Here is a 56,106-nt window from a genome sequence, read left to right as displayed (position 1 = left end):
GGCGCACACCCAGTACTGCTCGATGTCGTAGAGCGGCAGCACGCGGAAGGTCGCAATATAGTCCCGCGCCATAATTTTAGCGGGTTGCTGATCCGGCAGGAGTTGCAGCACGCCGTCGCCGATAAAGAAAACGCCGATCTCTTCACTCAGGGCAGAAGTCGCCAGCAGCGCATCCAGCCCTTCGCGTCCGGCGCTGGAACCGTGGGGAGCAGTAGTAAAAACGTAAGCGATGCGTTTCATCAGAACTGCACCATCCGATCGCAGGTCAGGGATGCCTGCGCCAGCGCACCCAGGCCGCTCAGAGTAAAACCGGGCTGCAGGTTAGCGGCAGGTAACTGCTGTAGCGTCGCCTGCTCATTGTCGGTCACGCCACGTCTCAGTGCAGCCGCAACGCAGATATGCAGTTCCACACCGTGCTGCTGGTTCAGTTGCTGCCAGGCGCGCACCAGATCGAACTCGTCGCTGGCCGGCGCGGTGAGCTGATTGGCGTTATACACGCCTTCACGATAGAAAAAGATACTTTCAAGCTGATGCCCTTCCGCCAGCACGGCCTGCGCGAAGCGTAACGCGCTGCTCGCCTGCTGCGTGCCGTAAGCCGGGCCCGTCACCATCATGGCAAAACGCATCAGCGCTCCTGCCCGACAAAATCACCGCTTTTGAACTGGCGAATGTAGAGATAGACCGTGTGCTTGGAGATATTCAGGCGGTCCGCCACCTGGTTTATCGCGTCTTTGATGTCGAAGATGCCTTTCTCATAAAGATTGAGCACGATCTGGCGATTCTTGGCGTTATTGGACACGTTGCGGTCGGCATTGACCTCTTCGATGGTGAACTCCAGCGTCTGGGTCACCAGATCTTCCACCGACGAGGCGAAGTTAACCGATGACGGCACTTCCTGGTCCGGCGTCTCTGGCGGAATAAAGGTGCTCATGATCTGCGAGAACGGCACGTCGAGATTCATATTGATACACAGCAGGCCAATCACCCGGTGTTCGCGGTTGCGGATGGCGATGGTCACCGACTTCATCAGCACACCACTTTTTGCTCGGGTGAAATAGCACTTCGATACGCTACTGTCGGCGCCGGTCATGTCATGCAGCATACGCAGCGCCAGGTCAGTAATGGGTGAGCCGATTTTACGACCGGTATGTTCGCCGTTGGCGATGCGGATGGCGGAACATTTCAAATCCTGTAATGAGTGCAACACAATTTCGCAATGGGAACCAATCAGCATCGCTAAGCCGTCAACCACCGCTTCATAGGATTTGAGGATATCGAAGTCGGTCTGGTCAAAGGGACGTTGATCCAGTAAGTCGAGCTCACTGGTTTCGTTGGTTAAAAGCGAATTGGACATGAAAAGATACCACCCTCTAAAGAGAGCCTGTCGTATTATCGTGTCAGGGCAGACTCATTACTCAGTTGTTACGCAGACGGCTAAAGTAATACAGCGTCAGACGCGCTTTCCAGTTTTTATTATATCCTGCCACAAATAAAAAACCGCCGCCCAATTGGGGCGGCGGTTTCGTATCAGAAACTTACTTCTGCGCAGCGGCCGGTTTTTCTTCGCCTGCTGCCGGTGCCTTCTCATCCTGTTTAGCAGCCGGTTTGATATCCAGCAGCTCTACGTCAAAGACCAGGGTGGAGTCAGCCGGAATACCCGGAACGCCGGTTTTCCCGTATGCCAGCTCTGGCGGGATAACCATCTTGATTTTGCCGCCTTTCTTGATGTATTTCAGACCTTCGGTCCAGCCCGGGATTACGCCATCCAGACGGAAGGAGAGCGGCTCGCCACGGGTATAGGAGTTATCGAACTCTTTACCGTCGATCAGCGTACCCTTGTAGTTCACGACCACGGTATCGCTGTCTTTCGGCGCAGCACCAGTGCCTTCTTTCTCTACTTTGTAGATCAGGCCAGTAGAAGAGGTTTTAGTACCCTTCTCTTTCGCGAAAGCGTCACGGAAGGCTTTACCCTTCTCGGCGTTCTCTTTCGCGTCTTTTTCCATCTTAGCCTGCGCAGCATTCTTCACGCGCGCTTCGAATTCCTGAAGAGTTTTCTCAATGTCCTGATCGGACATTTTGCTGTTGCCCGCGAAGGCATCCTGAACGCCTGCGATCAGCTGTGCTTTATCGAGCTTCACGCCCAGCTTCTCTTGCTCTTTCAGGGAGTTTTCCATGTAACGTCCCAGCGATGCACCCAGAGCGTAAGCCGATTTCTGGTCGTCGCTTTTAAACGCATCCTTGTTCGCTGCTGCTGATTTGGTGTCCGCCGCGGCGTCTTTCGCTGCCGCTGGCGCTGCGAATGCGGTAGAAGCATTCAGTGCAACTGCCATGGTGGTGGCCAGCAGGGTTACTTTAAACAATGATTTCATCCATATCTCCAGGGTCGGGGTATTGCTCCCCATGTTAACTAAATTTCAGACACGTAATATAAAACGTCGTGGAGGAAATCTACACAATCTCTCCCCTTCTGATCGAGTTAATTACGACTATTTTTGTTTAAATTAGTTTCCTGCGCTTACGGAATATATCGGTAGCCGGGAAATTTGCGTAAAATCCTGGCGCGCCTGCCACGCTGGCCTAAAAAACAACCGGGGGAATTATGCCGCAGCACTCAATCGAAGAACGGCTGGCCGAGCTGGAAAGCCGACTGGCCTTTCAGGAGCACACCATCGACGCGCTGAACCAGACGGTCACGGAACACGAGCTGGAAATGGCGAGACTGCGCGATCATCTGCGCCTGCTGGTGGATAAGCTTAAAGCCACCCAGCCCTCAATGATGGCGTCGCAGTCGGAAGAGACCCCGCCGCCGCACTACTGAAGCAATAAAAAAGGCGCCCGGAGGCGCCTTTTTTGCAGTGCAGCTTAGTGGCAGCCACAACCGCCATTGCCACAACCGCCTTTGTTACCGTGGTCATGACCGTGATCGTGGCCGTGACCGCCGCAGCAGCCATCGTGATCGTGGTCATGGTCGTGATGATGGTCGTGCGCACCGTGAACGTGGCCGTGAGCCAGTTCTTCTTCGGTCGCTTCGCGGATAGCAACGACTTCCACGTTGAACTTCAGGTTCTGGCCAGCCAGCATGTGGTTACCGTCAACCACAACGTGATCGTCTTCCACTTCGGTGATCTCAACCGGTACCGGACCCTGGTCGGTCTCTGCCAGGAAGCGCATGCCAACCTGCAGTTCGTCAACGCCCATGAATACGTCTTTAGGAACGCGCTGAACCAGGTTCTCATCGTACTGACCGTATGCGTCGTTCGCAGTTACCGCAACGTCGAATTTGTCGCCAACGTCGTGGCCTTCCAGCGCCGTTTCCAGGCCAGAGATCAGAGAGCCGTGACCATGCAGGTAATCCAGCGGCGCACTCACCGGAGATTCATCAACCAACACACCGTCTTCTGTACGTACCTGATAGGCCAGGCTGACCACCAGGTCTTTTGCTACTTTCATGATATCTCCTGAGCAGGGGAAGAATAGTGGCGCAGATTGTAGCGGAATTCTGCACCCGTGTACCCCTTAGCTTAAAAAAAGCTGGGCTATAGCGCTAGTCCGGGTGAAAAATGCCGATCACCTGTTCCTCTTTGCGAACGTGCTCGCGTACCGCTTTATCCGCCTCGCGCATCTGATGTCCGCACTTCACGCACTCCACGATATCGACGCTGTTTTCGCGCCACATCGCCAGCGAATCCTGAGCCTTGCACGCCGGGCAGGTTGCGCCGGCGATAAACCGTTTACGTTGCGACATTACTCACCTTTACTCAAATTCGTCCCAGCCATCGAACTGACGCCGCTCCTGCTGCATCTCACGCTGGAAGATCTCTTCCAGCTCGCGTCGCGCTTCACGGGCGCGGGAAATTTGCGCGCTGTCGGTATGGACCGGCATCAGCTCGCGCAGCATGCGCATATCAAGCCTGCGAAAATGCAGCTGCGCGCGCTGCGCCTGATGCGGATGCATCCCCAGCGTCATCAGCGTTTTGCGCCCCAGCTCCAGCGCACTGGAGAAGGTTTCACGCGAGAACTGCTTCACCCCGGCCTGCAGCAGCTCGTGCGCCTCCACGCGGCCTCTGGCACGGGCCAGAATGCTGAGGTGCGGGAAGTGCTGCTGGCAGAGATGCACAATCTTCATGGTGTCTTCCGGCTCGTTGCAGGTAATCACGATGGACTTCGCCGACGCGGCACCCGCCGAACGCAGCAGTTCCACCTGGGTGGCATCCCCGTAATAGACCTTATAGCCATATTTGCGCATCAGGTTTACCGCGCTGATATCGCGTTCCAGCACCGTGATGCGCATGGTGTTTGCCATCAGCAGGCGCCCGATGACCTGCCCAAAACGTCCGAAGCCAACGATAATCACCTGCGGTTCGTCATCATCGACCCACGGCATTTCCACTTCTTCATCGCCAGCATTGAAACGATGCGCCAGCCACTTGTCGATACCTTTCATCAGCAGCGGCGTGGTCATCATTGAAAGCGTCACCGTCACCAGCAGCAGCGCCATCTGGTCGCCCTGAAACAGGCGCTGCGACGAGGCGGTAGAGAACAGCACGAACGCAAACTCTCCGCCCTGGCTCAGCACGCTGGCGAACTGCATGCGCTCGGAGCTGCGCAAGCCGTAGAGGCGCGCCAGCAGGTAAAGGATCAGGGTTTTTACCGCCACCAGCACCGCGACGCTCATCAGCACCCACAATACATGGGTATAGAGGACGCCGAGGTTCAGCGCCATTCCTACGGAAATAAAGAACAGGCCGAGCAGCAGCCCTTTAAAGGGATCGATGGACATCTCCAGCTCGTGGCGATACTCGCTTTCCGCCAGCAGCACGCCGGCGATGAAGGTGCCGAGTGCCATCGACAGCCCCAGCGCGTCCATAAACAACGCCGAGCCAAGCACCAGCAGCAGCGAGGCGGCGGTGAAGACTTCACGCACGCCCGACGCGGCAATATAGCGAAACACCGGGCGCAGCAGATAGCGCCCGCCCACCAGCATGCCGGCAAACGCCAGCACCTTCATGCCGACCTTCATCCAGTCGAGCGGCTGATCGCTGCTGCCCGCCAGCAGTGGCACCAGCGCCAGCGCCGGGATGACTGCCAGATCCTGAAACAGCAGTACCGAAAACCCGAGCTGCCCGGCTTCGCTGCGGTTCATGCCCTTATCGCGCATCAGCTGTAGCGCCATCGCCGTGGACGACATCGCCAGGCCAATTCCGCCGACCACCGCCGCCTGCCACGAGAAGTCAGTGAGCATCAGCAGCCCGGCCAGCAGCGCCGCGCTGAACAGCACCTGCGCGGCCCCCACGCCAAAAATCGAGCGCCGCAGCTGCCAGAGTTTTGACGGGTTAAGCTCCAGTCCGATGATAAACATCAGGAACACCACGCCCAGCTCCGAGAAGTGCAGGATCTCTTCTACGTCGCTGATAAAACCCAGCCCCCACGGGCCAATGGCAATGCCCGCCAGCAGGTAACCCAGCACGGCACCGATACCGAGCCTGGCGGCAATCGGTACGGCCACCACGGCGGCGAACAGGAACAGCACGCCGGCCAGCATAATATCTCCACCTTCCATCAGCGGCCCCCCGGCAAATGTGGGGAGGACAGCCATTCGCCGTAGGCGGCAGCATGGGTTGCCAGTTCCTGCGGCGACTGACGGCGCGCCCAGTAGACGATCATCGGACTGAGCCAGTGCATACGGCACATCGCCGCGGTCAGCTCGAAAGGCCGCAGGATTTCATTCAGCGGATAGCGATTAAAACCGTCATAGCGATACGCCCCCTCCGGCTCGCCGGTGGTAATGACGTTACGCCAGTACTTACCGGCCAGCTGGTTACCGCCCACGCCGCTGGCAAAACCGCGGCTTAGCACGCGGTCGAGCCACTCTTTGAGCAGCGCCGGACAGCTGTAGGTATAGAGCGGAAACTGGAACACAATCACATCGTGCTCACTCAGCAGCGCCTGCTCCTGGGGAATATCAATAAAAAAGTCAGGGTAGTGCGCGTAGAGATCGTGCACGGTGACGTGAGGCAGTTGCTGAGCCGGCTTAAGCAAAACCCGGTTGGCTACCGAGTCCTGAGATTCCGGATGGGCATACAGCAGCAGAACTTTAGGCGGCTGTGACATCATTCCCCTCCAGGGTGTCATAGTACTTTTCTTTCAGTCAGCCTTTGGCGTTCGGGTGCCGCGATGTTGCCTGAATGATTTTGTGTATTGTCATTAATTTGGGCTACCATGGCGCCCCACGCGATGCATGACGCAGCGCGTCACTAAAGGTGATTCCGCTTCCTCAGAGATACTGACGCACGCAGATGACAGTGCATCGCGCGGCTGAAGCGGCACAGCCTTTTAATGACAATTTAACATAGTCTGAACAAACGGCGCCTTATGATTGTTTTCTCCTCGCTACAAATTCGTCGCGGTACCCGCGTGCTGCTGGACAATGCCACCGCCACCATCAACCCCGGCCAGAAAGTCGGCCTGGTGGGCAAAAACGGCTGCGGTAAATCCACGCTGCTTGCGCTGCTGAAAAATGAGATTAGCGCAGACGGCGGCAGCTTCAGCTTCCCGGGAACCTGGCAGCTTGCCTGGGTCAACCAGGAGACGCCCGCGCTGGCGATGCCGGCTATGGACTATGTCATCGACGGCGACCGCGAATATCGCCAGCTTGAGCGCGACCTGCACGCCGCCAACGAGCGCAACGACGGCAACGCTATCGCCACGCTCCACGGTAAGCTGGACGCCATTGACGCCTGGACTATCCGTTCGCGTGCCGCCAGCCTGTTGCACGGCTTAGGCTTCAGCAACGAACAGCTGGAGCGCCCGGTGAGTGATTTCTCCGGTGGCTGGCGCATGCGCCTTAACCTTGCTCAGGCGCTGATCTGCCGTTCTGACCTGCTGCTGCTTGATGAACCGACCAACCACCTCGATCTCGATGCGGTGATCTGGCTGGAGCGCTGGCTGAAAAGCTACCCCGGCACGCTGATCCTGATTTCTCACGACCGCGACTTCCTCGATCCGGTGGTGGATAAAATCATTCATATCGAACAACAGAATATGTTCGAGTACACCGGGAACTACAGCTCGTTCGAGCGCCAGCGCGCGACGCGCCTGGCCCAGCAGCAGGCCACCTACGAAAGCCAGCAGGAGCGCGTGGCGCATCTGCAAAGCTTCATTGACCGCTTTAAAGCAAAAGCCTCGAAGGCCAAACAGGCGCAGAGCCGCATTAAGATGCTGGAGCGCATGGAGCTGATCGCCCCGGCGCACGTGGATAACCCGTTCCACTTCAGCTTCCGCGCGCCGGAAAGCCTGCCGAACCCGCTGCTGAAAATGGAAAAGGTCAGCGCGGGTTACGGGGATCGCACTATCCTCGACTCCATCAAGCTGAACCTGGTCCCGGGGTCACGTATTGGTTTGCTGGGACGCAACGGTGCCGGTAAATCCACGCTGATTAAGCTGCTGGCGGGCGAACTGGCCCCGGTCAGCGGCGACATCGGCCTCGCGAAGGGTATCAAGCTCGGCTATTTCGCCCAGCATCAGCTGGAGTTTCTGCGCGCCGACGAATCGCCATTGCAGCATCTGGCGCGCCTCGCCCCGCAGGAGCTGGAGCAGAAGCTGCGCGACTACCTCGGCGGCTTCGGCTTCCAGGGCGACAAGGTGAGCGAGAACACCGAGCGCTTCTCCGGCGGCGAAAAGGCGCGGCTGGTGCTGGCGCTGATCGTCTGGCAGCGCCCCAACCTGCTGCTGCTCGATGAACCGACCAACCACCTCGACCTCGACATGCGTCAGGCGCTGACCGATGCGCTTATCGAATTTGAAGGCGCGCTGGTGGTGGTATCGCACGACCGCCACCTGATCCGCTCCACCACCGACGACCTCTATCTGGTCCACGACGGCAAAGTGGAAGCCTTTGACGGCGACCTGGAAGATTACCAGCAGTGGCTGAGCGATGTGCAGAAGCAGGAGAGCCAGGGCGACGAGGCCGCCAAAGATAACGCCAACTCGGCGCAAGCGCGTAAAGATCAGAAGCGCCGCGAGGCGGAGCTGCGCACCCTGACCCAGCCAATCCGCAAAGAGATCGCCCGTCTCGAAAAAGAGATGGAGAAGCTTAACGCGACCCTTGCTGGCGTTGAGGAGAAGCTAAGCGACAGCGGGCTGTACGATCCGGGCCGCAAAGCCGAAATGAACGAGGCGCTGCAGCTGCAGGCGAAAACCAAAGCCGGTCTCGAAGCGTGTGAAATGGCATGGCTTGACGCGCAGGAGTCGCTGGAGCAGATGCTGAACCAGCCATGATGCGCCGCGCCGGCGCTATCGTCGTCGGCGCGCTCCTCCTCTGTGGCCGTCACGCCAGCATGCGGCCCTCTCTTAACCGCCCGCGTTTCTCCTCGCTTTGGCATTCACGCCCTTTATCGAAAGGGATAAAGTCATCAACTTTAACCCCCGGTCACGATATAATCCTGATCAGACTTACTATTCAAATGAGCATCATGACCGAGATCACCCACGCCGGGCTGGAAGCGCATCGCCCCGACTCACAGCACTTTGTTCCCATGCCGGGGGCGCGCAATCCGCATCTGCAAACCATGCTGCCGCGCGTGCTGCGCCGTCGCGTGAAGTTTACTCCGCACTGGCAGCGGCTCGACATGCCGGACGGTGACTTTGTCGATCTCGCGTGGAGCGAAGATCCGGCGGGTGCGGCGCACAAACCCCGGCTGGTGGTCTTTCATGGCCTCGAGGGCAGCCTGCACAGCCCCTACGCGCACGGCATGATCGAAGCGGCGAAGAAACGCGGCTGGCTGGGCGTAGTGATGCATTTTCGCGGCTGCAGCGGTGAGCCGAACCGCATGAAGCGGATCTATCACTCCGGGGAAACCGAAGACGGCAGCTATTTTCTGTCGTGGCTGAAATCCACCTGGGGCGATGTGCCTACCGCCGCGGTGGGTTATTCACTCGGCGGCAACATGCTGGCCTGCCTGATGGCGAAACAGGGCAGCGACTGTCTGCTTGATGCTGGCGTCGTGGTTTCCGCCCCGCTGCTGCTGGAGCAGTGCTGCTACCACATGGAAAAAGGCTTCAGTCGTTTCTACCAGCGTTATCTGCTCAACCTGCTGAAAGCCAACGCGGCGCGCAAGCTGCACGCCTATCCCGGCACGTTACCGGTCAGTATCAAGCAGCTGAAGCAGATCCGCGGCTTGCGCGACTTCGACGATCTTATCACCTCGAAAATCCACGGTTTTGCAGACGCGCTGGACTACTACCGCCAGTGCAGCGCCATGCCGATGCTGCCCAATGTCGCAAAACCGATGCTTATCATCCATGCTAAAGATGATCCCTTTATGGATCATCACGTGATACCCGACCCGACGCTGCTGCCGCCGTCGATTGAATACCAGTTGACCGACCATGGCGGGCATGTGGGTTTCGTAAGCGGTACGCTGCGCCGCCCGCAGATGTGGCTTGAACAGCGTGTGCCTGACTGGCTGACTCACTATCTGGATGTGCGATGATTATTCCCTGGAAAGAACTCGATCCCGACACGCTCGATAACCTGCTCGAATCTTTTGTGTTGCGCGAAGGCACCGATTATGGTGAACATGAACGCAGCCTCGAACAAAAAGTCTCGGACGTAAAACGTCAACTGCAAACGGGCGAAGCGGTACTGGTCTGGTCTGAACTGCATGAAACCATTAACATTATGCCGCGCGGTCAGTTCCACGGCTGACGACGTTCAGAACCTGTTCCCGCCTGTGCAGTGACGTCGCGTACCCATCAAGGGAGTAGTTTCCTATGTCAGCCAGGCACCCGATTATTGCCGTGACCGGCTCCAGCGGAGCCGGTACCACCACCACCAGCCTCGCCTTCCGTAAGATTTTCACCCAGCTCAATCTGCACGCCGCCGAAATCGAGGGCGACAGCTTCCATCGCTACACCCGGCCTGAAATGGACATGGCGATCCGCAAAGCGCGCGATCTCGGTCGCCACATCAGCTACTTCGGCCCGGAAGCTAACGACTTCGGCCTGCTGGAAGAGACATTCAGCGAATACGGGCGCAGCGGCAGCGGCCAGTCGCGTAAATACCTTCATACTTACGATGAAGCAGTGCCGTGGAATCAGGTTCCCGGCACCTTCACGCCGTGGCAGCCGCTCCCGGAGCCAACGGACGTGCTGTTCTACGAAGGGCTGCACGGCGGTGTGGTCACGCCGCAGCACGACGTGGCGCAGCATGTTGATCTGCTGGTGGGCGTGGTGCCCATCGTTAACCTTGAATGGATCCAGAAGCTGGTGCGTGATACCAGCGAGCGCGGTCACTCGCGCGAGGCGGTAATGGACTCCGTGGTGCGTTCGATGGAGGATTACATCAACTTCATCACCCCGCAGTTCTCGCGCACCCATATCAACTTCCAGCGCGTGCCGACGGTGGATACCTCCAACCCATTCGCAGCGAAAACTATCCCGTCGCTGGACGAGAGTCTGGTGGTGATCCACTTCCGCAATCTGGAGGGCATCGATTACCCCTGGCTGCTGGCCATGCTGCAGGGTTCATTTATTTCTCACATGAATACGTTAGTGGTGCCGGGCGGCAAGATGGGGCTGGCGATGGAGCTGATTATGATGCCGCTGGTGCAGCGGTTGATGGAAGGGAAAAAAATCGAATAACGGTGCGGCGCTGACTGCATGAAGCCTGTCAGCGCCGCCCTGCCGTCAGGCTTCAATCACCTCATACGAGTGGGTGATGTTCACCGCTTTCTCCAGCATCAACGCCACCGAGCAGTATTTCTCTGCCGAGAGCGACACCGCCCGCTCTACCGCCGCGTCTTTGAGCGCTTTACCGGTAACGATAAAGTGCAGATTAATGTGCGTGAACAGGCGCGGCGCCTCTTCCCGGCGTTCGGAGGTAAGCTTCACCTCGCAGTTGGTCACGTCGTGACGCCCCTTCTGCAGAATCGACACTACGTCAATCGCGCTACAACCACCTGCGGCCATCAGTACCATCTCCATCGGGCTTGGCGCTTTATCGCCGGAGTTGCCGTCCATCAGCACCTGATGCCCGGAGGCAGATTCACCCAGGAAGGTCAGGCCTTCCACCCATTTAACACGTGCCTGCATTTGCCTTCTCCTGACTTGCTGATTTGACGACAGATTACTCGTCGCCCGCAAAACAGGCAACGAAAGGCGACCTGCGTCAAGCTGAAACGAGACAATACAAGACACTCATGAAAAGCTATGCTAAAACAGTCTGGCTGTAATCATGTAACATTGATGTTATGCATGTATGCGGCGGATTTTACTCATTAAAGGCGACGAAATCTGACGAGCGCCACTTCCCGGGATGCGGGAATATATGACAGCAACCCCAGAGCAGGGGCATAACCCGGACTCTGGAGCCAGTTTATAACAGAGGATAACAGCGCATGGTGCTTGGCAAACCGCAAACAGACCCGACTCTTGAATGGTTCTTGTCTCATTGCCACATTCATAAGTACCCATCTAAGAGCACGCTGATTCACCAGGGTGAAAAAGCGGAAACGTTGTACTACATCGTTAAAGGCTCAGTGGCAGTGCTGATCAAAGATGAAGAAGGCAAGGAGATGATCCTGTCCTATCTGAATCAGGGTGACTTTATTGGCGAGCTTGGCCTGTTTGAAGAGGGCCAGGAGCGTAGCGCCTGGGTTCGCGCGAAAACCGCCTGTGAAGTCGCTGAGATCTCCTATAAAAAATTCCGTCAGCTGATCCAGGTGAACCCGGACATCCTGATGCGCCTCTCCTCGCAGATGGCGCGTCGCTTGCAGGTCACCTCCGAGAAAGTGGGCAACCTCGCCTTCCTCGACGTAACCGGCCGTATCGCCCAGACCCTGCTGAACCTTGCAAAGCAGCCTGACGCGATGACCCACCCGGACGGAATGCAGATCAAAATTACCCGTCAGGAAATTGGCCAGATCGTGGGCTGCTCCCGCGAAACCGTAGGCCGTATTCTGAAAATGCTGGAAGATCAGAACCTGATCTCCGCACACGGTAAAACCATCGTGGTTTACGGAACCCGTTAAGCCGCTTCGCAACGGCGTGTTACGCGAGTAGCACGCCGTTGTTGTCTCTGCTCGTTGGCTATGTGGCGCAGGCTGATTTACCACCCCGAAGTTAACTACGCACTCCGACAAACGCTGGTGCTCTGTATTCCCGTGGCGGTGGGCCTGATACTGGGCCATCTGCAACAGGGCTTGCTCTTCTCGCTGGTGCCTGCCTGCTGCAATATTGCCGGGCTGGATACACCTCATAAACGCTTCTTCAAACGCCTGTTTATCGGCGGCTCGCTGTTTGCCCTCAGTAGTCTCGCAGTCCAGCTTCTGCTTTATCAGCAACTTCCTCTGCCGATTATTCTGAGCGTCATGGCGCTGGTGCTTGGCGTGACGGCGGAGATCAGCAGCCTGCATGCGCGCCTGCTCCCGGCCTCGCTTATCGCCGCGATCTTTACCCTAAGCCTCGCCGGCAACATGCCGGTCTGGCAACCAATGCTCATCTACACCCTCGGCACGCTGTGGTACGGCGCGTTCAACTGGTTCTGGTTCTGGCTGTGGCGTGAACAGCCGCTGCGGGAGACACTCAGTCTGCTCTATCGCGAACTGGCGAGCTACTGTGAAGCGAAATACAGCATGCTTACCCGGCATACCGACCCGGATACCGCGCTACCGCCATTGCTGGCACATCAGCAGAAGGTGGTGGATCTCATCAGCCAGTGTTATCAGCAGCTGCACATGCTGGCCGCCAACCGCCAGAATGATTACCGGCGCCTGCTGCGCGCGTTCCAGATTGCGCTCGACCTGCAGGAGCATATCTCGGTCAGCCTGCACCAGCCGGAAGAGGTACAAAAGCTGGTGAAGCAGACCCACGCCGAAAAAGTCATTCGCTGGACAGCGCAAACTGTCGCCGGCCGGCTGCGCACGCTTGCCGACGATATTCTCTATCACCGCTATCCGACGCGTTTTTCGATGGATAAGCAGAGCGAAGCGCTGGAAAAGATCGCCCGTCAGCATCCCGATAACCCGGTCGGGCAATTTTTTGATTATCACTTCAGCCGCATCGCCCGCGTGCTGCGCACCCAGCGCCCTCTGTACGTGCGCGACATGATGGAGGACCGGCAGCGCCGCCTGCCGCTGTTCCCGGCGTTAAAAAGTTACCTCTCTTTTAAATCTGCGGCCCTGCGCAACGCCGCGCGTATCGCCGTGATGCTGAGCATCGCCAGCCTGGTGGGCAACGCGTTTCATCTGCCGAAACCGTACTGGATCCTGATGACCATTATGTTCGTTACCCAGAACGGCTACGGCGCCACGCGGGTGCGGATCTTCCACCGTGCTGGCGGCACCATGGCGGGGCTGCTGATTGCCGGCGTGGCGCTGCATTTCCACTTCCCGGAAGGATTCGCCCTGCTGGCGATGCTGGCGATTACGCTGGTGAGCTATCTGATCATCCGCAAAAGCTACGGCTGGGCGACGATAGGCTTTACCGTCACGGCGGTGTACACCCTGCAGCTGATTACCCTGAACGCTGAGCAGTTTATCCTGCCGCGCTTAGTCGATACCTTGATTGGCTGTCTGATTGCCTTTGGCGGGATGGTATGGCTGTGGCCGCAGTGGCAGACCGGTCTGCTGCGGCAGAATGCGCACGATGCGCTGGAGGCGGATCAGGACGCGCTACGCCTGATCCTCAGTGATAACCCCGGGGCGACACCGCTGGCGTGGCAGCGTATGCGCGTGAACCAGGCGCACAACGCGGTGTATAACTCCCTTAACCAGGCGATGCAGGAGCCGGGCTTCAACACGCACTATCTGGCGGACATGAAGCTGTGGGTGACCCACAGTCAGTTCGTGGTCGAGCACATCAACGCCATCACAACGCTGGCCCGGGAACACAACATGCTGACGCCGCAGCTGGCCGAACGCTATCTGCAATCCTGTGAGATTGCCATTCAGCGCTGCCAGCAGCGGCTGGAGTATGACGCGCCGTCAGCGAGCAACGACGTAACCATTATCGAACCGCCAGAGTCGTTGCCCTCAGGCCCGCTCACCACCATGGAGCAGCACCTGCAGCGCATTCTCAGCCACCTGAGCACCATGCATACCATTTCGTCCGTGGCCTGGCGCCAGCGGCCTCAGCATGGGATCTGGTTGAAGCGACGGCTGCGCGGCGAAAGCTGATCAGCCGTTAACCACCTTACCTACCGCCGCGGCGAAGCGCGCCATCCCATGGTCGATCTCATCTTCTTCCACCACCAGCGATGGGGCAAAACGCATCACGTTCGGCCCGGCATTCAGCACCATCACGCCTTCACTGGCAGCGGCATACAGCAGGTCACGCGCACGCCCGGCGTACTGCGGTTGCAGCTCCGCGCCAATAAGCAGACCCATGCCACGAATATCGCTGAACACGTCGTACTGCTGATTAATCTGCTGCAGGTGCGCAACGAACTGCTGGCGACGGGCAAGCACGCCGTCCAGCACTTCAGGAGTATTAATGATATCGAATGCCGCGCCCGCCACCGCGCAGGCCAGCGGGTTGCCACCGTAGGTGGAACCGTGCGAACCAACGTGGAAAGCGCTGGCGATCTCCTGCGTCGTCAGCACTGCGCTGACCGGGAAGCCGCCGCCGAGCGCTTTGGCGCTGGTCAGAATATCCGGCGTCACGCCATAGTGCTGATAGGCGAACAGCGTGCCGCTGCGCCCCATGCCGCACTGCACTTCGTCAAACACCAGCAGCGCCTGATGCTGGTCGCAGAGATCGCGCAGCCCCTGTAAGAATTCCGGCGTTGCGGCGGTCACTCCGCCCTCACCCTGAATCGGCTCCACCACAATGGCGCAGGTGTGATCATCCATCACCGCCTTCACCGCGTGCAGATCGTTGAACGGCACATGGATGATGTCAGCCGGTTTTGGCCCAAAGCCGTCGGAGTATTTCGGCTGCCCGCCGACCGAAACCGTGAACAGCGAGCGCCCGTGGAAGGCGTTATGGAAAGCGATGATCTTGCTTTTGTACGGGCTGTGGCGGGTGGAAGCGTAGTAACGCGCGAGCTTAAAGGCCGTTTCGTTGGCTTCAGTGCCGGAGTTCATAAACAGCACGCGTTCGGCAAAGGTGGCATCAATGATGTTGCGCGCCAGGCGCAGCGCCGGCTCGTTGGTGAAGACGTTACTGGTGTGCCAGAGCGTTTCACCCTGCGTTTTCAGCGCCTCAACCAGCGCAGGATGGCAGTGTCCGAGCGCCGTTACGGCAATACCGCCCGCAAAGTCGATATACTCCTTGCCCTGCTGATCCCAGACGCGGCTTCCCTTGCCTTTAACCGGGATAAACTCGGCAGGTGCATAAATCGGCAGGATGACTTCATCGAATGTTGCCCGGGTGATTGCCGCTTGCTCAGTTGCCATGGAAACTCCATCATTTTTACGCGAACGCGATTATGAAAACATAATCACAAAATATGCATAAAAAATCATACGATGGCAACGAAAAGATCAGCGATTCAGGAAGTTCGCCAGCAGCTGGTGGCCCTGCTCGCTGAGGATGCTTTCCGGGTGGAACTGCACCCCCTCCAGATCCCACTCCCGATGGCGAAGGCCCATAATTTCCCGGGTATCGCTCCAGGCTGTTACTTCAAAACTGGCGGGCAAGGTTGCAGGTTCAACAATCAGAGAGTGATACCGGGTAACGGTAAGCGGATTATTCAGGCCGGCAAACACGCCTTTGCCGGTGTGGGTAATGATGGAGGTCTTGCCGTGCATCACCTTCGCGGCGCGTACCACGCGTGCGCCAGAAGCCTGGGCAATCGCCTGGTGACCCAGACAGACGCCGAGTATCGGCAGCTGTCCGGCATAGCGGCGGATAACCTCCAGCGAAATACCGGCTTCATCGGGCGTACAGGGGCCGGGAGAGATAACAATTTTTTGCGGCCCGAGCGCGTCGATATCCGCCAGGGTCAGCTCATCATTGCGCTTTACCGTAACCTGCGCGCCCAGCTCGCAAAAGTACTGGTACAGGTTCCAGGTGAAAGAGTCATAGTTGTCGATAAGCAGTATCATAGCGGCTCCGTAACGTCGCGAACCGCGTCAGTTTACTCGCTTTCCCGCGCTTCGCTCACCACTTTGCTGAAAATGGTCTGTAACGGCGCCAGATCGCCCATCGCGCCCGCCTGATTTGCACTGCGCCAGGCTTGCGGGTCTACCTCGCGCCAGTCCAGCAGATACCCGGCGTGGAGCGCCAGCTGCTCAAAGAAGATACGCTGGGCCAGCCCGTTGCCGATGCGGAACGGATGCAGAACGTTGATCTCACAATAGTAGTGCGCGAGGCGCTCGATAAACGCGTCACGCTCCAGCCCCGCCAGATAGTCTTCGTCTTCCAGCGCCTGCATCAGGGCATTGCCCTCTTTCTCAAGGTATTCGAAATGGCAAAAACGGGTATCGCCTTCGTAAATGTCCACTTCCCGCAGTTCGCCTGCCCAGTCGAACACGTCCTGATAGAGATATTGGTGAATGGCGCACAGGTGCGGCAGACCGCGAATCACCGGGCCGGGGCCGAGCGTGGCTGCACGCAGCGCGGTAAATTCATACGCCGCCTGCTCAAGACGCTGCGCCTGACGAATGCCGAGGCGGTTTTTCATTACTTTCGAACCGGCATAGAGATAAGGGTCGCGCCCGTCGCCAAATTTATCGCTCATACTCCCCCCTTAACGTCTCTATACGCGCCAGCGCCTCTTCTTCGCTCAACTCCACCAGCGGGATCTCAACCCCCTCTAACCGACGGCTGGCCTGAAAATTGAGATTGCGTTGCCGTTCCCATAGCCGGGACTTTTGTTTTTCGGTGAGTTTTTTAGTCATTGCGTCTCCCTCAACGTAACCTCATGTGCCACAAGTATAAGCAGCAATTTAAGGATGTGCCGTCAGGAAGAGACGATGCGGGTGGCGGGCACCCGCAGGGGGAGGAATTACGGCAGAACTTTCGCGGAGAGGATAACTACCGGTTTTGACGGCACATTCTGATACGGACCGACGTCGTGGGTTTGCACCTGCGAAATCTTATCGGCCACGTCCATGCCTTTCACAACTTTACCAAACACCGCATAGCCGAAATCGCGCTGGCCGTGGTCGAGGAACGCGTTATCGGCCACGTTCAGGAAGAACTGGCTGGTGGCGCTGTCTTTGTCAGCGGTGCGCGCCATCGAGATAGTGCCGCGGGTGTTACGCAGGCCGTTATCGGCTTCGTTTTTAATCGGCGGGTTCGGCTGCTTCTGCTGCATTTCAGCGGTGAAGCCGCCGCCCTGAATCATAAAGCCCGGGATCACGCGATGGAAGGTGGTGTTGTTGTAGTAACCGCTGTTCACGTAATCGACGAAGTTCTTCACCGAAATCGGCGCTTTTTGATTATTTAATTCCAGCTCAATGTTGCCGGCAGAGGTGGTAAGCAGAACGTGAGTATCGCCTTTTGCCGCCAGTGCAGCCGGGGAGATTGCGGAAAGCGCTAAAACAGCCGCGACTGCCGCCAGTGTCGATTTGAGCATGAAAATTCCTTACGAAAGCGATGAGTGTTGCAAGTGGATTGATTCTAAAGAGCACCGATCGCAGGCGCCAGCCTTTTACTTATTTTTACGAAGATGTTTTAAGCTGTTTCAGCAAGGCAAACGTTATCGTATGATGCACATCTGTGACAGAAGTCATGTATTGATGGGTTGGTTTCAGAAAACGCCTATCAAATTGTTTAATTACGTCACATGAATGCATAAAATCTGCACGCCCCTGCGCTGTCAACGCGCTTTACACATCTATTCACAGGCTCGCTATGACCAACAGCAACCGCTTACAGCTCACATGGATTAGCTATTTCTCCTACGCCCTTACTGGTGCGCTGGTAATTGTCACCGGGATGGTGATGGGAAATATCGCAGAATATTTTAATCTGCCGGTTTCCAGCATGAGTAACACCTTCACCTTCCTGAACGCCGGGATCCTGATTTCCATCTTCCTGAATGCCTGGCTGATGGAAATCATCCCGCTGAAAACCCAGCTGCGCTTCGGCTTTGTGCTGATGGTGCTCGCGGTTGCCGGGTTAATGCTGGGCCACAGCATCGCCCTGTTCTCTGCATCCATGTTTGTACTCGGCCTGGTGAGTGGGATCACCATGTCTATCGGTACCTTCCTCATCACCCATATGTATGAAGGCCGTAGCCGCGGTGCGCGTCTGCTGTTTACCGACTCCTTCTTCAGCATGGCCGGGATGATTTTCCCGATGCTGGCGGCGTGGCTGCTGGCGCGTACCATTGAGTGGTACTGGGTCTATGCGGCGATTGGTCTGGTGTACGTGGCCATCTTCGCGCTGACCTTCGGCTGTGAGTTCCCGGTACTGGGTAAAAAAGCGGTCACCACCAGCCAGCCGGTCGCCAAAGAAAAATGGGGTATTGGCGTACTGTTCCTGGCCGTTGCTGCACTCTGCTACATCCTCGGCCAGCTGGGCTTTATCGCCTGGGTACCTAAGTATGTGGAAGGGCTGGGCAAGAGCATTGAGGACCAGGGACAGCTGGTGAGTAACTTCTGGATGTCGTACATGATCGGCATGTGGGCGTTCAGCTTCATCCTGCGCTTCTTCGATCTGCAGCGCATTCTGACCGTGCTGGCGGGCCTGGCTACGGTGCTGATGTACTTCTTCATCAACGGCAACCCGGAACACATGACGTGGTTTATTCTGGCACTGGGCTTCTTCTCCAGCGCGATTTACACCTCGATCATCACCCTGGGTTCGCTGCAGACTAAAGTCGCCTCACCGAAGCTGGTTAACTTTATTCTGACCTGCGGCACCGTTGGCACCATGCTGACCTTCATCGTAACGGCACCGATTGTTGCCAGCCACGGCACCAAAGCGGCGCTGATGACGGCAAACGGCCTCTACGCTGTGGTCTTTATTATGTGCTTCGTGCTCGGCTTCGTGACGCGTCACCGCCAGCATGCCACTACCGCAGCGGCACATTAATCGCTGTCAGTCCCTCTCTGCGGAGAGGGACGTTTTTTCCTACCCCATTACCCCTCGCTCCGCTTGTTAACGTCAGGTTAAGTGAGTAATCCCAAATCAGTAGTCTCGCTTAAAAAACAGTCAAAAACCGCCCCTCAATAAATTGTCATACAATTCCAGCGCTTACAAAAAACATTACAATTCATAGGGATACCACCTAAGTAGTAGGCAAAGTCGTATTTGATCTATATCAATAAGATGGCGTGCTGAATCGTTAAGGTAGGAGGTAATAGAATAGAAATCGAGGCAAAAATGAGCAATGTCAGACTCGCTATAATTGGTAACGGCATGGTCGGGCACCGCTTTATCGAAGAGCTTCTCGATAAAGCCGAACCCGGTCAGTTTGAAATTACCGTTTTCTGTGAAGAGCCCCGTATCGCATACGATCGTGTCCACCTCTCCTCTTACTTTTCCCATCATACCGCTGAAGAACTCTCGCTGGTCCGCGAAGGCTGGTATGAAAAACGCGGCGTGCAGGTGCTGGTGGGCGAACGCGCCATCACCATTAACCGTCAGGAGAAGGTGATCCACTCCAGCGCCGGACGCACCGTTTATTACGACAAACTGATCATGGCGACCGGCTCCTATCCGTGGATCCCACCGATTAAAGGTTCAGATACCCAGGACTGCTTTGTTTACCGCACTATCGAAGATCTCAACGCCATCGAAGCCTGCGCGCGTCGCAGTAAACGCGGCGCGGTGGTCGGCGGCGGTCTGCTCGGCCTGGAAGCCGCGGGCGCGCTGAAAAACCTGGGCGTTGAAACGCACGTTATCGAATTCGCACCCATGCTGATGGCCGAACAGCTCGATCAGATGGGCGGCGAGCAGCTGCGTCGTAAAATCGAAAGCATGGGCGTGCGCGTCCACACCAGCAAAAATACCCAGGAGATCGTCCAGCAGGGCACCGAGGCGCGTAAAACCATGCGTTTCGCCGACGGCAGCGAGCTGGAAGTCGATTTCATCGTCTTCTCCACCGGTATCCGCCCACGCGATAAGCTGGCGAATCAATGCGGCCTCGCCATCGCTCAGCGCGGCGGGATCATGGTGAACGATGTCTGCCAGACGTCCGACCCGGATATTTACGCTATCGGCGAGTGCGCCAGCTGGAACAACCGCGTGTACGGTCTGGTGGCCCCGGGCTACAAAATGGCGCAGGTAACCGTCGATCATCTGCTGGGTAATGAAAATGCCTTTGCAGGGGCCGACCTGAGCGCCAAGCTGAAGCTGCTCGGTGTCGACGTAGGCGGTATCGGCGATGCTCACGGCCGTACGCCGGGCGCGCGCAGCTACGTCTATCTCGACGAAAGCAAAGAGGTCTACAAACGGCTTATCGTCAGCCCGGATAACAAAACCCTGCTCGGCGCGGTGCTGGTGGGCGATACCAGCGACTACGGTAACCTGCTGCAGCTGGTGCTGAACGCCATCGAACTGCCGGAAAACCCGGACGCGTTGATCCTCCCGGCGCACGCCAGCAGCGGCAAGCCCTCTATCGGCGTCGATAAACTGCCTGACAGCGCGCAAATCTGCTCCTGCTTCGATGTCACGAAAGGCGACCTGGTTGCCGCCATTGGGCGCGGCTGCCACACCGTTGCGGCGCTGAAAGCCGAAACCAAAGCCGGTACCGGCTGTGGCGGCTGCATCCCGCTGGTGACCCAGGTGCTGAACGCCGAGCTGGCGAAACAAGGCATCGAGGTGACCAACAACCTCTGCGAACACTTTGCCTTCTCGCGCCAGGAGCTGTATCACCTCATTCGCGTCGAAGGCATCAAATCCTTTGACGAGCTGCTGGCGAAATACGGCAAAGGCTACGGCTGTGAAGTGTGTAAACCGACCGTGGGTTCACTGCTCGCCTCCTGCTGGAACGAATACGTGCTCAAACCGCAGCACACGCCGCTGCAGGATACCAACGACAACTTCCTGGCAAACATCCAGAAAGACGGCACCTACTCGGTGATCCCACGCTCTGCCGGAGGCGAAATCACGCCGGAAGGGCTGATGGAAGTGGGCCGTATTGCCCGCGAATTCAACCTTTACACCAAAATCACCGGTTCGCAGCGCATCGGCCTGTTCGGGGCGCAGAAAGATGACCTGCCGGAAATCTGGCGTCAGTTGATCAGCGCCGGCTTCGAAACCGGCCACGCCTATGCGAAAGCGCTGCGCATGGCGAAAACCTGCGTCGGCAGCACCTGGTGCCGCTACGGTGTCGGCGACAGCGTCGGCTTCGGCGTCGAGCTGGAGAACCGCTACAAAGGCATCCGCACCCCGCACAAAATGAAGTTTGGCGTGTCCGGCTGCACGCGTGAATGCGCAGAAGCCCAGGGTAAAGATGTCGGCATCATCGCCACCGAGAAAGGCTGGAACCTCTACGTCTGCGGCAACGGCGGCATGAAACCACGCCACGCTGACCTGCTGGCGGCCGACCTCGATCGCGAAACGCTGCTGCACTACCTCGATCGCTTCATGATGTTCTACATCCGCACGGCGGATAAGCTGCAGCGCACTTCGGTCTGGCTGGAAAACCTGGAAGGCGGCATCGACTACGTCAAGAGCGTGATCATCGACGACAAGCTGGGGCTGAATGCGCAGCTGGAAGCAGAAATGGCCCGTCTGCGCGATGCGGTGATCTGCGAGTGGACCGAAACGGTCAACGATCCGCAGGCGCAGGTACGTTTCAGACACTTCATTAACAGCGACCGTCGTGACCCGAATGTGCAGGTGGTGAATGAGCGCCAGCAGCACCGTCCGGCTACGCCATATGAACGCATCCCTGTCACCCTTGTGGAGGAAACCGTATGAGCCAGTGGAATACGATTTGTCAGATAGACGACATCATCCCGGCCACCGGCGTCTGTGCGCTGGTGGGCGATCAACAGGTCGCCATCTTCCGCCCCGGCAAAGAAGAACAGGTTTACGCCATCAGCAATATCGACCCGTTCTTTGAGTCCAGCGTGCTTTCCCGCGGGCTGATTGCCGAACATCAGGGCGAGCTGTGGGTTGCCAGTCCGCTGAAAAAACAGCGCTTCCGCCTGCGCGACGGGCTATGCATGGAAGATGAGAGCCGCTCGGTCGCCCATTACGAGACGCGCGTCCAGGACGGCATGGTCCAGGTGAAAAACTGATAATCCGGGGGCGCAAGGCCCCCGTTTTTTTACCCGCTCCCGACCGGAGCCAGCGAATTCTTTTTAATCCTGAGGCATTACTATGTTTACCGACACGATCAATAAGTGTGCGGCCAACGCGGCACGCATCGCACGACTGAATAAAGAGAGTCCGCTCGGCTTCTGGATCGGCTCAGCGATGGCGGGCGCCTATGTTGGCATGGCTATTATTCTCATCTTCACCCTTGGCAATCTGCTCGAACCTGCGGTGCGTCCGCTGGTGATGGGAGCCACCTTTGGTATCGCCCTGACGCTGGTCATCATCGCTGGCTCCGAGCTGTTCACCGGCCACACGATGTTTCTTACCTTCGGCGTGAAAGCCGGCACCATCAACCAGCGGCAGATGTGGACTATCCTGCCACAGACCTGGCTCGGAAACCTGATGGGGTCGGTGTTTGTCGCCCTGCTCTACGCCTGGGGTGGCGGTAGCCTGCTGCCGGTGGATACCAGCCTGCTGCATACCGCGGCACTGGCGAAAACCAGCGCACCGGCAGCGGTGCTGTTCTTCAAAGGGGCGCTGTGTAACTGGCTGGTATGCCTGGCAATCTGGATGGCAATCCGCACTGAGGGTGCCGCGAAGTTCATCGCCATCTGGTGGTGCCTGCTGGCATTTATCGCTTCCGGCTACGAGCACTCTGTCGCTAACATGACGCTGTTCGCCCTCTCCTGGTTCGGCCATCACAGCGAGACCTACACCCTTTCAGGTATCGGCCATAACCTTTTGTGGGTAACCCTGGGCAACACCCTTTCCGGTGCCGTATTTATGGGGCTGGGTTATTGGTATGCTACGCCTGAAGCGGAGCGTCCCGGTACGGAGACCGTCGCGATAACCAAGGCTGCGGCCAATAATTAAGAGGTAATGTCGTGGATCACCTGCCCATATTTTGCCAGTTACGCGATCGTGACTGCCTGCTGGTTGGCGGCGGCGATGTTGCGGAGCGTAAAGCCCGTCTGCTGCTGGACGCTGGCGCCCGCCTCACTGTTAACGCCCTGCGCTTCGACCCGCAGTTTACCGTCTGGGCCGATGCCGGTGCGTTAACGCTGGCGCAGGGCGCGTTTGATGAAGCCCTGCTGGATACCTGTTGGCTGGTGATCGCCGCCACCGATGACGATGCAGTCAATCAACAGGTCAGCGACGCCGCTGAAGCGCGGCGGATCTTCTGTAACGTGGTGGACGCACCGAAACAAGCCAGCTTTATCATGCCGTCGATAATTGACCGTTCGCCGCTGATGGTGGCCGTCTCGTCGGGCGGCACCTCACCGGTGCTGGCTCGCCTGCTGCGCGAAAAACTGGAAGCGCTGCTGCCGCAGCATCTCGGCAAGGTGGCCCACTATGCCGGTCAGTTGCGCGGTCGGGTGAAGCAGACGTTCAGCGCCATGAGCGAACGCCGCCGCTTCTGGGAGAAATTCTTCGTCAACGATCGCCTGGCGCAGTCGCTGGCCAATGAGGATGCGGCGGCGGTAGAGGCCATTACCGGGACGCTGTTCAGCGAGCCGCTGGAAAATCGCGGTGAAGTGGTGCTGGTGGGCGCCGGACCGGGGGATGCGGGCCTGCTGACCCTCAAAGGTTTACAGCAGATCCAGCAGGCGGACATCGTGGTCTACGACCGCCTGGTGTCCGATGAGATCATGAACCTGGTGCGCCGCGACGCCGATCGCGTGTTTGTCGGCAAGCGCGCCGGCTATCACTGCGTGCCGCAGGAGGAAATTAATCAGATCCTGCTGCGCGAAGCCCAGCGCGGCAAGCGCGTGGTGCGTCTTAAGGGCGGCGATCCGTTTATCTTCGGGCGCGGCGGCGAAGAGCTGGAAACGCTGTGCCACGCCGGGATCCCGTTCTCGGTAGTTCCCGGCATCACCGCCGCCTCTGGCTGCTCCGCCTATGCCGGTATTCCTCTTACCCACCGCGATTACGCTCAGAGCGTGCGGCTGGTTACCGGCCACCTGAAAAGCGGCGGCGCGATGGACTGGCACAATCTGGCCGCAGAACAGCAGACGCTGGTGTTTTATATGGGTCTGAACCAGGCGGCAACGATTCAGGAGAAGTTGCTGGAGCACGGCATGGCAGCGGATATGCCGGTGGCGCTGGTCGAGAACGGCACCGCGGTTAAACAGCGCGTGGTGGACGGGGTGCTGACGCAGCTGGGCGAACTGGCGACTCAGGTAGAAAGCCCGAGCCTGATTATCGTCGGGCGGGTGGTGGCCCTGCGCAACAAGCTCAACTGGTTTTCAAGCCACTAAACGTCAGGCGTAAAAAAGGCAGGTTACCCTGCCTTTTTCTTTTGGTTTACGGCTGCCTTACAGCGGCTTGCCGACGAAACCAATCGCGTCATACACCTTCTTCAGGGTTTCAGACGCGCGGGCACTCGCTTTTTCTGCCCCGTCTTTCATCACCTGATTCAGGAACGCTTCGTCGTTGCGATAGCGGTGATAGCGCTCCTGCAGCTCGGTGAGCATGCCGGACACAGCTTCCGCCACTTCCCCTTTGAGATGACCATACATTTTGCCATCAAAGTGCTGTTCCAGCTCCGCGATGCTCTGACCGGTAACGCCGGAGAGAATATCCAGCAGGTTGGAAACCCCCGGTTTGTTCACCACGTCGTAACGTACCACCGGCGGCTCATCGGAGTCGGTCATCGCGCGTTTCAGTTTCTTCACCACCGCTTTCGGATCTTCCAGCAGGCCGATAACGTTGTTGCGATTGTCGTCAGACTTGGACATCTTTTTGGTCGGGTCCAGCAGGGACATCACGCGCGCGCCAGATTTCGGAATGAACGGCTCAGGCACTTTGAAAATCTCACCGTAAATGGCGTTGAAGCGGCTCGCCACGTCGCGGCTCAGCTCAAGATGCTGCTTCTGATCTTCGCCTACCGGCACCTGATTGGTCTGATACAGCAGAATATCCGCCGCCATCAGCACCGGGTAATCAAACAGCCCGGCGTTAATGTTCTCTTCGTAACGCGCCGATTTATCTTTGAACTGGGTCATGCGGCTCAGCTCGCCGAAGTAGGTGTAGCAGTTCAGCGCCCATCCCAGCTGCGCGTGCTCAGGCACGTGGGACTGCACGAAGATGGTGCTTTTGGCCGGGTCGATGCCACAGGCGAGATAAAGCGCCAGGGTATCGAGGGTGGCTTTGCGCAGCTTCTCAGGATCCTGACGCACGGTAATTGCATGCTGATCGACGATGCAGTAAATGCAGTGGTACTCATCCTGCATGTTTACCCACTGACGCAGCGCACCCATGTAGTTACCAATGGTCAATTCACCTGACGGCTGCGCGCCACTAAAAACGATGGGCTTACTCATTTTCTGATTCCTGATTGTCACTGTGCGAAAGCCCGAAGACGGGCAGAATGTCACGGAAGCGATCGAACACCATGTCCGGTTTGCTCAGCGTAATCGCTTCACCGTAGTTGTAGCCGTAGGTCAGGCCGACGGAAACGAATCCGGCAGCCTGCGCGGCGAGAATATCATTGCGCGAATCGCCGACAAACAGCAGCGACTGCGGAGCCAGCTCCAGCTGTTTTGCCACCAGCAGCAGCGGTTCCGGATGCGGCTTTTTGTTTTCCACATCGTCACCGCCAATCACCACGCTGAAGTAGCGCGCAATGCCGAGGGATTCCAGCAGCGGGGCGACAAACGGCGTCGGCTTATTGGTCACCAGCGCCATCGGCGTACCGTTAGCATGCAGCGCGGCCAGGGTCGTTTCCACATCCGGGAACAGGAAACTGCCCTCTTCCACGCTGGCGGCGTAATAGCGGTCGAACAGCTTACGCAGCACCCGCGCTTGCTCTTCCTGAGGAATATCAGCGTCGTCGATAGCCGGTTTACCGGAGGCGGCACGCAGTGCTGCCCTCTCCTGACGCGCCCAGTTCAGCGCACGCTCCATCAGCACATCCGCGCCGTTACCAATCCAGGTAATCACCCGCGCTTCGCCTGGCTGGGGCAGTTCGAGCGCATACAGCGCCATATCCACGGCGTGCGCCAGACCCGGCGCGCTGTCTACCAGCGTTCCATCGAGGTCAAACGCCACGCCGCGCAGGTTGGCTGACTTATCCATGCTGCACCTTCGCCAGTTCACTACGCATCTCGTCGATGACCGCTTTGTAATCCGGCGTGTCGAAAATCGCCGAACCGGCGACAAACATATCCGCGCCCGCCGCTGCGATGTCGGCAATGTTGTTCACCTTTACGCCACCGTCTACTTCCAGACGAATATCACGGCCGGACGCATCAATACGCTGGCGCACGTCGCGCAGCTTATCGAGCGTATGCGGGATAAAGGACTGGCCGCCGAAGCCCGGGTTAACCGACATCAGCAGGATGACGTCGAGCTTATCCATCACGTGATCGAGGTAACTTAGCGGCGTGGCCGGATTAAACACCAGGCCCGCTTTACAGCCGTGCTCTTTGATGAGCTGCAGCGAACGATCGATGTGCTCGGAGGCTTCCGGGTGGAAAGTAATGAAGCTGGCACCCGCCGCGGCGAAGTCGGGAATGATGCGATCCACAGGTTTAACCATCAGATGCACGTCGATCGGTGCGGTAATGCCGTAGTTACGCAGCGCCTTCAATACCATCGGCCCGATGGTAAGGTTTGGCACGTAGTGGTTATCCATCACATCGAAGTGCACGACATCAGCACCCGCTGCCAGCACCTTTGCGGTGTCTTCACCCAGCCTGGCGAAATCCGCCGACAGAATAGAGGGGGCAATCAAAAACTGTTTCATCCGCTTCTCCATCAATTATGCATCTGTGTGGCGGCGCACCGCGATCAGCCTTTATACAGCGCCAGCAGTTCGTCCACCTTTTTACGCGTACCGCCGTTGCTGCTGATGCTGCGTCGAACTTTGACGACCTTCAGCGAATCCGCGCCCTGATACCACTCGCGCGTTAACAGGGTATCGTGATTTGAAATCAGCACCGGCACGCGATTGCGCTTCAGCCCTTCCGCCAGCGTCGCCAGATGCTGCTGCTGGACCAGATCGAAGCTATTGGTGTGGTACGCCGTGAAGTTAGCCGTCAGTGAAAGAGGGGCGTAGGGCGGGTCGCAATAGACCACGTTGCCCTGCTGCGCGCGCCCCATGCTCGCCTCATAGGACTCGCAAAAGAACTCGGCGTTCTGCGCGCGCTCGGCGAAATGATACAGCTCCGCTTCCGGGAAATACGGGCGCTTGTAGCGGCCAAACGGCACATTGAACTCGCCGCGCAGATTGTAACGGCACAGGCCATTGTAGCCATGCCGATTGAGATATAAGAACAGCAGCCCGCGACGAAACGCATCACGGCTCTGATTAAACTCGGTGCGCAGCTGGTAGTAGGTTTCCGACGCGTTGGCTTCAGGCGTAAAGAGCTTGCGCGCTTCGCTTACATACTCGTCGGTACGGTGTTTTACCGTGTTATAGAGGTCGATCAGATCGCTGTTGATATCCGCGAGGATGTAGCGCTGGTAACCGGTATTAAGAAACACCGACCCGGCGCCCACGAAAGGTTCGACAAGGCAGTCTCCCTCAGGGAGATGAAGTTTTATTTCATCGAGCAGGGGGTATTTCCCCCCTGCCCATTTAAGAAAAGCGCGATTTTTTTTCATGCTGTCCGACTGGTTTACCTGCTCCCGCTGTGGAGAGAGGCTCCGACAGCATTGTGCGCTTTACTCATTGTTTCAAATCGGCCTGAACCTGGTGAATGGGTTTTGCCCACGGGTTTTTCGCCTGTACGTCCGCCGGCAGCGTGGTGACCGCGCGACGCGCTTCATCTTTACTGGCGTACACGCCGCTGACCAGCACGTACCACGGCTGACCGTTACGGGTAGTTTTATACACCACGACGTTGCTGAGATTTTCTTTCTTCGCCCACGCGTTGAGGTTATTCAGGTTCGACGAGCTGCTCAGCTGCAGGGTGTAATGGTTGCCCGGCGCCGATTTCAGCGCGCCGACGTTGCCAGTGGCAGTGCCTGTAGCGGCAGCGGCTTTCGGCGCGGTGCTGGCCGCCGGTGTTGCCGGTTTGGCGGCGGCAGGTTTCGTCGCAGCTGGTTTAGGCTCGCTGGCTTTCGCCGGTGCCTGCGGCTTGTTCTGCGCGGTCTCGGTCTTACGCGGCGCAGGTTCGATCACCGCGCGCTGGCGCTCACGAACCGGTGCAGCTTTAGTGCCGCTCGGTTGCTCGGTACGCGCAGCCTGACGCGCCGGTTCGCTACCGTGAATGGGCGCGACGGTGGCGGGTTCGGTAGGCAGCGTGGAACCTGAAGCGACGTTATCGATCTGACCCTGCTGCTGGGTAAGCGCGGTGTTCAAATCGCCAGGAACTTCAACGCGACGCTGATTATCCGGGGTAGCGGGTGCCTGGCCTTCGGTTGGGGTAGCGGCCACGGGTGGCACCGAGATATCCTGCGGCGCAGCCGGATTCTCTGCGGACGTCGTGCCCGGCTGCGGCTGTGCGCCGTTGGCCTGGTTCGCCGCCGTCTCGCCGGTGCCACCGGAGAGATCGATACTACGTTCAACCGGCTGATTATCAGCCGTCGCCTTATCGGTAGATGGGGTATTGAGGGCGGAACCAATGCCGAAAATGAGCAGCAGCAGTACCAGAATGCCCAGGCCCATCATCAGATGCTGGCGCGAAACAGGGCCTTTAGCCGGTGCAGCTTTGCTTTTACGACGACGAGGACGCGTTACCGCCTCGTCATCCGGCGTCTGATCGAGGTCATATTCATCGGCAGCGCGTTCATCACGCGCGCGACGCGACCGGGACGGACGGCGATCGTCGCCATCGACGTCCAGATCGTCGAAATTGATTTGCGGCTCGTTATCGCCTGCAGATTTACGGCCACGGGCAGGACGATCGCTGGGATCGGGTTTCAGCTCGTCTTCTGGTTTGAACTCATCCATTTAACACCCCACTCAAAGGCTCTGCCGGTCTCGCGACGCTGCGCATCACCCAAAGTTAAAAATCGCCCAACGACGGCGACCAGACCTTCTAATAATATGACCCGTTAACGCTTAACGTGGCAGAACGCGCTGAATTTACGTGAAACGTTAACCCGCGCGTCGCCACAGCATGTTCCGGATTACGCAGGCTGACAATCAGCAATCGCGCTTAACACGACATCATGCGGTACACCGCCGCGCACTTCGCTTTTCCCGATGCCCAGCGGCAGCACCAGACGCAGCTCACCGCCCAGCACTTTTTTATCGCGCATCATATGCGGCAGATAGGTATCGGGCGCCATGCTTTGTGGCCCAACAACTGGCAGCCCTGCACGCGTCAGCAGCGTGGTGATACGGGTAATGTCCTGCTCGTCGAACTGACCGAGACGCTGTGCAGTGCGCGCGGCCATCACCATACCCGCAGCAACCGCTTCGCCATGCAGCCAGTTACCGTAGCCCATATGCGCTTCGATTGCATGCCCGAAAGTATGCCCGAGGTTCAGCAGCGCGCGCAGACCGGATTCGCGCTCGTCGGCAGCCACCACTTCCGCTTTAATTTCACAGCAGCGGCGAATGCAGTACGCCATCGCCGCGCCGTCTAAGGCCAGCAGCGCATCCAGGTTTTCTTCAAGCCAGCTAAAGAACGCGCCATCAAGTATGATGCCGTACTTAATCACTTCGGCAAGGCCGGAGGCCAGTTCACGTGCGGGAAGGGTTTTCAGGCACTCCAGATCCACCACCACGGACGCGGGCTGATAAAACGCACCGATCATGTTTTTACCGAGGGGATGGTTGACGGCCGTTTTACCGCCGACGGAGGAGTCCACCTGCGAAAGCAGCGTGGTAGGAACCTGAATGAAACGAACGCCGCGCTGGTAGCTCGCCGCAGCGAAACCGGTGAGATCGCCGATAACCCCGCCGCCTAATGCAATAAGCGTGGTGTCACGGGCATGCGGTTTTTCCAGCAGCGCGGTAAAAACGGTATCCAGAACGGAGAGGCTTTTAAACTGCTCTCCGTCTGGAAGAATGACCTGATCCACTTTCACACCCGCCGCTTCAAGCACCTGACGCACTTTCGCCAGATACACCGGCGCCAGTGTTTCATTGGTGACCAGCATCGTCTGATCACCTGCTTTCAACGGCCAGAAAGAAGCCGGATCGTTGAACAATCCGGCGGCGATGGTGATTGGGTAACTACGTTCCCCGAGAGTGACGGTAATCCTCTCCATGACGCGAAGCCCACCTTCTTTTACTTATACCCGCAGGCGAGTGTGTGAGTAAGCCAGAATCAGTTGTTTTCCAGCATATGAATAATCTGGTTTGCGACCACTTTAGCGCTCTGGTCATCAGTACGAACGGTGACGTCCGCTATTTCTTCATACAGTGGGTTACGCTCGTTCGCCAGTGCTTCAAGCACTTCACGCGGCGGCGTCTCTACCTGCAGCAGCGGACGTTTTTTATCACGTTGCGTACGCGCCAGCTGCTTCTCGATAGTGGTTTCGAGATAGACCACAACGCCACGGGCGGAGAGTCGGTTACGGGTTTCGCGCGATTTAACTGAACCGCCGCCGGTAGCCAGAACAATACCCTGCTTTTCCGTCAGCTCATTGATCACTTTTTCTTCGCGATCGCGGAAACCTTCTTCGCCTTCTACATCGAAGACCCAGCCCACATCAGCTCCGGTTCGTTTCTCAATCTCTTGATCAGAATCGTAAAATTCCATATTCAGTTGTTGAGCTAACTGACGCCCAATAGTGCTTTTGCCGGCACCCATAGGCCCAACCAGAAAGATATTGCGTTTCTCTGCCATTTTTTTGGTACTACTAAGACAATTCGTTGATGATAAACCCGCTTTGCATATACCCGGCGCAGCAGGACATGAACTGAAACCTCATAAGCGATAGTGCGAGAGTCAGACTGAAAATTATCTCAGTACTCAAGCGGGTTTGGCAACCGAATAAATTACCGCGCCTGACGCGCAGGAAAGAAAAGGCTTTTCACGGAAGTGCCGCTCGAACAGACGCTCAAATCGGTACTCCTTGTATGATAATTCCTTCCGCGCGTCAAACTTCGGAGCCAGGTTTATGACAAAAAACAGGGGTTTCACCAGCGAAAGTCATTTTATGGCAAGTAACCGCGGCGTAATAAAAACGACTAATTCACGCCTTTCGTTATCTTTCCCGTCGTGCCGAAACAGCCCTCCCAGCAAGGGAATTTGACCCAGCAGCGGAACACGATCGCTACCGTTTTTATGCTTTTGTTGAAAGATGCCGCCCAGGGCGATGGTTTCACCGTTTTTTACCTCAACGATGGTTTCAATTTCTTGTTTATCAATAGCAAGCACCTCTCCTTCCGCCTGCTTGAGTACCTGTCCCGGCATATTCTGGCTGAGACGCAATTTCAGACGAATTCGCCCCTCCGTCTGGATAACCGGTGTGACCTCCATGCCCAGCACCGCTTCTTTGAATTCGATTGAGGTCGCGCCACTTTCGCCGCTCGACACCTGATAGGGAATTTCACTCCCCTGTTTGATGCTGGCCGGCTGCTGATGCGAAGCAAGCAAGCGCGGGCTGGCAATAATATCTACCTGCTGGCGCTGCTCCAGCGCCGAAAGCTCCACTGCCAGCGTGCGCCCATCGACGCGTCCGATACTAAAACCAAGCCGGCTGCTGGCGTCAGCAACACTGACATCCGCAGCCACAGAAAGATGGCCGGCATCGACCTCCCCGTTTCCCCACTTCACGCCCAGCTCTCTCAGGCTTTGCTGGTTCATGGTGACGATATGGGCAAGTAGCTCCACCTGCCCGAGTGGCGTGTCCATCTCGTCAACCACCTTGCTAAGCCGCTCGATCGCTGCCCGGGTATCGCGCACCAGCAGGCTGTTGGTGCGCTTATCTGCAACCAGCGATCCCTGCGGGCTGAGCAGTTTCAGGCCCGATGTCAGGCTGGTCACCAGCTCCGACGCCTCGGCATATTTCAATGGCAGGGTGGCATTCACCAGCGGTGACTGCTGCTGCGTGGCCTCGCGCTTCGCGGCCTGCTCCGCCAGCCAGCCGCCGGGGTAAACCCGCAGCACTTCACCATCACGGCGCGAATAGAGACCGGCGCTGTCAATCACCGTGCGAAACGCCTGGCTCCAGGGCACGTCAGTCAGCTGCAGCGAAATGTTGCCCGTGACGCCGGGCGCGATCACCAGATTACGTTGCTCACTTGCGGCCAGCGCCTGCAGTACCTGCACCGCCGGCACGTCGTCTACCGTCAGCGAGACGTGATTTTCCTGGCGACTTTGCGCGCTCAGCGGCAGCCACAGTAGCGACAGTAATAAGAGGATTCCCTTCATGTTTTTTCTCCTGAAACATCCAGTGTAGTGTGCCGGGCAGACAGCGCTGCTGCGCCGTTGCCGCGACCTCGTGATGCGTTACCCCGGTAATACGCAGCCCTTCAGCCAGCGCGTCACCTGCTCGCACGCGCCGCCACGTGCCATCGGCCCCCTGTAAAAGGGCCATCAGGCCGTGCGGATCCTTCAGACGCCCTTTGTAAACCCACTGTGCCGCCGCGCCTGCGCGACAGTGCACGTCCGGCGCGGCAAAGGGATCGCGCGCCCATGTTGACGACAACAGCAGCAGGAGCGGTGCCAGCAGATATTCAGTACGCATCGATTCGCTCCAGGCCCAGCGTCAGCCGCAGATTTCCCTCCGCCTGAGCCAGCGAAAAATGGCTCACGCCCAGCGCATACTGACTGAGTTGACCGAACAACCCGGGGATGGCCTGCCACGCAGCATCGGCAACCAGTTCGCCGCCGCTCTGCTCGCCTGGCTGCCAGCTGACAAAGCTCACCCCCAGACGCTGACAAAAGCTCAATGCCTGAAAAGATGCCGGCGGCACACTGTTCATTATCCTGGTTAGCCTTACTTCCAGGTCGTGGCGGGAGGGTAAGCGCTGCAGGCGCATTTTCAGACGGGCGTTTTCTTCAGGTCGGGAAAGGCCAGCCGGCTCGCTGTTTGCTGCCAGGCTAAGGCAAAGCCCGGCATTCGCCACACTGATAACGCCAATCACCAGACAACCGCTGGCAATGCGCGGGGCTGCCCGCAGGCTGAGCCACGTTTCAATGAACGGATGCATCGTTCACCTCCGTAGGCCAGCGCAGGGTGAATACCGCATGCCCTTGCGCATTGCGGCTGACAGCCCCGACCCGCGGCTGATGAAAACCAGGCGCTGGCCACAAGCGGGAGGAAAACGCGCTCAGCCCATCGGCATTTAGCGCATTCCCGATCGCCGTGATAGCTCCCGTACTGAACTGCAGCTGCGTAAGCCAGACGCTGTCCGGTATCGTTGAGGCAAGCTGGTCGAGCCGCGTTTTCCAGCGCTGATTTTCTGCCAGACGCGCGGCCTGTCGTTGTATCGCAGCCTCTTTGCTTTTTACTTCCGCAGCCAGAGCGCTGACGGTCCTCAGGCGCTCATCCAGCAACGGTTTCAGCGCCGTTTCGCTGTGCTGCCAGTGCCGCAAAGCCTCGTTTTCACTGTTCACCCGCAGGCTAAGCGCAACGGCTGGAGCAATCAGTTGCGAACCGATCAACACGACACTCCACACGCGTAGTTGTGCTTTGCGCCGGGCCGCGCGACGGGGCAGTAAATTAACAAGATGCGTCATGGCTGCACCTCTCCGGCGGCGAGGGCGATAGTGGTCAGCCAGCTCAACGGGCGAGGCGGCAACGAAGACGGCGCGCCAAACATGCTCCAGGGGTTGAAATGCTGCGCCGCCGGAGCGGTAATGTCCGGTGGCAATTCGCACCAGGCCGTTTCATCCGCTGGTGTGCCGAGCAATGCGCAGGCCTGCTCAAAAGCGGTGACGGTAACGGCATCGACCCATCCCCAGTGATTATCACAGGCCATAATCCATTTGCCTGCCTGCCAGCTCACCACGCCACGGAGCGGTGCCCCCAGCCGGGATAGCAGCGTGCAGAGCGCGTTGGCGTCAGGGGCTACCGCTGACAGGCGCAAACCCGCCCGGCCTACGCAGTCACTTAGCCGCGCCACTTCCTCGCGCTGCGCCGCCGTCACGATAAAATGCCGCTTATCCGTCGCAGAATGGTAATCCAGCATCAGGGCTTCCGGTGCGAGCCCGAGCTGGCGGGCCGTTGCCGCTGCGATATACCGTTCGCACTCCGGCGCGTTAAGCGGGGCGGTGGGAAAAGGCACCTGTCGGATCAGCGTGCGATGCGCCGGAAAACCCAGCCGCACCCGGCGCCGCCAGGGCAGGGTTTTACGCCAGGTGGTTAATGTGGCAATCAGGGCATCCGGCGCGGCAACGCTGCCGTTACTGATGCACCCCGGCGGAAGCGCCAGCTGCCACCAGCGCCGCAGCCGCAGCTGCCCGCCGCGAGAAACCAGCGCCAGCGCCTTTATTCCATCTTCTTGAATTTCCAGACCTATCTGCCATTGCTCGTATGTCATAATCGGCGACCTCCCTGGCGCTACGGATGAAAATTGACATATCAATGCTCCTGGCTTGCCTTTATACTACCGCGCGTTTGTTTATAAACTGCCCAGTTGAAACCAGATGGGAAATTTCCGGTGAAGTTCGTAAAGTATCTATTCATCCTTGCAGTGTGTTGCATTCTGCTGGGAGCAGGCTCGATATTCGGTCTGTACAAATATGTTGAGCCGCAGCTGCCTGACGTCGCGACGTTGAAGGACGTGCGGCTGCAGATCCCGATGCAAATCTACAGTGCGGATGGCGAACTGATCGCCCAGTACGGTGAAAAGCGCCGTATTCCGCTGACCCTCGATGAAATTCCGCCAGTCATGGTGAAAGCGTTTATCGCCACCGAAGACAGCCGCTTCTACGAGCACCACGGTGTCGATCCGGTGGGGATTTTCCGCGCCGCCAGCGTGGCGCTGTTTTCCGGTCATGCTTCGCAGGGTGCCAGTACCATCACCCAGCAGCTGGCGCGTAACTTCTTTTTGAGCCCTGAACGCACCCTGATGCGTAAAATCAAAGAGGTGTTTCTCGCGATTCGCATTGAGCAGATGATGACCAAGGACGAGATCCTTGAGCTGTATCTGAACAAGATCTATCTCGGCTATCGCTCCTATGGCGTGGGCTCTGCCGCACAGGTTTATTTCGGCAAGGCGGTCGATCAGCTGACGCTGAGCGAAATGGCGACCATTGCGGGTCTGCCGAAAGCGCCATCGACTTACAACCCGCTCTACTCCATGGATCGTGCAGTGGCGCGTCGCAACGTAGTGCTTTCACGTATGCTGAGCGAAGGCTATATCAGCCAGGCGCAGTATGACGAAGCGCGCAACGAAGTGATTGATGCCAACTATCACGCCCCGGAAATTGCCTTCTCCGCGCCCTATCTCACCGAGATGGTGCGCCAGGATATGGTCAGCCGCTATGGCGACAAGGCGTACGAAGACGGATACCGCGTGACGACCACGATCACCCGCCGGGTGCAGTTGGGCGCGCAAACGGCGCTGCGTCAGAACGTGCTCGACTACGATATGCGTCACGGCTACCGCGGTCCGACCAATCGGCTGTGGAAAGTGGGCGAAACCCCGTGGGATAGCAAAAAGATTATCGACACGCTGAAAACCGTGCCGGGATACGGCCCGCTGTTTCCGGCAGTGGTGACGTCTGCCACCCCGTCAGAAGCAATCGCGCTGCTGGCTGATGGCTCGTCGGTCTCGCTGAAGATGGATACCGTGCGCTGGGCGCGCGCGTACCGCTCCGATACCGCCCAGGGGCCAACGCCGCGCAAGGTTACCGATGTGGTTCAGGCCGGGCACCAGATTTGGGTGCGCAAGGCCGACGACAAATGGTGGCTGGCGCAGGTGCCGGAAGTGAACTCAGCGCTGGTCTCTATCAACCCGCAAAACGGGGCGGTGATGGCGCTGGTGGGCGGTTTCGACTTCAACCACAGCAAGTTCAACCGCGCTACCCAGGCGCTGCGTCAGGTGGGATCGAACATTAAGCCCTTCCTCTACACCGCGGCGATGGATAAAGGCCTGACGCTGGCCAGTATTCTCAACGACGTGCCGATCTCCCGCTGGGATGCCGGTGCGGGTTCCGACTGGCGTCCGAAGAACTCGCCGCCGGAATACGCCGGGCCGATTCGTCTGCGTCAGGGTCTGGGCCAGTCCAAAAACGTGGTAATGGTGCGCGCCATGCGGGCAATGGGCGTCGATTACGCCGCAGAGTACCTGCAGCGCTTCGGCTTCCCGGCGCAGAACATTGTGCATACCGAATCGCTGGCGCTGGGCTCTGCCTCCTTTACGCCGTTGCAGGTGGCACGCGGCTACGCGGTGATGGCGAATGGCGGCTTCCTGATTGACCCGTACTACATCAGTAAAATCGAGAATGTTGAAGGCCAGACGCTCTTCGAAGCGCAGCCGAAAGTCGCCTGCGCCGACTGCAACATTCCGGTGATTTATGGCGATACGCCGAAATCTGACGTGCTGGAAAATAAAGACGTCGAAGACGTGGCGATTTCCCAAGAGCAGCAGAACGCAACCGTGCCGATGCCGCAGCTGGAGCAGGCTAACAGCGAACTGGTTGCCCAGAGTCCGGCTCCGCAGTATGCGCCGCATGTGATCAATACCCCGCTGGCATTCCTGATTAAGAGCGCCCTGAATACCAATATCTTTGGTGAGCCGGGCTGGATGGGCACCGGCTGGCGTGCCGGGCGCGATCTTAATCGTCATGATATCGGCGGGAAAACCGGCACCACCAACAGCTCGAAGGACGCCTGGTTCTCGGGCTATGGTCCGGGCGTCGTGACCTCGGTGTGGATTGGTTTTGACGATCACCGCCGCGATCTGGGCCGCACGTCGGCGTCTGGTGCGATTCCGAATCAGATCTCGGGTTACGAAGGCGGGGCGAAGAGCGCGCAGCCGGCGTGGGATGCGTACATGAAAGTGGCGCTGGACGGCGTGCCTGAGCAGCCGCTGACGCCGCCAGCGGGTATTGTCTCGGTTAACATTGACCGCAGTACCGGGCAACTGGCGAACGGTGGCAACAGCCGGTCAGAATACTTTATCGAGGGAACGCAACCGACGCAGCATGCGGTGCGGGAGGTGGGAACCACCATCATCGATAACGGGGAAACCCAGGAGCTGTTCTGACAAAAAACGCGCCGAAAGGCGCGTTTTTATTGGTGCAGACCGCAGGCTATAACCGCCCCTCGGCGCGCAGCCATTCGCGGATAAGAAACAGCGCGCTGACGTTGCGCGCTTCGCTGAAGTCCGGGTCTTCGAGCAGATCCATCAGATGCGCCAGCGGCCAGCGCTCCTGCACCAGCGGCTCTGGCTCATCCCCTTCCAGTGATTCAGGATAGAGATCTTCTGCCAGCACGATATTCATCTTGCTGGAAAAGTAAGACGGGGCCATGGTGAGCTTTTTCAGGAACGTCAGCTGGTTCGCACCAAAGCCCACTTCCTCTTTCAGTTCGCGGTTGGCGGCGTCGTAAATGGTTTCGCCTGGATCGATAAGCCCTTTCGGGAAACCTAGCTCATAGGCTTCGATACCGACCGCATACTCGCGGATCAGCAGCAAATGATCGTCGATAATGGGCACAATCATCACGGCTTCACGGTTTGACGGGCGCATACGTTCATAAACACGTTGCTCGCCATTGCTGAAAGCCAGATCCACGGACTCCACGTTGAACAGACGCGAACGTGCAACCGTTTCGACATGCAGGATAGTGGGTTTTTGTAAGGGTTTACTCATCATGGCTGGTCTGCAGGTCATAAAAGTGATGTCATTGTGCGACATGCCGCACGCTTTCGGCAATGTTAATTGCCCCTTATTTACATACCTGTAACTTTACAAAAGCAATCATTTTGACTCGGCTAAGTCAATAGGTTGAAAATGTAATAAGAATTTGCTGATATTTCCGCTGTTCTGACTTTGCTAACATTGATTTACCGCTGGTATGCGTGACAAAACGTCCTCAAGAAAGGCTTGATACCTGCCGATAATCATTCAACTGGCTGAATGTTTTAAGGGTTGCTATCAACCACGCGTAATGAAAAAAAGATGGGTTTAATGGGGAAAGCATGAGCTCCTTGTTTATTGTAGTAGCTGCTATGCTGGCCTGTGTGGTGATTGCTGGATGGGTTATCAGGCGTAATGCGCGCCAGCGCAACAAGATACCTTATCTCCATGTGTTTGCTGGGGCATCCACACGCAGATTAACGACTGAAGAACGCGGCGCAGTAGAGTCTTATCTCGACACGCTGGCTCGCACTCTGCGGGCGCCGACACCGACTGGCGCACCCGCCGCTCCCGTGACCCTCCGACTCAACGCGCACAGCAATACCGTTTACGGCTTAACCCGTTCCATTACGCGCTACGGGCTCTCTACCGACGACTCGAATAAATGGCGTTACTACCTTGATTCGCTTGAGGTTCATCTCCCGCCTTTCTGGGAACAGTTCATCACCGATGATAACGAAGTTGAGCTGATCTGCACCGAAACGCTGCCGCTGGTGATCGCACTCAACGGCCATACGCTGCAGGACCCGCTGTACGAATCTCAGGGCTTTGCGCTGGAAAACGCTACCGGCACTCAGGCCTCTATTCGCGGCGAAGAGAGCGAGCAGATTGAGTTACTCAACATTCGCCAGGAAACCCAGGAAGAGTACGCCTTGAGCCGCCCGGATGGGATGCGCGAAGCGCTGCTGATCTGCGCCTCGTTCCTGCTGTTTTTCTTTTGTCTGATCAGCCCTGAAATCGTGCTGCCCTGGCTTGCCGGCGGCGCAATTATGCTGCTGGCTGCCGGTCTCTGGGGGCTGTACGCCCCGCCTGCGCAAACCGCGCTGCGCGAGATCCACTGCCTGCGCGGCACGCCGAAGCGCTGGGGTCTGTTCGGTGAATCAAATCAGGAGCAGATCAACAATATTTCGCTGGGCATTATCGATCTGATTTATCCGGCGCACTGGCAGCCGTGGATCCATCAGGATTTAGGCCACGAAACCGACATCGACATCTATCTGGACCGCCACGTGGTGCGCCAGGGCCGCTTCCTGTCGCTGCACGATGAGGTAAAAAACTTCCCGCTCCAGCACTGGCTGCGAAGCCTGGTGATCGCCGCCGGCGCGCTGGTGGTACTGCTGATGCTTATCGTGTGGGTGCCGTTAGATATGCCACTGAAAATCACCGTCTCATGGCTGAAAGGCGCGCAGACGGTAGAGGCCACCAGCGTCGATCAGCTTGAGCAGGCGGGTATTCGCGTAGGTGATACTTTAAAAGTGAACGGCACCGGGATGTGCGACATCCGCATGCCGGGCGGCTATACCGCGCGCCAGAACTACCCGTTTATGCCCTTCGACTGTTCAAAAATCATCTGGAATGACGCCCCGCCGCTGCCGGTTCCTCAGTCGGACATCGTGACCAAAGCCGAAGCGCTCAGCGACGCCATCACCCGCCAGCTGCATCCAAGCGCCGAGGATGCGAAAGTCAATCCAGGCCTGCGCTCTGCCATTCAGCAGTCGGGCATGGTCCTGCTGGATGATTTCTCCGATATCGTGCAGAAAACCCAGGATCTGTGCTCTGCGGAAGACGAATGTGTCCGGTTGAAAAACGCGCTGGTTAACCTGGCGGGCACTAAAGACTGGAATACGCTTATCAAACGCGCCACCACCGGTCAGTTGCAGGGCACCAACGTACTGCTGCGTCAGGTGAGCGCTGAATCGCTGGATAACCTGGTGGCAACCTCTATCGCCCCGTTCGTGTCGCGCGAAACCATGCGCGCAGCCCAGGCGCTGAACAGTCCGGCTCCGGGCGGGTTTATGATTATCAGCGATGAGGGCAGCGATTTGGTCGACCAGCCGTGGCCGCCGGTGCCGCTGTATGAACATCCGGCGCAGGAGCAGTGGAAAGAGTTCCAGCGCCTGGCTGAAATGCTTATTCAGACACCGTTCCGCGCAGAAGGTATTGTCACCGGGTTGCGCACCGACGCTAACGGCACCGTACACGTCGATCTGCACAGCATCCCGGATAGCGCCGGCCTCTGGCGCTATACCGGCATCTCGCTGCTGCTGCTGGCAATGATCCTCTGCGTTATCGTTAACGGCGTGCTGGCGCTGCGCCGCTATCAGCGTAACCGGGCGCGTCTGACGGAAATTCAGCACTACTACGAAAGCTGCCTCAACCCGCGGCTTATCACTACCCCCGACTCCCGCCCGATGTTCTGATGGCTTTTGCGCGCCGGGTTTATGGTAACCTGTCGCGCACTTTCCCCTTCCGGCTGGAGTTTCCATGCATGTTGATATCGCCTGGCAGGACGTAGATACCGTTCTGCTGGATATGGACGGCACCCTGCTCGACCTCGCCTTTGACACTCACTTCTGGCAGAAACTGGTTCCGGAAACCCTGAGCGCGCACCGCGGTATCGCGCTTGAGGCGGCGCACCAGCTTATCCAGCAGGAGTATCACGCGGTGCAGCATACGCTAAACTGGTACTGTCTGGACTACTGGAGCGAGCGCCTCGGGCTGGACATTACGGCGATGACCACCGCGCAGGGGCCGTATGCGGTGATGCGCGATGACACCGTTCCGTTCCTTGATGCGCTGAAGGCCTGCGGTAAGCGACGCATTCTGCTGACGAATGCGCATCCGCATAATCTGGCCGTGAAGCTTGAGCATACCGGACTCGCTTCACACCTTGATTTATTGCTATCCACCCACACATTTGGATATCCGAAAGAAGATCAGCGGTTATGGCAGGCGGTGGCCAGCCATACCGGCCTGGATGCCAGCCGCACGCTGTTTATTGACGACAGCGAGCCGATTCTGGATGCCGCTGCCCGATTTGGTATCCGCTATTGCCTTGGCGTCACCAATCCGGATTCGGGAATGGCGGAAAAAGCCTATGTGCGCCATCCGGGGATGAACGACTACCGCCGTTTCCTCCCGGCACTGCAACCAGAGGAGTGAGCATGAAAGAGAAACCCGCAACCGGGGTACGCCTCGATAAATGGCTTTGGGCTGCGCGGTTTTATAAAACGCGCGCGCTTGCTCGTGAAATGATCGAGGGCGGCAAAGTCCACTACAACGGCCAGCGCAGCAAGCCCAGTAAAGTAATGGAGCTGAATGCGACCCTCGTACTGCGCCAGGGTAACGACGAGCGCACCATTATCGTCAGGGCGATTACCGATCAGCGGCGTCCAGCCAGCGAAGCGACTGCGCTCTATGAAGAGACGCAGGAGAGCATTGAGAAACGTGAAAAGATGGCCACGGCCCGCAAGCTTAACGCCCTGTCGATGCCGCACCCGGATCGCCGTCCGGATAAAAAAGAGCGCCGCGACCTGATTAAATTTAAGTCCGGCGACAGCGACCCGGCATAACCTAATCCGATGCCGTCCGCCTGCGATCCCGTCCACGCGGCCTGCACGATGTAACCAAAGGATGACCGCGCCGCGCTCATTCGTAAGAGAGAAAATTATGGCCCAACACGACCAACTTCACCGCTACCTGTTTGAAAACTATGCCGTTCGCGGCGAACTGGTAACGGTATCCGATACCTGGACGCAGATCCTCGAAAACCACGACTATCCGCAGCCGGTAAAAATCATTCTCGGCGAACTACTGGTCGCGACCAGTCTGCTGACCGCCACGCTGAAGTTTGATGGCGACATCACCGTGCAGCTACAGGGTGATGGCCCGATGACGCTGGCGGTGATCAATGGCAATAACAAGCAGGAGATGCGCGGCGTTGCGCGCGTTCAGGGCGAGGTTGCCGCGGATGCCAGCCTGAAAGATCTGGTGGGCAACGGTTATCTGGTGATCACCATTACCCCGGCTGAAGGCGAACGCTATCAGGGCGTGGTCGGCCTGGAAGGCGATACCCTGGCCGCCTGCCTCGAAGACTACTTCATGCGTTCCGAACAGCTGCCGACGCGCCTGTTTATTCGCACCGGCGACATGGAAGGCAAGCTGGCGGCGGGCGGGATGCTGCTGCAGGTGCTGCCGGCTCAGGATGCTCAGGCCAATGATTTTGAGCATCTGGCCACCCTGACCGAGACCATCAAAGCGGAAGAGCTGCTGACGCTGCCAGCCACCGACGTGCTGTGGCGCCTGTATCACGAAGAAGAAGTTACCCTGTACGATCCGCAGGACGTCATCTTCAAGTGCACCTGCTCGCGCGAGCGCTGTGCCGATGCGCTGAAAACTCTGCCGACGGAAGAAGTCGACAGCATCATCGCCGAAGAGGGCGAGATCGACATGCACTGCGACTACTGCGGTAGCCACTACGTGTTTAACGCGATGGACATCGCCGAAGCGCGCAACAACGCCTCTCCGGCGGACCCACAGATCCACTGATAGTCAAACGCCACCCGCGGGTGGCGTTTTTTTTAGTAGCGATCCGGCGCAAAAGGCAGACGCTGGCCGTCAATCGTCAGATCGCGCCACGGCGGCGGCTGGGTGGACAGGCGCTCTGACTGCGCGGTTTCCCGCAGTTTTTTCGCATCCAGCGTCACAGGCAGATCGTAAAAGTTGCCTGCCGATACCCACTTGCCGTTCTGCTTGCTCAGCACAAACGCACTGCGCGCGCTGAAATCAAACATGATCCACTCCGGTTGAGCGTCCCCGTTCAAATCTTTTGCCAGCAGCATGCAGTTCGACAGGTTATCTACCGGCAAGCAGGCCTTGATACGCCAGGCATAGTCCTTCGCCAGCGTCTGCCAGACAGCCTGCTCCGGCTGCGGCTGGGGAGCGGCCAGCGGGATCTGCCGATACGCATCGGGATCGACCGGCGCCCCCACACTATCTCGCCCGGCCAGCGCATCGCTGATCTCCTGACGCAGCACCAGATTACCTTTGATCACCGGATCGGCCAGCAGGGTATGCAGCGCCTCCCTGCCCCAGCGCAGCCACTGCGCCAGCTCGCTGATGGTCGCGCTGTCCAGCATGGCTTTATCGGCGTTGAAACGCGCCATCTGGCTGTTAACGCTGATGCGCCACGGGCTGAGCAGCGGCGTATGCAGCAGCAGTAGCAGCAGTGGGACGACGAACAGCACTGCTTTGCCGGTACGGCTGAAATCCACGGCGCTGCGCCGCTGCCGCGCCAGGCTTGCCACATAGCCGCAGGACCATAGCAGCGATACGCAGGTGACCAGCGCAGCATACAGCCGGTCCGGCGTCCAGCCGTATTGCGCCACGCGAAGCCACACCGCCCAGGCGGCGATAAGGGCGCAGACCGGCGCGAGCAACAGCGTACCGAGCAGCATACGCCGCAGTAGCCTGGTGTAAGGCGGTGCGTCGCGCTCCGGATGCCACACCAGCGCCATCAGCAACAGGAACAGCAGACACAGCGTATTAAGCAACCCGGCCCCGGAAACCTGCTGCGAAATCGCATTCAGCCCCACGCCCGGTATCGCCAGCATAAACAGCACCATGATGGCGCCAACCACCGGCAGCAGCCCGGTTGCGACCAGCGTCAGCAGGTGCTGCACCGCGACCATCAGACGGGCATTGCTGCGGCAGAGCGTCACCGTCATCGCCACAATGCAGCCGGTTATCACATACGCAAACGCACCGTTATCAAAGAACAGCGTTTTAAAGAAGTCGATGCCGATCAGCGAAAACAGGGACGCGCACAGCCAGAGCACCAGCCACCCCAGCCCGGTGGCCAGCAGCGCCAGCAGCAGCGCAAGGCCGTTGTGCCAGTAGTGGCGGAACAGCGAGGGGAAATCGCCCCAGCGTCCTTCCAGGAGACGGCTTTGCAGCCAGGGGAGCAAAAGAAACAGCATCGCTGCCAGCGCCACCACATAGCGCCACAGCGCATCGCGCTGATCCCAGGTGTCCAGCCCGGTCACGGCATACACCAGCCAGCTGCAGTGAACGGCGGCCATCATTAGCAAAAGCGCGATGCCCAGCCATAGCAATGGCTGGCGCAGCGAACGGGCGGCAAAAATTAGCGTGGAGGTGGTTATCAGGCTGCCCACCAGTAAAAACAGCAGCCAGCCGTGCTCAGCCGGTGTGGAAAACAGCGCCGTGGTGCGGTTGAGCAGGTAGATCACCCCGCCCTGAAGCATTCCCGTCAGTGGAAGCAGCCAGCGCAGCGAGGCGGAAAGCGGTGCGTCACTCTTCATCGTATCAGTCCATTGTTTAACCTGCGGGCATCATAGCGCAGGCGAAAAGCGCTGTCTTTCCGCGTGGAAAGGAAGATGCCGCGCCTCGATCAACGCAGCAGTTTGCTGTTACGACACGGTGGGTTGCGAAAATGAATGCGCTTACACTCACAAAGTTCTGGATGATTGCCCTGCTTTCATGGATATCCGGAATACTTTCCGTCGGATATGTGGATAATCCTGCCATAATTTGTGTCGCTTCGTGAGCGTAATCACAGCGTGATCCTCTACCGTGATGTTGCAGATACCCAAATCTATGAAGCCCATCGCGGTTCATCTTTACTGAAAAACCCTACAATTTTAGGTAATACCTATTGGCTAAGGAGTAGTGACATGCGCGTTAACGATTTAACCCCGCAGGATCTCAAGGCTTATGGCATCACCAGTGTGCAGGAGGTTATCTATAACCCGGATTACGACACGCTCTACCGCGAAGAACTGGCGCCGGGTCTGGAAGGCTATGAACGCGGTGTGGAGACCCGCCTCGGTGCCATTGCCGTTGATACCGGCATTTTCACCGGGCGTTCACCGAAAGATAAGTACATCGTCCGCGATGACACCACGCGCGATACGCTGTGGTGGGCCGATGAAGGTCAGAAGAATGATAATAAGCCGCTCTCTCAGGAGACGTGGACGCACCTGAAAGGCCTGGTCACGCAGCAGCTATCGGGGAAACGCCTGTTTGTGGTCGATGCGTTCTGTGGAGCCAACCCGGACACCCGTCTCGCGGTACGTTTCATCACCGAAGTCGCCTGGCAGGCGCACTTTGTCAAAAACATGTTTATCCGCCCGAACGATGACGAGCTTCAGGCGTTTGCGCCCGACTTCGTAGTGATGAACGGCGCGAAGTGCACTAACCCGGACTGGGCCGCGCAGGGGCTGAATTCGGAGAACTTCATCGCCTTTAACCTTACCGAGCGCATTCAGCTTATCGGCGGCACCTGGTACGGCGGCGAAATGAAAAAAGGCCTGTTCGCCATCATGAACTATCTGCTGCCGCTCAAGGGCGTGGCGTCGATGCACTGCTCGGCCAACGTGGGTGAGAAAGGCGATGTCGCGGTGTTCTTTGGCCTGTCCGGCACCGGAAAGACCACCCTCTCCACCGATCCGAAACGCCGCCTGATTGGCGATGACGAGCACGGCTGGGACGACGACGGGGTGTTTAACTTTGAAGGCGGCTGCTACGCCAAAACCATTCGCCTCTCCGCAGAGGCCGAGCCGGACATCTACCACGCCATTCGCCGCGACGCGCTGCTGGAAAACGTGACGGTGCGCGAGGATGGCAGCATCGATTTCGACGATGCGACAAAAACCGAAAATACCCGCGTCTCCTACCCGATCTATCACATCGACAATATCGTGAAGCCAGTGTCGAAGGCGGGTCACGCCACGAAAGTCATTTTCCTGACGGCGGATGCGTTTGGTGTGCTGCCGCCGGTGTCACGCCTGACAGCCAGCCAGACCCAGTATCACTTCCTCTCCGGCTTTACGGCGAAGCTGGCGGGCACCGAGCGCGGCGTCACCGAGCCGACGCCGACCTTCTCCGCCTGCTTTGGCGCGGCATTCCTGACGCTGCACCCGACGCAGTATGCCGAAGTGCTGGTGAAGCGCATGGAAGCCGCAGGCGCGCAGGCTTACCTGGTGAATACCGGCTGGAACGGCAGCGGGAAACGTATCTCGATTAAGGATACCCGCGCCATTATCGACGCCATTCTCAATGGCTCGCTGGACGAGGCGGAAACCTTCTCGCTGCCAGTGTTTAACCTCGCGGTGCCTACCCAGCTTCCGGGCGTAGACAGCGCCATCCTCGATCCGCGTAACACCTGGGCCTCGCCGGAAGCCTGGCAGGAAAAAGCCAACCAGCTTGCCGGGCTGTTTATCGATAATTTCGAGAAATACACTGATACCCCGGCCGGGGCTGCGCTGGTGGCCGCCGGGCCGCAGCGCTAATCGTCGGGCAAAAAAAGAACCACCGCAGGGTGGTTCTTTTTTTATGGGCATGACGTCCTTGTCTTAAGCGCTGGTCGTCGCCGGAACGCGGGTAACCGGGATCGGCAGCCAGGCGCGAATGCGCAGCCCGTCCCGCTCGCTGCGGCCGATATCCAGTACGCCGTTATGATTGTCGACGATACGCTGCACAATCGCTAAGCCAAGCCCGGTGCCGCTGGTGCTGCGTGCGCTGTCGCCGCGCACAAACGGCTGGAACAGATGCTTCAGCTGCTCCGGTTTGATACCCGGCCCGTCATCTTCCACCTGGAACCAGGCGCGATTCAGCTCGGTGCCGCTGCTGACTTTGATCCAGCCGTTGCCATAGCGTGCGGCGTTAACCACCATATTTGCCGCGGCACGCTTGATAGAGAGCGGATGGATCTGCAGCAGGATTTCGCCGTTTTTCAGATCGGTTTCTATCTCGCGCTCGTACCCGCTTTCGGCAGCGATCACCTCGCCCAGCACGGCGTTAAGATCCGCCATCTCCAGCGGCATCTCCTGACCGGTGCGCAGGTAGTCGATGAACTGCTCGATGATGTCATTGCACTCTTCGATATCTTTGTTGATCGACTCGGCGAGATAGCCATCTTCAGCAGCCATCATTTCGGTGGCGAGACGGATACGCGTCAACGGCGTTCGCAGATCGTGACTGACCCCGGCCATCAGCAGGGTACGGTCATCCGCCAGCTGTTTTACCCCGGCCGCCATATGGTTGAACGCGCGGGTGACCGAGCGTACCTCTGAAGCGCCGTACTCACGCAGCGGCGGCGGGATCAGCCCGCGTCCAACCTGCAGTGCGGCGTGCTCCAGATCCACCAGCGGCCGGTTCTGGATGCGGATAAACAGCCAGGCACCACCGATTGCCAGCAGCATAATCGCGAGGGTATAGCGGAACAGCGGCGAGAAATCGCCCTGATGGATTTCGGTGAGCGGCACCCGCACCCAGATATTCGGCGACAGCCAGGTTTTCAGCCACACCACCGGTGAGCTTTTATTCACCTCGACGCGCACTTCAGTGGGGCCACCCAGCTGCTGCGCCATCTGCTGGCTGAGAAATTCATAGTGCTGCGCCCAGCGCAGGCCGGCATCTTCTGCCGCCTCGTTGGAATAGAGAGAAATGCCGAGCTCGCGATAAATTTCGCGTCGAAAGGCCGGGGGAACCACCAGCTGCGTCCCGTCTTCCAGCTGCAGCTTATCGGTCATCAGCATACGCACTTCGTACGCCAGGACTTTATTGAACTGCTGCAGGCTGGGAAGGATCGCGAAGTTCAGTACCACCAGATAGGTCGTCACCAGACTGACAAACAGCAGGGTGACGATAAGTAGCAGGGTTCTGGCAAACGAGCTTCGCGGCGAGAAACGCACTCGCCTCATGCTTTGGCGCCGTCAGGAACAAAGACGTAGCCCAGACCCCATACCGTCTGAATGTAGCGCGGGTGAGCCGGATCTTCTTCCACCATGCGGCGCAGACGCGAGATCTGCACGTCAATGGAACGCTCCATCGCACTGTATTCGCGACCGCGTGCCAGGTTCATCAGCTTATCGCGGGAGAGCGGTTCACGTGGGTGACTGACCAGCGCTTTCAGCACGGCGAACTCACCGCTGGTGAGCGGCATCGGCTCATCTTCGCGGAACATTTCGCGGGTGCCGAGATTGAGTTTGAATTTACCGAAGGCGATGACAGCCTCTTCCTGAGACGGCGCGCCCGGCAGCTCGTTAGCCTGGCGGCGCAGCACGGCGCGAATACGGGCCAGCAGTTCACGCGGGTTGAACGGCTTCGGAATGTAGTCGTCAGCGCCAATTTCCAGGCCGACGATGCGATCCACTTCTTCGCCCTTCGCGGTGACCATAATGATTGGCATCGGGTTGCTCTGGCTACGCAGGCGACGGCAGATGGAGAGCCCGTCTTCGCCCGGCAGCATCAGGTCCAGCACCATCAGATGGAAGGACTCGCGCGTCAGCAGGCGATCCATCTGTTCGGCGTTGGCGACGCTGCGAACCTGGAAGCCCTGCTCGGTAAGATAACGCTCAAGCAGCGCACGCAGGCGCATATCGTCATCAACGACCAGAATCTTATAATTCTCTTGCATTGTTTTTACTCCCAAAGGTTCGGACAATAGCTGTCTGTATTCTTAAAAAACTGCGCGTCGGTAACCACATAAATCTGGTATACATTCTAGACGAAATTGTTACAAAGCATATTTAACAGCAGCTTATCACCGATTTCCCTGACAATTCTCATACGTTACACGCAGAATTGGCTTAACAGAAATGAAGGAAAGACAGGCTGTTACCTGAAAGGCAGAGTGATGAAAACGCCCCTGATTACCCGAGAAGGCTATGAAAAGCTCAAAAAAGAGCTTGATTACTTATGGCGCGAAGAGCGTCCGGAAGTGACGAAAAAAGTGACCTGGGCAGCAAGCCTTGGCGATCGCAGCGAAAACGCCGACTACCAGTACAACAAAAAACGGCTGCGCGAGATTGACCGCCGCGTGCGCTATCTGACAAAGTGCCTGGAGCAGCTAAAAATCGTTGATTATTCGCCGCAGCAGGAGGGGAAAGTGTTCTTCGGTGCCTGGGTGGAGGTGGAAAACGACGACGGCGACATCAAGCGTTTTCGCATCGTCGGTTACGATGAGATCTTCGGCCGTAAAGACTACATCTCCATCGATGCCCCAATGGCGCGCGCGCTGCTGAAAAAAGAGGTTGGCGATCTGGCCGTGGTGAACACCCCAGCGGGCGAAGCCACCTGGTACGTTAACGAAATTACCTATCCGAAATAATCTGCGATGCTGCTCCCGGAACGCTCCGAATCCTTATCCGGCGCGTTCCGCGGCTGGCATTTTGCCCCGCCAGTCCGTATAACTGTCCCCTGAATTTTTGTACTCCAACAGATGAAACAGCCATGATGAATGACTCGCTCTGCCGCATTATTGCGGGTGAACTCCAGGCACGCGCTGAACAGGTGGATGCCGCCGTACGCTTGCTGGATGAAGGGAACACCGTGCCGTTTATTGCACGTTATCGTAAGGAAGTCACCGGCGGTCTGGACGACACCCAGCTGCGCCAGCTGGAGACGCGTCTGGGCTATCTGCGCGAGCTGGAAGAACGCCGCCAGTCAATCCTCAAATCCATTTCGGAACAGGGCAAGCTGACCGACGAGCTGGCCGGGGCCATCAACGGCACGCTGAGTAAGACCGAGCTGGAAGATCTCTACCTGCCCTACAAACCGAAACGCCGCACCCGCGGGCAGATCGCCATTGAAGCCGGTCTCGAACCGCTCGCCGATCTGCTGTGGAATCAGCCCTCCCATACCCCGGAAGCCGAAGCGGAAAAATTCATCGACGCCGATAAAGGCGTGGCCGATACCAAAGCCGCGCTCGACGGCGCGCGCTACATTCTGATGGAGCGCTTCGCTGAAGACGCCGCCCTGCTGGCGAAAGTGCGCGACTACCTGTGGAAGAATGCCCATCTGGTCGCCACGGTGGTAACCGGCAAAGAGGAAGCGGGCGCGAAGTTCCGCGACTATTTTGACCATCACGAACCGATCGCGACCGTGCCCTCACACCGCGCGCTGGCGATGTTCCGCGGTCGCAACGAAGGTGTACTGCAGCTGGCGCTCAACGCTGACCCGCAGTTTGACGAGCCGCCGCGCGAAAGCCACTGCGAGCAGATCATCATCGACCACCTCGGCCTGCGCCTGAACAATGCCCCGGCGGACAGCTGGCGTAAAGGCGTGGTGAGCTGGACCTGGCGTATCAAGGTGCTGATGCATCTTGAAACCGAGCTGATGGGCACCGTGCGCGAGCGCGCCGAAGACGAAGCGATTAACGTCTTCGCCCGTAACCTGCACGACCTGCTGATGGCCGCCCCGGCGGGCCTGCGCGCGACGATGGGCCTCGATCCAGGCCTGCGTACCGGCGTGAAAGTGGCCGTGGTAGACGGCACCGGCAAACTGGTGGCGACCGATACCATCTATCCTCACACCGGCCAGGCAGCAAAAGCGGCGGTTGCCGTTGCCGCGCTGTGTGAGAAACATAACGTAGAGCTGGTTGCCATCGGTAACGGCACCGCGTCTCGGGAAACGGAACGTTTCTTCCTCGACGTGCAAAAACAGTTCCCGAAAGTGACGGCCCAGAAGGTGATCGTCAGCGAAGCCGGAGCATCGGTTTACTCCGCCTCCGAACTGGCGGCGCAGGAGTTTCCGGATCTCGACGTCTCAATCCGCGGCGCAGTTTCCATTGCCCGCCGCTTGCAGGATCCGCTCGCCGAGCTGGTGAAGATCGACCCGAAATCCATTGGTGTCGGCCAGTATCAGCACGATGTCAGCCAGTCGCAGCTGGCGCGCAAGCTGGATGCGGTGGTGGAAGACTGCGTGAACGCCGTCGGCGTCGATCTGAACACTGCCTCCGTGCCGCTGCTGACCCGCGTGGCGGGCCTGACGCGCATGATGGCGCAGAACATCGTCTCCTGGCGTGATGACAACGGTCAGTTCCAGAATCGCCAGCAGCTGCTGAAAGTGAGCCGCCTCGGGCCGAAAGCCTTTGAGCAGTGCGCGGGCTTCCTGCGCATCAACCACGGCGATAACCCGCTCGATGCCTCCACGGTGCACCCGGAAGCCTATCCGGTGGTGGAGCGTATTCTGGCTGCCACCCAGCAGTCGCTGCGCGATCTGATGGGCAACGGCAGCGCGCTGCGCAACCTGAAAGCCGTCGATTTTACCGACGAGCAGTTCGGGGTGCCGACCGTGAGCGACATCATTAAAGAGCTGGAAAAACCGGGCCGTGACCCGCGTCCGGAATTCAAAACCGCCACCTTCGCCGAAGGCGTGGAAACGCTCAACGACCTGCAACCGGGCATGGTGCTGGAAGGCGCGGTCACCAACGTCACCAACTTTGGTGCGTTTGTTGATATCGGTGTGCATCAGGACGGGCTGGTACACATCTCCTCGCTCTCGGATAAGTTCATCGACGATCCGCATAAAGTGGTGAAAGCGGGCGATATCGTGAAGGTGAAAGTGCTGGAAGTGGATATGGCGCGCAAACGTATCGCACTGACCATGCGCCTTGATGAGCAGCCGGGCGAAACCAGTGCCCGTCGCGGCGGCGGCAAACCGGAACAGAACAAGCGTCCGGCCGCGCAGCCGAAACCGCGCGGGCGCGAGGCACAGCCTGCCGGCAATAGCGCCATGATGGACGCGCTGGCAGCAGCAATGGGTAAAAAACGCTGACCCCTGCTCCCCTCCGCCTTGCGGAGGGGATTTCTCGCCATAGAAAATACACCTGGCGGTTATATTATTTCGCAGTAATAAAATCACTGTTATGCATTGCCGTTAATAACAACTGGCACAACATAATTACCAGACATCGCAGTTATTAATATTTAAATAACAATTAACACAGCAAATAAATATTGATGTGGATTAGATTTCATTTCCCGGTTACAAACGGTGAAATTGCGCCATATCAATTACCAGAGCAACAATTGTGAAAACTATATTTGCTCACATTTCCTGCATTGCAGATAAAAAGCGTTCTCATTATCATTGCATCCAGTTCTTCTCTCTCTCCGTCAGCAGGCGTGATGCGCCCCGGCACGCGCCAGAACAGATAAAGCAGGCACTATGTCATACACACCAGGCAGCTCATGGAAAATAACGGGCTTTTCCTCCGCTATTAGCCCGGCGTATCGTCAGAAGCTATTATCGCTCGGCATGTTGCCCGGCGCGTTATTTAATGTCGTGCGCGTCGCCCCCTTTGGCGATCCGATTCATATCGAGACGCGACGCGTTAATCTGGTATTACGCAAAAAAGACCTCGCATTATTAAACGTGGAAGCCAGCGGCTAAATTCGGCTTTTCAGAGTGCACCATCATGAAAAATATTACTATCGGCCTTATCGGTAATCCTAACGCCGGGAAAACGACGCTGTTTAATCAGCTCACCGGCGCACGCCAGCGCGTGGGTAACTGGGCAGGCGTCACCGTCGAGCGCAAAGAGGGCAACTTCACGACTACCGATTGCGCGGTGCGGCTGGTGGATTTGCCCGGCACCTACTCCCTGACCACCATCTCGTCCCAGACCTCACTCGATGAGCAGATTGCCTGCCACTACATTCTGAGCGGTGAGGCAGACATGCTGATTAACGTGGTGGACGCCGCCAACCTTGAGCGCAACCTTTACCTGACGCTGCAACTGCTGGAGCTGGGCATTCCCTGCGTGGTGGCGCTCAACATGCTGGATATCGCCGAAAAGCAGGGCATTCGCATCGATACGGAGGCGCTCTCCGCACGGCTGGGCTGTCCGGTAGTGCCGCTGGTGTCAACGCGCGGTCGGGGTATTCAGGCGCTGAAGCTGGCGATTGACCGTCATACCGGAAACACCCCGACCGAACGCGTGCACTATGCCGCGCCACTTCTGCGCGAAGCCGCGCAGCTGGCGGCAGCGATGCCTGCCACATTGAGCGAGGAACAGCGGCGCTGGCTGGCGATTCAGATGCTGGAAGGCGATATCTACAGCCATGCCCGATCAGGCGACACTACAGATGCGCTGGCTGCCGCCCGGAACCGGCTGGAACATGAGATGGACGATCCGGCGCTGCACATTGCCGACGCGCGATACCAGAGCATCGCCACTATCTGCGAGGCGGTTAGCAACAGCCTTACCGCCGAACCGCACCGCCTGACGGCCGCGCTCGACCGCGTGATCCTCAACCGCGTGCTCGGCCTGCCGATCTTCCTGTTGGTGATGTACCTGATGTTCCTGCTGGCCATCAATATTGGCGGCGCGCTGCAACCGCTGTTTGATGGCGGTTCGGTGGCACTGTTTATTCATGGTCTGCAGTGGCTGGGCGCCACGCTGCACTTCCCCGCCTGGCTGACGATTTTCCTCGCTCAGGGGATTGGCGGCGGCATCAACACCGTGCTGCCACTGGTGCCGCAGATAGGGATGATGTACCTGTTTCTGTCGTTTCTTGAAGACTCCGGCTACATGGCGCGCGCCGCGTTTGTGATGGACCGTCTGATGCAGTCTCTCGGCCTGCCGGGGAAATCCTTCGTGCCGCTGATTGTGGGCTTCGGCTGCAACGTGCCGTCGGTGATGGGCGCGCGTACTCTGGATGCACCGCGCGAGCGGCTGATGACCATTATGATGGCACCGTTTATGTCCTGCGGCGCGCGGCTGGCGATTTTCGCCGTCTTCGCCTCGGCCTTTTTCGGACAGCGCGGCGCGCTGGCGGTGTTCTCGCTCTATCTGCTGGGCATCGTGATGGCAATCCTCACCGGCCTGATGCTTAAATTCACGCTGATGCGCGGAGACGCGACGCCGTTCGTGATGGAGCTGCCGGTGTACCACGTGCCGCATCTTAAAAGCCTGCTGCTGCAAACCTGGCAGCGTCTGAAAGGCTTCGTGCTGCGCGCCGGGAAAGTCATCGTGGTGGTGAGCGTGTTTATCGGTGCGCTGAACAGTTTTTCGTTTAGCGGCCAGCCGGTGAACAGCATCAACGACTCGGCGCTGGCATCGGTCAGTAAAGTGCTGACGCCGCTGCTCAACCCGATCGGTGTGTCGCAGGATAACTGGCAGGCCACGGTGGGCCTGTTTACCGGTGCGATGGCGAAAGAAGTGGTGGTCGGCACGCTCAATACGCTCTACACCGCCGAGGACATTCACGACGCCGAATTCGACGTTAACCAGTTCAGCCTGCTGGATGAGCTGTCCGGCGCGGTCAACGATACCTGGGAGAGCCTGAAAGCCACCGCCAGCCTGAGCGTGCTGGCAAATCCGATTGAAGCCAGTAAAGGCGATGGCGAGATGGCAACCGGTGCGATGGGCATTATGAGCAGCAAGTTCGGCAGTCAGGCGGCGGCGTACAGCTATCTGATCTTCGTGCTGCTCTATATTCCCTGTATTTCGGTGATGGGCGCGATCGCCCGCGAGTCGAGCCGCGGCTGGATGACGTTCTCCATCTTCTGGGGGCTGACTATCGCGTACAGCCTGGCGACCGTGTTTTATCAGGCGGCGACCTTCCGCGAGCATCCCCACACCAGTGTGGTGGCGATGCTGTGCGTGGTGACGTTTAACCTGGTGCTGATCACCGCCCTGCGCCGGGCGCGTAGCCGGGTGAACGTCTCGCTGTTCACGGCGGATAACTCGCCGCAGCGGCAGTGCCACTGAGGAAGATGTCATGACAAGTCTGATGGCGATACGCGACATGTTAGCGCTGGAAGGGCGGCTACAGGCGGCGCAGATCAGTCAGCGCACCGCAACGCCGCTGCCGCTGGTGGAAGCGATGCTGATGCGTCTGGAGGCGATGGGCCGGGCGACATGTGTTGCCGTTGAGGTAGATGGCTGTTTTAGCGGGCAGTGTCGGACATGCCCAGAGGGGAAAGCCTGCCAGCCGCGCTGGTGGATGCTGCGCCAGTAAATAAGGCGGGAACTCCCGCCTTTGTACCGTTCTTACTTATACACTTCGGCGGTGGCGTGGATGTCTTTGCCGTGTTTCTGGCCGCTGGTGATGACGTAATATTTTCCGCCCAGCTCATCCGCTTTTTTGGACAGCTCTTCTTTGGCGTCCATCGGCGCTGAACCTTCCGCGATAGAGATATCCCCGACCTTGGTCAGATTCATCTCTTTAACTTTATCCTTCTGCAGCTCTTCTGCGGCATACGCGCCGGCAGACAGTGAGCCGATGAGCAGTGCTGCGACAATACCTGTTACACGTTTCATAGCCATGACTCTCCTTGAAATGGGTAATTGCGATGGGGCACCCTTGCCCTTCGTACCTGCTACGCAGGCAGAACGGCAGGCGATGCTCTTTTGAGTATTGTTTCACCAGGCGATATTTGCAACGCGGACGCTTTCTTAATTGCCGATGCGGCTTTTCAGCGCGGTCAGCGCCTCGCAGAACAGTTCAGGGTGCGAAATAAACGGCGCGTGCGCGGCTTTAGGGAAAATATGCGAGCTGCTGTGCGGCAGGCGCTCGTCCAGCAGCGGGGAGATAGCGCGCGGGACCAGCCCGTCCAGCCGTCCATAGAGCCGTAAAAATGGCAGCGTCAGGTTTTCCAGCGGCGCGCGCAGATCGGCGGTTTTCAGGATCTCCAGCCCGGCATTCAACACTGCCAGCGACGGAGCAGGCTGCGCCAGCACCACGTTTTTCAGCGCTCGCGCATCCTGACGCGCCGTTTCCGTACCAAGTGTTTGCAGCGCCAGGAAACGCTCCACCGTGCGCTGGAAATCCTCACTCAGCTGCTGCTGGAAGTTAGCCAGCACCTCTGGCTTGATGCCCGGCCAGTCGTCGCGGGCGCTAAAGCAGGGGGACGAGGCTACAGTTACCAGCGCCTGTACGCGCCCGGGATAGCGCAGCGCCACGCTGCTCGCCACCAGCCCGCCGAGGCTCCAGCCCAGCCAGATTGCCTGTTCCGGGGCGTGTTTCACCACGCAATCCGCCATCTCATCAAGCGACAGCGCACCGAATCCCTGACTGCGGCCATAGCCGGGCAGATCGACCAGATGCAGCGTGAAATGCGAGGCGAGTTCCTCAGTAATGCAATGCCATACCTCGGCATTCAGCCCCCATCCGTGCAGCAGCACAAGATGACATTTTCCCTCTCCTTTGGTCTGCCACCAGATGTCGTTCATCAGTTACTGTTCTCATTATTTCAAGCAAGGAAGCGCGTCATGCTATCAGTACCGGGGCTGTGCTGGCTATGCCATCTGCCGCTGCGGCTGGCGCAGTGGGGGATCTGCTCGTGCTGTGCCGCCGCGCTGCGTGCCCTCCCGTGCCTCTGCCCGCGCTGCGGACTGCCCTCGGCACATGCCAGGCACGCGTGCGGACGCTGTCTGCAAACGCCGCCACCGTGGGAGCGTCTGGTGTGCGTGAGC

The 56,106-nt window shown here is 58.2% G+C and carries 56 protein-coding genes (2 of these 56 only partly in view); 24 read left to right on the top strand and 32 right to left on the bottom strand.

Features of this window, described 5'->3' with window-relative positions; all coding sequences use genetic code 11:
* The 4 genes from tusC to fkpA form a co-directional block, all read right to left on the bottom strand.
* On the bottom strand, positions 1 to 240 hold the 5' portion of the coding sequence (gene tusC, locus KFZ77_RS01615; RefSeq protein ID WP_264385280.1) for a sulfurtransferase complex subunit TusC. It extends 120 nt beyond the left edge of the window; 240 of the gene's 360 nt are visible here — the first part of the coding sequence; the start codon lies at positions 238 to 240; its stop codon lies beyond the left edge, outside the window.
* Positions 240 to 626 (bottom strand): sulfurtransferase complex subunit TusD, encoded by a 387-nt coding sequence (gene tusD, locus KFZ77_RS01610; protein ID WP_264385279.1) that lies wholly within the window; start codon positions 624 to 626, stop codon positions 240 to 242. Before tusD ends, tusC begins: the two co-directional genes overlap by 1 nt.
* The gene (locus KFZ77_RS01605) at positions 626 to 1,354 is read right to left on the bottom strand and encodes a helix-turn-helix transcriptional regulator (RefSeq protein WP_031521721.1); all 729 of its coding nucleotides are present in this window, start codon (positions 1,352 to 1,354) and stop codon (positions 626 to 628) included. The genes tusD and KFZ77_RS01605 overlap by 1 nt, the downstream gene beginning before the upstream one ends.
* A 181-nt stretch (positions 1,355 to 1,535) precedes the next feature.
* Complete coding sequence (gene fkpA, locus KFZ77_RS01600; RefSeq protein ID WP_031521723.1) at positions 1,536 to 2,369, bottom strand: FKBP-type peptidyl-prolyl cis-trans isomerase; 834 nt, start codon at positions 2,367 to 2,369, stop codon at positions 1,536 to 1,538.
* 230 nt (positions 2,370 to 2,599) lie between these two features.
* Here fkpA and KFZ77_RS01595 point away from each other — a divergent pair, with 230 nt between their 5' ends.
* Positions 2,600 to 2,818 carry a protein SlyX gene (locus tag KFZ77_RS01595; RefSeq protein WP_031521725.1) on the top strand — a complete coding sequence of 73 codons (219 nt, stop codon included), beginning with the start codon at positions 2,600 to 2,602 and terminating at the stop codon, positions 2,816 to 2,818.
* Positions 2,819 to 2,862: 44 nt separating this feature from the next.
* Here the strand turns inward: KFZ77_RS01595 and slyD are convergent, their stop codons facing one another.
* The 4 genes from slyD to kefG form a co-directional block, all read right to left on the bottom strand.
* The gene (slyD, locus tag KFZ77_RS01590; RefSeq protein ID WP_264385278.1) at positions 2,863 to 3,450 is read right to left on the bottom strand and encodes a peptidylprolyl isomerase; all 588 of its coding nucleotides are present in this window, start codon (positions 3,448 to 3,450) and stop codon (positions 2,863 to 2,865) included.
* A 94-nt stretch (positions 3,451 to 3,544) separates the two neighbouring features.
* Complete coding sequence (locus KFZ77_RS01585) at positions 3,545 to 3,745, bottom strand: YheV family putative zinc ribbon protein (protein ID WP_031521730.1); 201 nt, start codon at positions 3,743 to 3,745, stop codon at positions 3,545 to 3,547.
* A 9-nt stretch (positions 3,746 to 3,754) separates the two neighbouring features.
* A complete protein-coding gene (kefB, locus tag KFZ77_RS01580; RefSeq protein ID WP_264385277.1) occupies positions 3,755 to 5,560 on the bottom strand; it encodes a glutathione-regulated potassium-efflux system protein KefB in 1,806 nt (601 codons plus the stop codon).
* On the bottom strand, positions 5,560 to 6,111 hold the full coding sequence (kefG, locus tag KFZ77_RS01575) for a glutathione-regulated potassium-efflux system ancillary protein KefG (protein ID WP_264385276.1): 552 nt from the start codon (positions 6,109 to 6,111) through the stop codon (positions 5,560 to 5,562). Before kefG ends, kefB begins: the two co-directional genes overlap by 1 nt.
* Positions 6,112 to 6,372: 261 nt before the next feature.
* On the opposite strand from kefG, the gene KFZ77_RS01570 reads away from it, so the two are divergent.
* The 4 genes from KFZ77_RS01570 (at position 6,373) to KFZ77_RS01555 (ending at position 10,641) form a co-directional block, all read left to right on the top strand.
* The gene (locus KFZ77_RS01570) at positions 6,373 to 8,277 is read left to right on the top strand and encodes an ABC transporter ATP-binding protein (protein WP_264385275.1); all 1,905 of its coding nucleotides are present in this window, start codon (positions 6,373 to 6,375) and stop codon (positions 8,275 to 8,277) included.
* A gap of 194 nt (positions 8,278 to 8,471) precedes the next feature.
* Positions 8,472 to 9,491, top strand: coding sequence for a hydrolase (locus KFZ77_RS01565; protein WP_264385274.1), 1,020 nt, complete (start codon positions 8,472 to 8,474; stop codon positions 9,489 to 9,491).
* The gene (locus tag KFZ77_RS01560; RefSeq protein ID WP_031521745.1) at positions 9,488 to 9,706 is read left to right on the top strand and encodes a YheU family protein; all 219 of its coding nucleotides are present in this window, start codon (positions 9,488 to 9,490) and stop codon (positions 9,704 to 9,706) included. Before KFZ77_RS01565 ends, KFZ77_RS01560 begins: the two co-directional genes overlap by 4 nt.
* 65 nt (positions 9,707 to 9,771) lie before the next feature.
* On the top strand, positions 9,772 to 10,641 hold the full coding sequence (locus tag KFZ77_RS01555) for a phosphoribulokinase (protein ID WP_264385273.1): 870 nt from the start codon (positions 9,772 to 9,774) through the stop codon (positions 10,639 to 10,641).
* A gap of 45 nt (positions 10,642 to 10,686) precedes the next feature.
* Here KFZ77_RS01555 and KFZ77_RS01550 read toward each other — a convergent pair whose 3' ends face one another.
* On the bottom strand, positions 10,687 to 11,091 hold the full coding sequence (locus tag KFZ77_RS01550) for an OsmC family protein (RefSeq protein ID WP_031521749.1): 405 nt from the start codon (positions 11,089 to 11,091) through the stop codon (positions 10,687 to 10,689).
* A 305-nt stretch (positions 11,092 to 11,396) separates the two neighbouring features.
* On the opposite strand from KFZ77_RS01550, the gene crp reads away from it, so the two are divergent.
* Together crp and KFZ77_RS01540 are read left to right on the top strand one after the other, a co-directional pair.
* Positions 11,397 to 12,029, top strand: a complete 633-nt coding sequence (gene crp, locus KFZ77_RS01545) for a cAMP-activated global transcriptional regulator CRP (protein WP_000242758.1) — start codon at positions 11,397 to 11,399, stop codon at positions 12,027 to 12,029.
* A 60-nt stretch (positions 12,030 to 12,089) separates the two neighbouring features.
* Positions 12,090 to 14,174, top strand: a complete 2,085-nt coding sequence (locus tag KFZ77_RS01540; protein WP_264385272.1) for a YccS/YhfK family putative transporter — start codon at positions 12,090 to 12,092, stop codon at positions 14,172 to 14,174.
* Here KFZ77_RS01540 and argD read toward each other — a convergent pair whose 3' ends face one another.
* The 5 genes from argD to ppiA form a co-directional block, all read right to left on the bottom strand.
* Complete coding sequence (gene argD / locus KFZ77_RS01535) at positions 14,175 to 15,395, bottom strand: bifunctional acetylornithine/succinyldiaminopimelate transaminase (protein ID WP_264385271.1); 1,221 nt, start codon at positions 15,393 to 15,395, stop codon at positions 14,175 to 14,177.
* An 87-nt stretch (positions 15,396 to 15,482) separates the two neighbouring features.
* Positions 15,483 to 16,046, bottom strand: a complete 564-nt coding sequence (gene pabA, locus KFZ77_RS01530; protein ID WP_264385270.1) for an aminodeoxychorismate synthase component 2 — start codon at positions 16,044 to 16,046, stop codon at positions 15,483 to 15,485.
* Positions 16,047 to 16,078: 32 nt separating this feature from the next.
* Positions 16,079 to 16,681 carry a putative adenosine monophosphate-protein transferase Fic gene (locus KFZ77_RS01525; protein WP_264385269.1) on the bottom strand — a complete coding sequence of 201 codons (603 nt, stop codon included), beginning with the start codon at positions 16,679 to 16,681 and terminating at the stop codon, positions 16,079 to 16,081.
* Positions 16,671 to 16,841, bottom strand: a complete 171-nt coding sequence (locus KFZ77_RS01520; RefSeq protein WP_072002007.1) for a YhfG family protein — start codon at positions 16,839 to 16,841, stop codon at positions 16,671 to 16,673. The genes KFZ77_RS01525 and KFZ77_RS01520 overlap by 11 nt, the downstream gene beginning before the upstream one ends.
* A gap of 107 nt (positions 16,842 to 16,948) precedes the next feature.
* Positions 16,949 to 17,521, bottom strand: coding sequence for a peptidylprolyl isomerase A (gene ppiA / locus KFZ77_RS01515; protein ID WP_031521758.1), 573 nt, complete (start codon positions 17,519 to 17,521; stop codon positions 16,949 to 16,951).
* A gap of 278 nt (positions 17,522 to 17,799) precedes the next feature.
* Here ppiA and tsgA point away from each other — a divergent pair, with 278 nt between their 5' ends.
* The 5 genes from tsgA (at position 17,800) to cysG (ending at position 24,419) form a co-directional block, all read left to right on the top strand.
* Positions 17,800 to 18,984, top strand: a complete 1,185-nt coding sequence (gene tsgA, locus KFZ77_RS01510) for an MFS transporter TsgA (protein WP_264385268.1) — start codon at positions 17,800 to 17,802, stop codon at positions 18,982 to 18,984.
* Positions 18,985 to 19,275: 291 nt separating this feature from the next.
* Positions 19,276 to 21,819, top strand: a complete 2,544-nt coding sequence (gene nirB, locus KFZ77_RS01505) for a nitrite reductase large subunit NirB (protein WP_264385267.1) — start codon at positions 19,276 to 19,278, stop codon at positions 21,817 to 21,819.
* Positions 21,816 to 22,142: a nitrite reductase small subunit NirD gene (nirD, locus tag KFZ77_RS01500; RefSeq protein WP_031521763.1), complete on the top strand. Its 327-nt coding sequence runs from the start codon at positions 21,816 to 21,818 to the stop codon at positions 22,140 to 22,142. The genes nirB and nirD overlap by 4 nt, the downstream gene beginning before the upstream one ends.
* An 82-nt stretch (positions 22,143 to 22,224) precedes the next feature.
* Positions 22,225 to 23,034, top strand: coding sequence for a nitrite transporter NirC (gene nirC / locus KFZ77_RS01495; RefSeq protein ID WP_264385266.1), 810 nt, complete (start codon positions 22,225 to 22,227; stop codon positions 23,032 to 23,034).
* Between the two features lie 11 nt (positions 23,035 to 23,045).
* Entirely contained in the window at positions 23,046 to 24,419 is a 1,374-nt protein-coding gene (cysG, locus tag KFZ77_RS01490; RefSeq protein WP_031521766.1) for a siroheme synthase CysG, read from the top strand.
* 57 nt (positions 24,420 to 24,476) lie between these two features.
* On the opposite strand, the gene trpS is transcribed toward cysG, so the two are convergent.
* From trpS to pilM, 12 genes are all read right to left on the bottom strand, one after another.
* Entirely contained in the window at positions 24,477 to 25,484 is a 1,008-nt protein-coding gene (gene trpS, locus KFZ77_RS01485) for a tryptophan--tRNA ligase (RefSeq protein WP_031521767.1), read from the bottom strand.
* Positions 25,477 to 26,238: a phosphoglycolate phosphatase gene (gph, locus tag KFZ77_RS01480; RefSeq protein ID WP_031521769.1), complete on the bottom strand. Its 762-nt coding sequence runs from the start codon at positions 26,236 to 26,238 to the stop codon at positions 25,477 to 25,479. Before gph ends, trpS begins: the two co-directional genes overlap by 8 nt.
* The gene (gene rpe, locus KFZ77_RS01475; protein WP_031521770.1) at positions 26,231 to 26,908 is read right to left on the bottom strand and encodes a ribulose-phosphate 3-epimerase; all 678 of its coding nucleotides are present in this window, start codon (positions 26,906 to 26,908) and stop codon (positions 26,231 to 26,233) included. The genes gph and rpe overlap by 8 nt, the downstream gene beginning before the upstream one ends.
* A 44-nt stretch (positions 26,909 to 26,952) precedes the next feature.
* A complete protein-coding gene (dam, locus tag KFZ77_RS01470; RefSeq protein WP_264385265.1) occupies positions 26,953 to 27,768 on the bottom strand; it encodes an adenine-specific DNA-methyltransferase in 816 nt (271 codons plus the stop codon).
* 64 nt (positions 27,769 to 27,832) lie between these two features.
* Positions 27,833 to 29,059: a cell division protein DamX gene (gene damX, locus KFZ77_RS01465; protein WP_264385264.1), complete on the bottom strand. Its 1,227-nt coding sequence runs from the start codon at positions 29,057 to 29,059 to the stop codon at positions 27,833 to 27,835.
* A 179-nt stretch (positions 29,060 to 29,238) separates the two neighbouring features.
* Complete coding sequence (gene aroB / locus KFZ77_RS01460; RefSeq protein ID WP_264385263.1) at positions 29,239 to 30,327, bottom strand: 3-dehydroquinate synthase; 1,089 nt, start codon at positions 30,325 to 30,327, stop codon at positions 29,239 to 29,241.
* Positions 30,328 to 30,386: 59 nt separating this feature from the next.
* Complete coding sequence (gene aroK, locus KFZ77_RS01455) at positions 30,387 to 30,908, bottom strand: shikimate kinase AroK (protein ID WP_024551072.1); 522 nt, start codon at positions 30,906 to 30,908, stop codon at positions 30,387 to 30,389.
* Between the two features lie 306 nt (positions 30,909 to 31,214).
* On the bottom strand, positions 31,215 to 32,396 hold the full coding sequence (locus KFZ77_RS01450; protein ID WP_264386228.1) for a secretin N-terminal domain-containing protein: 1,182 nt from the start codon (positions 32,394 to 32,396) through the stop codon (positions 31,215 to 31,217).
* The gene (locus KFZ77_RS01445; RefSeq protein ID WP_264385262.1) at positions 32,305 to 32,754 is read right to left on the bottom strand and encodes a DUF2531 family protein; all 450 of its coding nucleotides are present in this window, start codon (positions 32,752 to 32,754) and stop codon (positions 32,305 to 32,307) included. The genes KFZ77_RS01450 and KFZ77_RS01445 overlap by 92 nt, the downstream gene beginning before the upstream one ends.
* Positions 32,744 to 33,220, bottom strand: coding sequence for a HofO family protein (locus KFZ77_RS01440; RefSeq protein ID WP_051640514.1), 477 nt, complete (start codon positions 33,218 to 33,220; stop codon positions 32,744 to 32,746). The genes KFZ77_RS01445 and KFZ77_RS01440 overlap by 11 nt, the downstream gene beginning before the upstream one ends.
* Positions 33,204 to 33,674, bottom strand: a complete 471-nt coding sequence (locus KFZ77_RS01435; protein WP_264385261.1) for a PilN domain-containing protein — start codon at positions 33,672 to 33,674, stop codon at positions 33,204 to 33,206. Before KFZ77_RS01435 ends, KFZ77_RS01440 begins: the two co-directional genes overlap by 17 nt.
* A 71-nt stretch (positions 33,675 to 33,745) precedes the next feature.
* Entirely contained in the window at positions 33,746 to 34,552 is an 807-nt protein-coding gene (gene pilM / locus KFZ77_RS01430; RefSeq protein WP_264385260.1) for a type IV pilus biogenesis protein PilM, read from the bottom strand.
* Positions 34,553 to 34,672: 120 nt separating this feature from the next.
* On the opposite strand from pilM, the gene mrcA reads away from it, so the two are divergent.
* Positions 34,673 to 37,225 (top strand): peptidoglycan glycosyltransferase/peptidoglycan DD-transpeptidase MrcA, encoded by a 2,553-nt coding sequence (mrcA, locus tag KFZ77_RS01425; protein WP_264385259.1) that lies wholly within the window; start codon positions 34,673 to 34,675, stop codon positions 37,223 to 37,225.
* Positions 37,226 to 37,271: 46 nt separating this feature from the next.
* On the opposite strand, the gene nudE is transcribed toward mrcA, so the two are convergent.
* Positions 37,272 to 37,832, bottom strand: coding sequence for an ADP compounds hydrolase NudE (gene nudE, locus KFZ77_RS01420; protein WP_031521790.1), 561 nt, complete (start codon positions 37,830 to 37,832; stop codon positions 37,272 to 37,274).
* Between the two features lie 329 nt (positions 37,833 to 38,161).
* On the opposite strand from nudE, the gene KFZ77_RS01415 reads away from it, so the two are divergent.
* The 4 genes from KFZ77_RS01415 (at position 38,162) to hslO (ending at position 42,428) form a co-directional block, all read left to right on the top strand.
* A complete protein-coding gene (locus KFZ77_RS01415; protein ID WP_031521791.1) occupies positions 38,162 to 40,300 on the top strand; it encodes an intracellular growth attenuator family protein in 2,139 nt (712 codons plus the stop codon).
* Positions 40,301 to 40,364: 64 nt separating this feature from the next.
* Positions 40,365 to 41,042, top strand: coding sequence for a GMP/IMP nucleotidase (gene yrfG, locus KFZ77_RS01410; protein WP_031521792.1), 678 nt, complete (start codon positions 40,365 to 40,367; stop codon positions 41,040 to 41,042).
* Positions 41,043 to 41,044: 2 nt separating this feature from the next.
* Positions 41,045 to 41,452, top strand: coding sequence for a ribosome-associated heat shock protein Hsp15 (hslR, locus tag KFZ77_RS01405; RefSeq protein WP_031521793.1), 408 nt, complete (start codon positions 41,045 to 41,047; stop codon positions 41,450 to 41,452).
* Between the two features lie 97 nt (positions 41,453 to 41,549).
* Positions 41,550 to 42,428: an Hsp33 family molecular chaperone HslO gene (gene hslO, locus KFZ77_RS01400; protein ID WP_031521794.1), complete on the top strand. Its 879-nt coding sequence runs from the start codon at positions 41,550 to 41,552 to the stop codon at positions 42,426 to 42,428.
* Between the two features lie 32 nt (positions 42,429 to 42,460).
* Here hslO and KFZ77_RS01395 read toward each other — a convergent pair whose 3' ends face one another.
* Entirely contained in the window at positions 42,461 to 44,200 is a 1,740-nt protein-coding gene (locus KFZ77_RS01395) for a DUF4153 domain-containing protein (RefSeq protein WP_264385258.1), read from the bottom strand.
* Positions 44,201 to 44,572: 372 nt separating this feature from the next.
* On the opposite strand from KFZ77_RS01395, the gene pckA reads away from it, so the two are divergent.
* On the top strand, positions 44,573 to 46,189 hold the full coding sequence (gene pckA, locus KFZ77_RS01390; RefSeq protein WP_264385257.1) for a phosphoenolpyruvate carboxykinase (ATP): 1,617 nt from the start codon (positions 44,573 to 44,575) through the stop codon (positions 46,187 to 46,189).
* A gap of 63 nt (positions 46,190 to 46,252) precedes the next feature.
* Here pckA and envZ read toward each other — a convergent pair whose 3' ends face one another.
* Both envZ and ompR read right to left on the bottom strand, forming a co-directional pair.
* On the bottom strand, positions 46,253 to 47,602 hold the full coding sequence (gene envZ, locus KFZ77_RS01385; RefSeq protein WP_264385256.1) for a two-component system sensor histidine kinase EnvZ: 1,350 nt from the start codon (positions 47,600 to 47,602) through the stop codon (positions 46,253 to 46,255).
* A complete protein-coding gene (gene ompR, locus KFZ77_RS01380) occupies positions 47,599 to 48,318 on the bottom strand; it encodes an osmolarity response regulator transcription factor OmpR (protein ID WP_006177890.1) in 720 nt (239 codons plus the stop codon). The genes envZ and ompR overlap by 4 nt, the downstream gene beginning before the upstream one ends.
* A 219-nt stretch (positions 48,319 to 48,537) precedes the next feature.
* Here ompR and greB point away from each other — a divergent pair, with 219 nt between their 5' ends.
* From greB to feoC, 5 genes are all read left to right on the top strand, one after another.
* Positions 48,538 to 49,011: a transcription elongation factor GreB gene (greB, locus tag KFZ77_RS01375; RefSeq protein ID WP_031521801.1), complete on the top strand. Its 474-nt coding sequence runs from the start codon at positions 48,538 to 48,540 to the stop codon at positions 49,009 to 49,011.
* A gap of 122 nt (positions 49,012 to 49,133) precedes the next feature.
* Positions 49,134 to 51,458 carry a Tex family protein gene (locus KFZ77_RS01370; protein ID WP_264385255.1) on the top strand — a complete coding sequence of 775 codons (2,325 nt, stop codon included), beginning with the start codon at positions 49,134 to 49,136 and terminating at the stop codon, positions 51,456 to 51,458.
* A gap of 393 nt (positions 51,459 to 51,851) precedes the next feature.
* Positions 51,852 to 52,076 (top strand): ferrous iron transporter A, encoded by a 225-nt coding sequence (gene feoA, locus KFZ77_RS01365; RefSeq protein WP_031521805.1) that lies wholly within the window; start codon positions 51,852 to 51,854, stop codon positions 52,074 to 52,076.
* A gap of 25 nt (positions 52,077 to 52,101) precedes the next feature.
* Positions 52,102 to 54,399 carry a Fe(2+) transporter permease subunit FeoB gene (gene feoB, locus KFZ77_RS01360; RefSeq protein WP_031521806.1) on the top strand — a complete coding sequence of 766 codons (2,298 nt, stop codon included), beginning with the start codon at positions 52,102 to 52,104 and terminating at the stop codon, positions 54,397 to 54,399.
* A 10-nt stretch (positions 54,400 to 54,409) separates the two neighbouring features.
* Positions 54,410 to 54,649 (top strand): [Fe-S]-dependent transcriptional repressor FeoC, encoded by a 240-nt coding sequence (gene feoC, locus KFZ77_RS01355; RefSeq protein WP_031521808.1) that lies wholly within the window; start codon positions 54,410 to 54,412, stop codon positions 54,647 to 54,649.
* A 32-nt stretch (positions 54,650 to 54,681) separates the two neighbouring features.
* On the opposite strand, the gene KFZ77_RS01350 is transcribed toward feoC, so the two are convergent.
* Together KFZ77_RS01350 and bioH are read right to left on the bottom strand one after the other, a co-directional pair.
* On the bottom strand, positions 54,682 to 54,951 hold the full coding sequence (locus tag KFZ77_RS01350) for a YdgH/BhsA/McbA-like domain containing protein (RefSeq protein ID WP_031521810.1): 270 nt from the start codon (positions 54,949 to 54,951) through the stop codon (positions 54,682 to 54,684).
* Between the two features lie 135 nt (positions 54,952 to 55,086).
* On the bottom strand, positions 55,087 to 55,863 hold the full coding sequence (bioH, locus tag KFZ77_RS01345) for a pimeloyl-ACP methyl ester esterase BioH (protein WP_031521811.1): 777 nt from the start codon (positions 55,861 to 55,863) through the stop codon (positions 55,087 to 55,089).
* A gap of 39 nt (positions 55,864 to 55,902) precedes the next feature.
* Between bioH and gntX the strand changes: the two genes are divergently transcribed.
* Positions 55,903 to 56,106, top strand: the start of a protein-coding gene (gntX, locus tag KFZ77_RS01340; protein ID WP_031521813.1) for a DNA utilization protein GntX. 480 nt of this gene lie beyond the right edge of the window; 204 of the gene's 684 nt are visible here — the first part of the coding sequence; it begins with the start codon at positions 55,903 to 55,905; the stop codon falls past the right edge of the window.

The sequence above is a fragment of the Siccibacter colletis genome, assembly GCF_025914095.1.
Classification (GTDB): Bacteria; Pseudomonadota; Gammaproteobacteria; order Enterobacterales; family Enterobacteriaceae; genus Siccibacter; species Siccibacter colletis.
Note: the sequence above shows the minus strand (reverse complement) of the source record. Positions and strands in the feature narration are given on the sequence as shown.

What these genes read in the sequence shown, in the direction of transcription:
- tusD (WP_264385279.1), bottom strand. Translation starts at nt 626, where the DNA reads ATGCGTTTTGCCATGATGGTGACGGGCCCGGCTTACGGCACGCAGCAG.
- KFZ77_RS01605 (WP_031521721.1), bottom strand. Translation starts at nt 1,354, where the DNA reads ATGTCCAATTCGCTTTTAACCAACGAAACCAGTGAGCTCGACTTACTG.
- fkpA (WP_031521723.1), bottom strand. Translation starts at nt 2,369, where the DNA reads ATGAAATCATTGTTTAAAGTAACCCTGCTGGCCACCACCATGGCAGTT.
- KFZ77_RS01595 (WP_031521725.1), top strand. Translation starts at nt 2,600, where the DNA reads ATGCCGCAGCACTCAATCGAAGAACGGCTGGCCGAGCTGGAAAGCCGA.
- slyD (WP_264385278.1), bottom strand. Translation starts at nt 3,450, where the DNA reads ATGAAAGTAGCAAAAGACCTGGTGGTCAGCCTGGCCTATCAGGTACGT.
- KFZ77_RS01585 (WP_031521730.1), bottom strand. Translation starts at nt 3,745, where the DNA reads ATGTCGCAACGTAAACGGTTTATCGCCGGCGCAACCTGCCCGGCGTGC.
- kefB (WP_264385277.1), bottom strand. Translation starts at nt 5,560, where the DNA reads ATGGAAGGTGGAGATATTATGCTGGCCGGCGTGCTGTTCCTGTTCGCC.
- kefG (WP_264385276.1), bottom strand. Translation starts at nt 6,111, where the DNA reads ATGTCACAGCCGCCTAAAGTTCTGCTGCTGTATGCCCATCCGGAATCT.
- KFZ77_RS01570 (WP_264385275.1), top strand. Translation starts at nt 6,373, where the DNA reads ATGATTGTTTTCTCCTCGCTACAAATTCGTCGCGGTACCCGCGTGCTG.
- KFZ77_RS01565 (WP_264385274.1), top strand. Translation starts at nt 8,472, where the DNA reads ATGACCGAGATCACCCACGCCGGGCTGGAAGCGCATCGCCCCGACTCA.
- KFZ77_RS01560 (WP_031521745.1), top strand. Translation starts at nt 9,488, where the DNA reads ATGATTATTCCCTGGAAAGAACTCGATCCCGACACGCTCGATAACCTG.
- KFZ77_RS01555 (WP_264385273.1), top strand. Translation starts at nt 9,772, where the DNA reads ATGTCAGCCAGGCACCCGATTATTGCCGTGACCGGCTCCAGCGGAGCC.
- KFZ77_RS01550 (WP_031521749.1), bottom strand. Translation starts at nt 11,091, where the DNA reads ATGCAGGCACGTGTTAAATGGGTGGAAGGCCTGACCTTCCTGGGTGAA.
- crp (WP_000242758.1), top strand. Translation starts at nt 11,397, where the DNA reads ATGGTGCTTGGCAAACCGCAAACAGACCCGACTCTTGAATGGTTCTTG.
- KFZ77_RS01540 (WP_264385272.1), top strand. Translation starts at nt 12,090, where the DNA reads ATGTGGCGCAGGCTGATTTACCACCCCGAAGTTAACTACGCACTCCGA.
- argD (WP_264385271.1), bottom strand. Translation starts at nt 15,395, where the DNA reads ATGGCAACTGAGCAAGCGGCAATCACCCGGGCAACATTCGATGAAGTC.
- pabA (WP_264385270.1), bottom strand. Translation starts at nt 16,046, where the DNA reads ATGATACTGCTTATCGACAACTATGACTCTTTCACCTGGAACCTGTAC.
- KFZ77_RS01525 (WP_264385269.1), bottom strand. Translation starts at nt 16,681, where the DNA reads ATGAGCGATAAATTTGGCGACGGGCGCGACCCTTATCTCTATGCCGGT.
- KFZ77_RS01520 (WP_072002007.1), bottom strand. Translation starts at nt 16,841, where the DNA reads ATGACTAAAAAACTCACCGAAAAACAAAAGTCCCGGCTATGGGAACGG.
- ppiA (WP_031521758.1), bottom strand. Translation starts at nt 17,521, where the DNA reads ATGCTCAAATCGACACTGGCGGCAGTCGCGGCTGTTTTAGCGCTTTCC.
- tsgA (WP_264385268.1), top strand. Translation starts at nt 17,800, where the DNA reads ATGACCAACAGCAACCGCTTACAGCTCACATGGATTAGCTATTTCTCC.
- nirB (WP_264385267.1), top strand. Translation starts at nt 19,276, where the DNA reads ATGAGCAATGTCAGACTCGCTATAATTGGTAACGGCATGGTCGGGCAC.
- nirD (WP_031521763.1), top strand. Translation starts at nt 21,816, where the DNA reads ATGAGCCAGTGGAATACGATTTGTCAGATAGACGACATCATCCCGGCC.
- nirC (WP_264385266.1), top strand. Translation starts at nt 22,225, where the DNA reads ATGTTTACCGACACGATCAATAAGTGTGCGGCCAACGCGGCACGCATC.
- trpS (WP_031521767.1), bottom strand. Translation starts at nt 25,484, where the DNA reads ATGAGTAAGCCCATCGTTTTTAGTGGCGCGCAGCCGTCAGGTGAATTG.
- gph (WP_031521769.1), bottom strand. Translation starts at nt 26,238, where the DNA reads ATGGATAAGTCAGCCAACCTGCGCGGCGTGGCGTTTGACCTCGATGGA.
- rpe (WP_031521770.1), bottom strand. Translation starts at nt 26,908, where the DNA reads ATGAAACAGTTTTTGATTGCCCCCTCTATTCTGTCGGCGGATTTCGCC.
- dam (WP_264385265.1), bottom strand. Translation starts at nt 27,768, where the DNA reads ATGAAAAAAAATCGCGCTTTTCTTAAATGGGCAGGGGGGAAATACCCC.
- damX (WP_264385264.1), bottom strand. Translation starts at nt 29,059, where the DNA reads ATGGATGAGTTCAAACCAGAAGACGAGCTGAAACCCGATCCCAGCGAT.
- aroB (WP_264385263.1), bottom strand. Translation starts at nt 30,327, where the DNA reads ATGGAGAGGATTACCGTCACTCTCGGGGAACGTAGTTACCCAATCACC.
- aroK (WP_024551072.1), bottom strand. Translation starts at nt 30,908, where the DNA reads ATGGCAGAGAAACGCAATATCTTTCTGGTTGGGCCTATGGGTGCCGGC.
- KFZ77_RS01445 (WP_264385262.1), bottom strand. Translation starts at nt 32,754, where the DNA reads ATGCGTACTGAATATCTGCTGGCACCGCTCCTGCTGCTGTTGTCGTCA.
- KFZ77_RS01440 (WP_051640514.1), bottom strand. Translation starts at nt 33,220, where the DNA reads ATGCATCCGTTCATTGAAACGTGGCTCAGCCTGCGGGCAGCCCCGCGC.
- pilM (WP_264385260.1), bottom strand. Translation starts at nt 34,552, where the DNA reads ATGACATACGAGCAATGGCAGATAGGTCTGGAAATTCAAGAAGATGGA.
- nudE (WP_031521790.1), bottom strand. Translation starts at nt 37,832, where the DNA reads ATGAGTAAACCCTTACAAAAACCCACTATCCTGCATGTCGAAACGGTT.
- KFZ77_RS01415 (WP_031521791.1), top strand. Translation starts at nt 38,162, where the DNA reads ATGAGCTCCTTGTTTATTGTAGTAGCTGCTATGCTGGCCTGTGTGGTG.
- yrfG (WP_031521792.1), top strand. Translation starts at nt 40,365, where the DNA reads ATGCATGTTGATATCGCCTGGCAGGACGTAGATACCGTTCTGCTGGAT.
- hslR (WP_031521793.1), top strand. Translation starts at nt 41,045, where the DNA reads ATGAAAGAGAAACCCGCAACCGGGGTACGCCTCGATAAATGGCTTTGG.
- hslO (WP_031521794.1), top strand. Translation starts at nt 41,550, where the DNA reads ATGGCCCAACACGACCAACTTCACCGCTACCTGTTTGAAAACTATGCC.
- KFZ77_RS01395 (WP_264385258.1), bottom strand. Translation starts at nt 44,200, where the DNA reads ATGAAGAGTGACGCACCGCTTTCCGCCTCGCTGCGCTGGCTGCTTCCA.
- pckA (WP_264385257.1), top strand. Translation starts at nt 44,573, where the DNA reads ATGCGCGTTAACGATTTAACCCCGCAGGATCTCAAGGCTTATGGCATC.
- envZ (WP_264385256.1), bottom strand. Translation starts at nt 47,602, where the DNA reads ATGAGGCGAGTGCGTTTCTCGCCGCGAAGCTCGTTTGCCAGAACCCTG.
- ompR (WP_006177890.1), bottom strand. Translation starts at nt 48,318, where the DNA reads ATGCAAGAGAATTATAAGATTCTGGTCGTTGATGACGATATGCGCCTG.
- greB (WP_031521801.1), top strand. Translation starts at nt 48,538, where the DNA reads ATGAAAACGCCCCTGATTACCCGAGAAGGCTATGAAAAGCTCAAAAAA.
- KFZ77_RS01370 (WP_264385255.1), top strand. Translation starts at nt 49,134, where the DNA reads ATGATGAATGACTCGCTCTGCCGCATTATTGCGGGTGAACTCCAGGCA.
- feoA (WP_031521805.1), top strand. Translation starts at nt 51,852, where the DNA reads ATGTCATACACACCAGGCAGCTCATGGAAAATAACGGGCTTTTCCTCC.
- feoB (WP_031521806.1), top strand. Translation starts at nt 52,102, where the DNA reads ATGAAAAATATTACTATCGGCCTTATCGGTAATCCTAACGCCGGGAAA.
- feoC (WP_031521808.1), top strand. Translation starts at nt 54,410, where the DNA reads ATGACAAGTCTGATGGCGATACGCGACATGTTAGCGCTGGAAGGGCGG.
- KFZ77_RS01350 (WP_031521810.1), bottom strand. Translation starts at nt 54,951, where the DNA reads ATGAAACGTGTAACAGGTATTGTCGCAGCACTGCTCATCGGCTCACTG.
- bioH (WP_031521811.1), bottom strand. Translation starts at nt 55,863, where the DNA reads ATGAACGACATCTGGTGGCAGACCAAAGGAGAGGGAAAATGTCATCTT.